The organism is Streptomyces sp. NPDC052020 (genome assembly GCF_040680575.1).
In the GTDB taxonomy this organism is placed as follows: Bacteria; Actinomycetota; Actinomycetes; order Streptomycetales; family Streptomycetaceae; genus Streptomyces.
Genome location: NZ_JBFAWY010000020.1, coordinates 1 through 57331, shown reverse-complemented (window position 1 = coordinate 57331; position 57331 = coordinate 1). Strand labels below are relative to the sequence as shown.

General features: G+C 73.5%; 49 protein-coding genes and 2 pseudogenes (1 of these 51 cut by a window edge). 25 read left to right on the top strand and 26 right to left on the bottom strand.

Annotated elements, in window-relative coordinates:
- Positions 1–624, bottom strand: partial view of a family 43 glycosylhydrolase gene (locus tag AB0L74_RS21340; protein ID WP_365654433.1) — the beginning only. It extends 870 nt beyond the left edge of the window; 624 of the gene's 1494 nt are visible here — the first part of the coding sequence; its start codon is at positions 622–624; the stop codon falls past the left edge of the window.
- 397 nt (positions 625–1021) lie between these two features.
- Between AB0L74_RS21340 and AB0L74_RS21335 the strand changes: the two genes are divergently transcribed.
- Positions 1022–1615 (top strand): helix-turn-helix domain-containing protein, encoded by a 594-nt coding sequence (locus AB0L74_RS21335; protein WP_365654430.1) that lies wholly within the window; start codon positions 1022–1024, stop codon positions 1613–1615.
- Between the two features lie 15 nt (positions 1616–1630).
- Here AB0L74_RS21335 and AB0L74_RS21330 read toward each other — a convergent pair whose 3' ends face one another.
- Positions 1631–2656, bottom strand: coding sequence for an SMP-30/gluconolactonase/LRE family protein (locus tag AB0L74_RS21330; RefSeq protein WP_365654427.1), 1026 nt, complete (start codon positions 2654–2656; stop codon positions 1631–1633).
- A 171-nt stretch (positions 2657–2827) separates the two neighbouring features.
- Between AB0L74_RS21330 and AB0L74_RS21325 the strand changes: the two genes are divergently transcribed.
- Entirely contained in the window at positions 2828–4636 is a 1809-nt protein-coding gene (locus AB0L74_RS21325) for an NAD(P)/FAD-dependent oxidoreductase (RefSeq protein ID WP_365654424.1), read from the top strand.
- A gap of 85 nt (positions 4637–4721) precedes the next feature.
- On the opposite strand, the gene AB0L74_RS21320 is transcribed toward AB0L74_RS21325, so the two are convergent.
- On the bottom strand, positions 4722–5024 hold the full coding sequence (locus AB0L74_RS21320) for a twin-arginine translocase TatA/TatE family subunit (RefSeq protein ID WP_365654419.1): 303 nt from the start codon (positions 5022–5024) through the stop codon (positions 4722–4724).
- Between the two features lie 505 nt (positions 5025–5529).
- Here AB0L74_RS21320 and AB0L74_RS21315 point away from each other — a divergent pair.
- The 3 genes and pseudogenes from AB0L74_RS21315 to AB0L74_RS21305 form a co-directional block, all read left to right on the top strand.
- The gene (locus AB0L74_RS21315; protein WP_365654416.1) at positions 5530–5919 is read left to right on the top strand and encodes a BlaI/MecI/CopY family transcriptional regulator; all 390 of its coding nucleotides are present in this window, start codon (positions 5530–5532) and stop codon (positions 5917–5919) included.
- Between the two features lie 6 nt (positions 5920–5925).
- Positions 5926–6858 (top strand): M56 family metallopeptidase, encoded by a 933-nt coding sequence (locus AB0L74_RS21310; RefSeq protein WP_365654413.1) that lies wholly within the window; start codon positions 5926–5928, stop codon positions 6856–6858.
- Between the two features lie 87 nt (positions 6859–6945).
- Positions 6946–7456 (top strand): annotated as a pseudogene (locus tag AB0L74_RS21305) (glycoside hydrolase family 30 beta sandwich domain-containing protein); the annotation flags it as partial.
- A 107-nt stretch (positions 7457–7563) separates the two neighbouring features.
- Here the strand turns inward: AB0L74_RS21305 and AB0L74_RS21300 are convergent.
- Both AB0L74_RS21300 and AB0L74_RS21295 read right to left on the bottom strand, forming a co-directional pair.
- Positions 7564–8019, bottom strand: coding sequence for a TerB family tellurite resistance protein (locus AB0L74_RS21300; protein ID WP_365654412.1), 456 nt, complete (start codon positions 8017–8019; stop codon positions 7564–7566).
- Positions 8020–8169: 150 nt separating this feature from the next.
- Entirely contained in the window at positions 8170–9162 is a 993-nt protein-coding gene (locus AB0L74_RS21295) for a sporulation protein (protein WP_365654409.1), read from the bottom strand.
- A 721-nt stretch (positions 9163–9883) separates the two neighbouring features.
- Between AB0L74_RS21295 and AB0L74_RS21290 the strand changes: the two genes are divergently transcribed.
- A complete protein-coding gene (locus AB0L74_RS21290; RefSeq protein ID WP_365654407.1) occupies positions 9884–10273 on the top strand; it encodes a VOC family protein in 390 nt (129 codons plus the stop codon).
- A 180-nt stretch (positions 10274–10453) separates the two neighbouring features.
- Here the strand turns inward: AB0L74_RS21290 and AB0L74_RS21285 are convergent, their stop codons facing one another.
- On the bottom strand, positions 10454–11701 hold the full coding sequence (locus AB0L74_RS21285; protein WP_365654404.1) for a cytochrome P450: 1248 nt from the start codon (positions 11699–11701) through the stop codon (positions 10454–10456).
- Positions 11702–12198: 497 nt separating this feature from the next.
- Positions 12199–12651 carry an Lrp/AsnC family transcriptional regulator gene (locus tag AB0L74_RS21280; RefSeq protein WP_365654401.1) on the bottom strand — a complete coding sequence of 151 codons (453 nt, stop codon included), beginning with the start codon at positions 12649–12651 and terminating at the stop codon, positions 12199–12201.
- Between the two features lie 147 nt (positions 12652–12798).
- Between AB0L74_RS21280 and AB0L74_RS21275 the strand changes: the two genes are divergently transcribed.
- Positions 12799–13851, top strand: a complete 1053-nt coding sequence (locus tag AB0L74_RS21275; RefSeq protein WP_365654398.1) for a DMT family transporter — start codon at positions 12799–12801, stop codon at positions 13849–13851.
- Positions 13852–14032: 181 nt separating this feature from the next.
- Here the strand turns inward: AB0L74_RS21275 and AB0L74_RS21270 are convergent, their stop codons facing one another.
- Entirely contained in the window at positions 14033–14881 is an 849-nt protein-coding gene (locus AB0L74_RS21270; protein ID WP_365654395.1) for an EamA family transporter, read from the bottom strand.
- A 60-nt stretch (positions 14882–14941) separates the two neighbouring features.
- Here AB0L74_RS21270 and AB0L74_RS21265 point away from each other — a divergent pair, with 60 nt between their 5' ends.
- The 4 genes from AB0L74_RS21265 to AB0L74_RS21250 all read left to right on the top strand — a co-directional run bounded on the left by AB0L74_RS21265 (position 14942) and on the right by AB0L74_RS21250 (position 18393).
- Complete coding sequence (locus tag AB0L74_RS21265; RefSeq protein ID WP_365654392.1) at positions 14942–15802, top strand: MurR/RpiR family transcriptional regulator; 861 nt, start codon at positions 14942–14944, stop codon at positions 15800–15802.
- A gap of 108 nt (positions 15803–15910) precedes the next feature.
- Entirely contained in the window at positions 15911–16714 is an 804-nt protein-coding gene (locus AB0L74_RS21260; protein WP_365654389.1) for an alpha/beta hydrolase, read from the top strand.
- A complete protein-coding gene (locus AB0L74_RS21255) occupies positions 16714–18036 on the top strand; it encodes a SpoIIE family protein phosphatase (RefSeq protein WP_365654386.1) in 1323 nt (440 codons plus the stop codon). The genes AB0L74_RS21260 and AB0L74_RS21255 overlap by 1 nt, the downstream gene beginning before the upstream one ends.
- Before the next feature lie 6 nt (positions 18037–18042).
- The gene (locus tag AB0L74_RS21250; RefSeq protein ID WP_365654383.1) at positions 18043–18393 is read left to right on the top strand and encodes an STAS domain-containing protein; all 351 of its coding nucleotides are present in this window, start codon (positions 18043–18045) and stop codon (positions 18391–18393) included.
- A 66-nt stretch (positions 18394–18459) separates the two neighbouring features.
- Here the strand turns inward: AB0L74_RS21250 and AB0L74_RS21245 are convergent, their stop codons facing one another.
- The 8 genes from AB0L74_RS21245 to AB0L74_RS21210 form a co-directional block, all read right to left on the bottom strand.
- Positions 18460–19380: a PfkB family carbohydrate kinase gene (locus AB0L74_RS21245; RefSeq protein WP_365654380.1), complete on the bottom strand. Its 921-nt coding sequence runs from the start codon at positions 19378–19380 to the stop codon at positions 18460–18462.
- Between the two features lie 750 nt (positions 19381–20130).
- A complete protein-coding gene (locus tag AB0L74_RS21240; protein WP_365654377.1) occupies positions 20131–20382 on the bottom strand; it encodes a hypothetical protein in 252 nt (83 codons plus the stop codon).
- 64 nt (positions 20383–20446) lie between these two features.
- Positions 20447–21040, bottom strand: a complete 594-nt coding sequence (locus AB0L74_RS21235; RefSeq protein ID WP_365654374.1) for a hemerythrin domain-containing protein — start codon at positions 21038–21040, stop codon at positions 20447–20449.
- Between the two features lie 11 nt (positions 21041–21051).
- Positions 21052–22251: a hypothetical protein gene (locus AB0L74_RS21230; protein ID WP_365654371.1), complete on the bottom strand. Its 1200-nt coding sequence runs from the start codon at positions 22249–22251 to the stop codon at positions 21052–21054.
- Between the two features lie 342 nt (positions 22252–22593).
- Positions 22594–23031 (bottom strand): hypothetical protein, encoded by a 438-nt coding sequence (locus AB0L74_RS21225; RefSeq protein WP_365654369.1) that lies wholly within the window; start codon positions 23029–23031, stop codon positions 22594–22596.
- Between the two features lie 63 nt (positions 23032–23094).
- The gene (locus tag AB0L74_RS21220) at positions 23095–23724 is read right to left on the bottom strand and encodes a hypothetical protein (protein ID WP_365654565.1); all 630 of its coding nucleotides are present in this window, start codon (positions 23722–23724) and stop codon (positions 23095–23097) included.
- A gap of 78 nt (positions 23725–23802) precedes the next feature.
- On the bottom strand, positions 23803–24528 hold the full coding sequence (locus AB0L74_RS21215) for a DUF2071 domain-containing protein (RefSeq protein ID WP_365654366.1): 726 nt from the start codon (positions 24526–24528) through the stop codon (positions 23803–23805).
- A gap of 132 nt (positions 24529–24660) precedes the next feature.
- The gene (locus AB0L74_RS21210) at positions 24661–25419 is read right to left on the bottom strand and encodes a glucose 1-dehydrogenase (protein WP_365654363.1); all 759 of its coding nucleotides are present in this window, start codon (positions 25417–25419) and stop codon (positions 24661–24663) included.
- A gap of 295 nt (positions 25420–25714) precedes the next feature.
- Here AB0L74_RS21210 and AB0L74_RS21205 point away from each other — a divergent pair, with 295 nt between their 5' ends.
- The 9 genes from AB0L74_RS21205 (at position 25715) to dhaL (ending at position 38239) form a co-directional block, all read left to right on the top strand.
- Positions 25715–27004 carry a nucleotide disphospho-sugar-binding domain-containing protein gene (locus AB0L74_RS21205; protein ID WP_365654360.1) on the top strand — a complete coding sequence of 430 codons (1290 nt, stop codon included), beginning with the start codon at positions 25715–25717 and terminating at the stop codon, positions 27002–27004.
- Between the two features lie 284 nt (positions 27005–27288).
- On the top strand, positions 27289–28476 hold the full coding sequence (locus AB0L74_RS21200) for a glutamate--cysteine ligase (RefSeq protein ID WP_365654358.1): 1188 nt from the start codon (positions 27289–27291) through the stop codon (positions 28474–28476).
- 265 nt (positions 28477–28741) lie between these two features.
- Positions 28742–30526, top strand: a complete 1785-nt coding sequence (locus AB0L74_RS21195) for an N-acetylglutaminylglutamine amidotransferase (RefSeq protein ID WP_365654355.1) — start codon at positions 28742–28744, stop codon at positions 30524–30526.
- Positions 30499–32961 (top strand): prolyl oligopeptidase family serine peptidase, encoded by a 2463-nt coding sequence (locus AB0L74_RS21190; protein ID WP_365654352.1) that lies wholly within the window; start codon positions 30499–30501, stop codon positions 32959–32961. Before AB0L74_RS21195 ends, AB0L74_RS21190 begins: the two co-directional genes overlap by 28 nt.
- Positions 32962–33058: 97 nt before the next feature.
- Entirely contained in the window at positions 33059–33874 is an 816-nt protein-coding gene (locus tag AB0L74_RS21185) for a GAF domain-containing protein (protein ID WP_365654350.1), read from the top strand.
- Positions 33875–33989: 115 nt separating this feature from the next.
- A complete protein-coding gene (locus AB0L74_RS21180) occupies positions 33990–34640 on the top strand; it encodes an acetoacetate decarboxylase family protein (RefSeq protein WP_365654347.1) in 651 nt (216 codons plus the stop codon).
- Positions 34641–34818: 178 nt separating this feature from the next.
- Positions 34819–36168 carry an MFS transporter gene (locus tag AB0L74_RS21175; protein ID WP_365654344.1) on the top strand — a complete coding sequence of 450 codons (1350 nt, stop codon included), beginning with the start codon at positions 34819–34821 and terminating at the stop codon, positions 36166–36168.
- Positions 36169–36497: 329 nt separating this feature from the next.
- Positions 36498–37496 carry a dihydroxyacetone kinase subunit DhaK gene (locus AB0L74_RS21170; protein WP_365654341.1) on the top strand — a complete coding sequence of 333 codons (999 nt, stop codon included), beginning with the start codon at positions 36498–36500 and terminating at the stop codon, positions 37494–37496.
- A gap of 53 nt (positions 37497–37549) precedes the next feature.
- Positions 37550–38239, top strand: a complete 690-nt coding sequence (gene dhaL / locus AB0L74_RS21165; protein ID WP_365654338.1) for a dihydroxyacetone kinase subunit DhaL — start codon at positions 37550–37552, stop codon at positions 38237–38239.
- A 13-nt stretch (positions 38240–38252) separates the two neighbouring features.
- On the opposite strand, the gene AB0L74_RS21160 is transcribed toward dhaL, so the two are convergent.
- Positions 38253–38981, bottom strand: a complete 729-nt coding sequence (locus tag AB0L74_RS21160; RefSeq protein WP_365654335.1) for an HAD family phosphatase — start codon at positions 38979–38981, stop codon at positions 38253–38255.
- 535 nt (positions 38982–39516) lie between these two features.
- Here AB0L74_RS21160 and AB0L74_RS21155 point away from each other — a divergent pair.
- Complete coding sequence (locus tag AB0L74_RS21155; RefSeq protein WP_365654332.1) at positions 39517–40182, top strand: ScbR family autoregulator-binding transcription factor; 666 nt, start codon at positions 39517–39519, stop codon at positions 40180–40182.
- A gap of 58 nt (positions 40183–40240) precedes the next feature.
- Here AB0L74_RS21155 and AB0L74_RS21150 read toward each other — a convergent pair whose 3' ends face one another.
- The 9 genes from AB0L74_RS21150 to AB0L74_RS21110 all read right to left on the bottom strand — a co-directional run bounded on the left by AB0L74_RS21150 (position 40241) and on the right by AB0L74_RS21110 (position 50527).
- Positions 40241–41026: an endo alpha-1,4 polygalactosaminidase gene (locus AB0L74_RS21150; RefSeq protein WP_365654562.1), complete on the bottom strand. Its 786-nt coding sequence runs from the start codon at positions 41024–41026 to the stop codon at positions 40241–40243.
- 8 nt (positions 41027–41034) lie between these two features.
- Entirely contained in the window at positions 41035–41697 is a 663-nt protein-coding gene (locus AB0L74_RS21145; RefSeq protein WP_365654329.1) for a spherulation-specific family 4 protein, read from the bottom strand.
- The gene (locus tag AB0L74_RS21140) at positions 41694–42620 is read right to left on the bottom strand and encodes an NAD(P)-dependent oxidoreductase (protein ID WP_365654326.1); all 927 of its coding nucleotides are present in this window, start codon (positions 42618–42620) and stop codon (positions 41694–41696) included. Before AB0L74_RS21140 ends, AB0L74_RS21145 begins: the two co-directional genes overlap by 4 nt.
- A gap of 6 nt (positions 42621–42626) precedes the next feature.
- Positions 42627–43340 carry a sugar phosphate nucleotidyltransferase gene (locus tag AB0L74_RS21135; RefSeq protein ID WP_365654323.1) on the bottom strand — a complete coding sequence of 238 codons (714 nt, stop codon included), beginning with the start codon at positions 43338–43340 and terminating at the stop codon, positions 42627–42629.
- 33 nt (positions 43341–43373) lie between these two features.
- On the bottom strand, positions 43374–44375 hold the full coding sequence (locus AB0L74_RS21130) for a GDP-mannose 4,6-dehydratase (RefSeq protein WP_365654320.1): 1002 nt from the start codon (positions 44373–44375) through the stop codon (positions 43374–43376).
- A gap of 82 nt (positions 44376–44457) precedes the next feature.
- Positions 44458–45873, bottom strand: coding sequence for a hypothetical protein (locus AB0L74_RS21125; protein WP_365654318.1), 1416 nt, complete (start codon positions 45871–45873; stop codon positions 44458–44460).
- Positions 45870–47381 carry a GT4 family glycosyltransferase PelF gene (gene pelF / locus AB0L74_RS21120; RefSeq protein WP_365654315.1) on the bottom strand — a complete coding sequence of 504 codons (1512 nt, stop codon included), beginning with the start codon at positions 47379–47381 and terminating at the stop codon, positions 45870–45872. Before pelF ends, AB0L74_RS21125 begins: the two co-directional genes overlap by 4 nt.
- Positions 47382–47466: 85 nt before the next feature.
- Complete coding sequence (locus AB0L74_RS21115; RefSeq protein ID WP_365654312.1) at positions 47467–49611, bottom strand: hypothetical protein; 2145 nt, start codon at positions 49609–49611, stop codon at positions 47467–47469.
- Between the two features lie 388 nt (positions 49612–49999).
- Entirely contained in the window at positions 50000–50527 is a 528-nt protein-coding gene (locus tag AB0L74_RS21110) for a hypothetical protein (RefSeq protein ID WP_365654309.1), read from the bottom strand.
- 649 nt (positions 50528–51176) lie between these two features.
- Between AB0L74_RS21110 and AB0L74_RS21105 the strand changes: the two genes are divergently transcribed.
- The 4 genes and pseudogenes from AB0L74_RS21105 to AB0L74_RS21090 form a co-directional block, all read left to right on the top strand.
- Complete coding sequence (locus AB0L74_RS21105) at positions 51177–53876, top strand: M4 family metallopeptidase (RefSeq protein ID WP_365654306.1); 2700 nt, start codon at positions 51177–51179, stop codon at positions 53874–53876.
- Between the two features lie 311 nt (positions 53877–54187).
- Positions 54188–55201, top strand: coding sequence for an SDR family oxidoreductase (locus tag AB0L74_RS21100; RefSeq protein WP_365654303.1), 1014 nt, complete (start codon positions 54188–54190; stop codon positions 55199–55201).
- Positions 55202–55650: 449 nt separating this feature from the next.
- On the top strand, positions 55651–56970 hold the full coding sequence (locus AB0L74_RS21095; RefSeq protein WP_365654300.1) for an extracellular solute-binding protein: 1320 nt from the start codon (positions 55651–55653) through the stop codon (positions 56968–56970).
- Positions 56971–57067: 97 nt separating this feature from the next.
- Positions 57068–57331 (top strand): annotated as a pseudogene (locus tag AB0L74_RS21090) (sugar ABC transporter permease); the annotation flags it as partial.

Here is a 57331-nt window from a genome sequence, read left to right as displayed (position 1 = left end):
GGTGCGGGCGCGAGCGATGGTGACGGCGTGTCCTCGCTCCGTGCCACCCTCCGCGAGCAGGAGGTACCACCACTCTCCCACGCGGTAGAGGTGCGGGCCCTCCGGTGCCGCCAGGCCGGTGCCGTTCCACAGCAGGCGCGGTTCCGCCAGCATGGCGCCGGTCGCGGGGTCGATCGGCACGCTCGCGATCCCGCGCAGGTCAGGATGGAAGGAGGCCCAGGTGAGGTGGCATACGCCCGTCTCGTCCCAGGCCAGATCGGGGTCGATGCCGACGGTTCCCGTCACGTACACCGGGTCGGTCCACGGTCCTTCCGGCTGCTCGGCGGACACGATCAGATGTCCCCGGCGCATCTCCGAGACGTTCGTCGTCACCATCCAGAATCTGCCGTCGTGGTGGCGCAGCGTCGGCGCGTAGATGCCCGTACTGGCGGTTCCGGCGTGCGGCGCGAGCTGGCTGGGACGGGTCAGTACGTTGCCGATCTGGGTCCAGGTGAGCAGGTCGGTGCTGCGGTGGACCGGAACGCCGGGTGCGTACTCGAAACTGGAGTTGGCGAGGTAGTACGTGTCGTCGACGCGGCAGATCGAGGGGTCGGGATGGAATCCGGCGATGACGGGTGTCGCCACGGTCTTTTGTCTCCTCAGGGTGCGGGGCGTCGGGATCCGGCCCGGTCGCGCGGGCCATCGCGTGTGCCCGGGGTGCGTGTGCCCCGGACACCGAGCCGGTAGAGCTGGATGGACGACCCTACACAGTCACGGTGACCACGGCGCCGCCTTCCAGGCAGCCGGGGCAGGACACGCCGGCAGCCGTGCTCGCCCAGCCTTCGGCGGCCCGGACCGGGCCGGACGGGACGGGGCGGGGCGGGACCGGTCCTGGTCTTCGCCGGCCACCCGCCGGCCCGCCGCCGTCACGGGAGGAAGGCCCGGCGCCTGGTCACCGGGAGCCCTCCGACGCCGCGCACGGGACGCCGGGGCGGGTGCCCGGGGCGGGTCCCGTCCCGGCCCGCTCCGATATCCTCTCGGAGTGACGCAGCAACCCCTCCCCGTCGAGCGGCGCCCCGCGAACGAGGGGCCCAAGGCTGCCGCCCGCAACCGGGCCGCGCTCATCGCCGCCGCCCGGGAGATCTACGCGGAGTCGGGCCTGAAGGCTCCGCTGTCCGCGATCGCGCGCCGGGCGGGCGTCGGTCAGGGCGTGCTGTACCGGCACTTCCCCGACCGGGCCGCCGTGGCGATCGCCGTACTGGAGGAGAACGTCCGGCAGATCGAGCAGGCGGCGGCCGCGGAGGGCGCGGACCTCGCTCGGGTCCTCGGTGTCCTGACCTGGCACCAGACGGAGTCGACCGCTTTCATCAGCGTCCTGCACGCCGATGCGGCGGGCAGTCACTCCGACGCCCCCGCGTACGCCCTGGCCCTGTCCCAGCGGGTCGAGCGAGCGCTGCGGCGGCATCTGCCGGACGGTCACCGGCTCGCCGCGGAGCCTGACGACCTCATGATCGCTGTCGCCATGGTCGCCGGTGCCGTCACCGGCCCCACCCGGGAGCAGCGGGAACGCCGGGCACTGGCGGCCTGGCGGCTGCTCGGGGTCGAGGTGGGACCGGTGCGGCCCTTCGAGGGCTGAGCGGGGAGAAGGGAGTCAGCCGCCGTTGGACTGGCGGACACCCTCCGCCAGCGCGTCGAAGGTGTACAGGTAGCCCCCGGCGGGCCCGCTGACGGTCATGTAGGCCTTGGTGCCTCCGGGCGTGATGGCCACGTTGGTCGCCGACTGGAGCCCTTCCGCGGCGCGGGCGGGGACCTCGACGGTCGCCAGGCGCTCGCCGTACCGGTCGTACACCGCCATCGCGGGCCGGCCGTGCAGGCCCTGGTAGAGGTTGCCCTCCGCGTCCACGGCGATCGAGTCGGTCTGCGCGACCCCGCCGTCGACCCGGATGGCGGTGTGCCGCGACGACACGTTCCCCTCGCCGTCCAACAGGAGATACGAGACGCGGTTCTGCGTCAGCTCGCTGAACCACAGCCCGCGGTAGTCCGGGTCGAAGGAGATGCCGTTCGGCGCGGCGAGACCGTCCGCCAGGACGGTGGCCTGCTTCCCCTCGCGGTCGATGCGCACCACGCGGCCCTTCGCCTCTCCCTCGGACATGCCGCGTGAGTCGCTGACGTACAGGTTGCCCTCCCGGTCGAAGGCCAGGTCGTCGGGGTTCATCCGCGCTCCGTCGACCTCTCCGGAGAAGAAGGTCCGCGGATCACCGCCGTCCGGAGCCAGACTCACGATGTCGCCGCGGGAGAAGTCGGTCAGGTAGACGCGCCCGTCGTACGGGCTGAACTGGGCAGAGGTGTAAGCGCCCCGGTCGTCGGAGTACACCTCGCGCGAGGTCTTCTTCCCGACGTCGACGCGCAGCACCTTCGGTTCGCCCGCGGGCGCGGTGACGTCGACGACGAGCAGGTGTCCGTTCTCGTCGAAGGACGGACCCTCCAGCAGGGTCATCCCCGTCTTCTCGTGCACCTTGGTCAGCCGCATGACCTGCTGGGCACGGATGGTCCTGTCCGCGCCGCCGGCGTCCGCCGCGTCCGCCGCGGGGCCGGCGGCCTGCGTCCCGCATCCGGTGAGAGTCAGCAGACCGATGGTGGCGAGCCCGGCGAGGGGCCGGATCGGGAGTCGTCGCATGGGAATCACTCTTCCTGTCCGAGATACGCGGAAGGAACCTCCGCATCAACCGGACAACGCTGTCCGGTCCTTGTTACGGTAGTGCATGGCTGCTCAAGTCCTGCGACTGCTGGCTGAGTTCAGGAACGAGACGGCTCCATGGCAGCGAACCGGAATGAACGGGACCCCCACATGACACAAGGTCAGGCGTCGTCCTCCGAGGAACTCGCCGAGCTGAGGGAGCGCTACCGGCTCGAACGGGAGCGACGTGTGCGGTCCGACGGCGCCCGCCAGTACCTCGCCCCGGACGCCGGGTTCGGCTACTACGCCGACGATCCGTACGCCGCTGAGACCCCTGAGCGCGAGCCGCTGCGGGACCGGGTGGACGTCGCCGTCGTCGGCGGCGGATTCGGCGGCATCCTCGCCGGGGCGCGGCTGCGCCAGCGGGGTGTCCGGCGCGTCCGCGTCATCGAGAAGGGCGGTGACTTCGGGGGAACCTGGTACTGGAACCGGTATCCGGGCATCCACTGCGACATCGAGTCACATGTGTACCTGCCCCTGCTCGACGAGACCGGATACGTGCCGGAGTGGAAGTACGCTCCGGGGGAGGAGATCCGCCGCCACGCGGTGCGGATCGCGGAGAAGTTCGACCTCTACGCGGACGCCCTGTTCTCCACGGCGGTCACGTCGCTGTCCTGGGACGAGGAAGCCCAGGCGTGGATCGTCGCGACCGACCGGGGTGACGAGTTCCGGGCGACGTACGTCATCACGGCCACCGGCACGCTGTCCGAGCTGAAGCTCCCCGGCATTCCCGGCATCGAGACCTTCAAGGGCCACACCTTCCACACCTCTCGCTGGGACTACGCCTACACCAAGGGCACCCCGGACGGCGGCCTGACCGGCCTCGCGGACAAGCGCGTGGGCGTCGTGGGCACCGGCGCCACCGGCGTCCAGGTCGTCCCGAAGCTGGCCGAGGACGCCGGACACCTCTACGTCTTCCAGCGCACCCCCTCCACCGTGGACGTGCGCGCCAACCGCCGTACCACCGCTCGGGACGTCGGCGCCGACCGCGACGGCTGGGCACGCGAGCGCCGCGACAACTTCCTGCGGATCGTCTCGGGCGAATCTGCCGACGAGGACCTCGTGGCGGACCAGTGGACCGCCTCGGCGGCCCTCTTGGAGAAGCTCGTGCCGAGCTTTCGCCGCCAAGGCGACCGGGTGGCGTTCGAGGCGGCCTACGAGGTCGCGGACGCCGCCAAGATGAACGAGATCCGCGCCCGCGTCGAGCGGATCGTCACCGACCCGGACACGGCGGAGAAGCTCAAGCCCTGGTACCGGTACGCGTGCAAGCGCCCCACCTTCTCGGACACCTATCTCCAGGCGTTCAACCGGGACAACGTCACCCTGGTCGACACCGCGGACACCCACGGCATCGAGCGGATGACCGAACGCGGCGTCGTGGCCGGCGGCACCGAGTACGAACTCGACTGCCTGATCTTCGCCACCGGGTTCTCCGTCGGAGTCTCCGGCGTCCACTCCGGCAGACTGCCCGTCCACGGCCGGGACGGCGTCCAGCTGCTGCACGCCTGGCGGGAGGAGGGCCCGCGCACCCTGCACGGCTTCACCAGCAACGGCTTCCCGAACCTGATCCAGATGGGAACGGTGCAGAGCGCCAGCAGCGTCAACTACACGCACGTCCTGGACGAGCACGCCGTCCACGCGGCGGCACTCGTCGCGGCCGCCGAAGCCAAGGACGCCGTGATCGAGCCCTCACGCGAGGCCGAGGACGCCTGGATCGCCGCCCTGGCCGAGGACGCCCCCGACCACGAGTGGTTCCACGCCGAGTGCACGCCCGGCTACTACAACGCCGAAGGGCGCGGCCGGCCGAACGGCCCGACCGCCTACCCCCACGGCGCGCCCTCCTTCCACACACTCCTGAAGCGGTGGCGCGAGGAGTCCATGGACGAGATCCTCCGCCCCACGACGCCCGCTCGTAGCTAGCGCAACCCCACGGTGAGCCGATGCGTGCGGGGCGGAGTGGACGGCCGTCCCCGGCGCGCGGGGGGACTCGGCCGGGGCCCCGGTGCTACGGCTTGCCGTCCCGCGGCGGCGTGCCGGCCGTCCGCTCGGGTCCGGGAGCGGGCGGCGCTTCCGGACCGGCTGCGGCCGAGCCGGTGCCCGGTGCCACGGTCTCGCCCTGGACGATCCGGGGAGCCCGGCCGGCCGGCGTCCCGTCCTCTTCCGTTTCCTTTTCCTTCATGGCGCGTGCCTCGGCCTTGAGGATGCGGGCCGCCTTGCCCGCGGACCGGGCCAGCTCCGGGCCCTTCTTGGCGACCAGGAGGGCTATGACGACGATGAGGACGATGGCGAGTTCGCCCAGTCCGAACATGGGTGCCTTGCTCCTTCTCGTGAGCGCGGGCCGGGCGTGTGCCGGCGGATGCGGGGAGGGGTGCCCCGGTGGCCGTGGGCCGGGTGCCCGGCGGCGCACCCGGCCGGGTCAGACGCCCAGGCCGAAGTCGGCGGCGATACCGGCCGGTCCGGCGGCGGCCAGTACGGGCGCCTCCTTGCTGAGCGGGACATTGCCGCCTGTGGTCAGGGAGACTCCCACTGCGTACTCCTTCACGGCAGGTGCGGGCGAGACCGCGGCGCGGACCCACAGAAAGAATCTACACCACTGTAGAATTTTCCGCCGCTCCCGAGAAAGGCGGGACGGCGGGCGAGGGGGAGCAGCGGTGACGATGTGCGGGCACGTCCCGGGGCGGCGCGCGTCCCCGCCCGTACGGACAGCGCGAGGAGCCGGCGGAGCGGCGGGACTCGCCGGACGGCATGGGGGACCCGGGGGCGTCTATACGATGTCCGCCGGGAAAACAGGCGGCGGCGGAAGGGAGACCCGGGTGGCGGAGCATCGGCAGCGTTCCCGGCGGCGGGGACAGGGCGAGCTGGAGGCGCTGGTCCTGTCGGCGCTGCGGGAGGCGGGCGGCCCGGCGACGGCCGGCTGGGTGCAGGAGCGCCTGGGCGGAGACCTCGCCTACACGACCGTCGTCACCATCCTGACCCGGCTGCTGGCCAAGGGCGTGGTCACCCGGGAGCGGGCGGGCCGGTCCTTCGCCTGGACGCCCGCCTCGGACCAGGCGGGCCTGGCCGCCCACAAGATGCGCAGGCTGCTGGACGCCGAGAACGACCGGGAGGCGGTGCTGGCCCGCTTCGTCACCGGCCTCGGTCCGGACGACGAACGCCTGCTGCGGGAACTGCTGGGCCAGACCGGGAACGAAGGGGACGACTGAAGCCTCATGGGGGTGTTCGTCTTTCTGCCGCTGGTGCTGCCCCTGACGGCCTGGCCGATCGCGCGCCTGGCCGAGCAGCATCTGCATCCGCGGGCCGCGACCAGGCTGCTGACCGGGGTGGCCGTGGTGATGGCCGTGTGCAGCACGGTCTGCCTGGGGCTGGTGATGGTGGTGGGAACCGCCCAGCTGCCCGGCAACCCGCTGCCCGACGGCTGGTCGGACCCCGAAGTGCGCGAGGCGGTCCCGTACGACGAAGTCGCGGGCAAGGCCGCGATCCCCGCCCTGTGCGTGGTGCTGGTGGTGTGCGGCCGGACGCTGTGGCGGCACGGCCGGGTGCGCCGTCGCGCCCACCGCGCCCTGGCCGGGCTGCCGGAGACGGAGGTGGCGGTCCTTCCGGACGGTGTTCCCTACGCGTATGCCCTGCCGGGCGGCCGGCGGGATCGCGTGGTGGTGACCACGGCCCTGCTGGACAGTCTGGAGCCGGCCGAGCGCCGGGCGCTGTTCGCCCACGAACGGGCCCACCTGGCCGCCCGTCACCATCGCTTCCTCCTCGCGGCCCGGCTCGCGGCGCAGGCCAATCCCTTCCTGCGGCCGTTGCGGACGGCGGTGTCCTACACGACGGAGCGGTGGGCGGACGAGGACGCCGCCCGGGTGGTCGGCAGCCGCCGGACGGTGGCGTACGCGATCGGCAAGGCGGCCCTGGTGTCCCGGGGCACTCCGGTGGCCACGCTGGCGGGTTTCGCCGCGGCGGGACCGGTGCCGCGCAGGGTGGCGGCCCTGCTCGGGCCCGCCCCGGTGGGGCGCAGCTGGCCGTCGCTGTTCACCTCGGTGGGGCTGGCGGCGTGGGGCGCGGCGGCGGGGGCCGCCGTGTCGGCGATGTCGTCGGCGAACGCCGCCGTGACGATGGTGCTCATCCTGTACGCGGCCACGCCCCTTTGAGTCCGGCGAAGTGACACCTCGCCAAGAGGTGACGGCGACCGAGGGGATGCCGGGCCCGCCGGCGCGAAAACCTCAACACGCCTTATGTTCAGCACCGAGCACTCCGGCGGCACCTGGATGGCCAACCAGCACAACGACGACCTGGCGGACATCGTCGGCTACGCCCGCGACTGGAGCGGCAGCCTGGTCAAGTGGAGCATCGCGCTCAATCAGAACATGGGACCGCACAACGGCGGTCGCGGCACCTGCACGGGACTGATCACCGTCCAGGAGGGCGGTCCGGGGGCCGGACAGGCCGACTACGCGATCGAGTACTACACCACCGGGCATCTGACGGAGTTCGGGAAGCCCGGCGCGTACCGCGTCGCCTCCCTCCCCGGCCTCCGCCGCCGTGCCCAACGCGGCCTGGCGCAACCCCGACGGCTCCAAGGCGCTGATCGCCCACAACGGCGGCACCGCACCCCGCTCGGTGCGGGTCGACTGGGGCGGCCAGTCCTTCGTGTACACCTTGCCCGCCCGCACCACCGCGTCCTTCACCTGGTCGGGCACGCCCGGTGGCGGCGGCGACGGCGTCACCGGAGCCCTCACCGGGCTGGCCTCCTGACCGGCGGTCTCTTCCCCTCCTGCCCGCTTGCGCCGCCCCCTGCCTTCCCTGGGGCGGCGCAAGTCTGCGCGGGTGACGCCCGCCGCCCCGGCCGGGGCCGGTCAGAGGTCGAACTCGTGCGGCGGCAGGTCCAGGGCGTAGCACGCCTCGCGGACGACGGCCTGCTCGTCCTTGTCGAAGTCGCCGTCGGCGCCGCCGATGACGATGCCGATCTGGACGACCGCGCGCGCCTCGGCGGGCTTCTTCTTCGCCTTGGCGATCTCCTGGAGGACACCGACCCTGCCGAAGGCGAAGTCGGCCGTCAGCTTGTCCAGGTTCGCCTCGAAGCGGCGGCGCAGATCGTCGGCGGGAAAATTCCGCAGCACGTCGTTGGTGGCGATGAGCTGGGCCACGCGCTGCCGCTCGGCCGGGTCGACGGTGCCGTCGGCGGCGGCGACCAGGGCGCACATCGCCATGCTCGCGTCGCGGAAGGCGCCGCTCTTGAGGTCGTTCTTCTTCGCCATGAGCTGGGTCTGCATCTGCGATGCGGACTCCTTGACGCGGTCCCACAGGGCCATGAGAACTCCGTGTGTGTCGGGAGGCGGCCCGGACCGAGTCCTCCGGGCCACTTGTTTCTACAAACAATGTAGAACTTATCAGCGGGGGTGGGGGGAGCGGTTCCCCCACCCCCCGCCCGCCCGCCGGAGGCCGTCCGGCGGGGGCCGCCGTCAGCCCTCGTCCTCCTCGTCGCCTTCGAAGAAGTCCCCGATCTCGTCGACGACTTCGGACGCGACCATGCCGCCGACGACGCCGACCGCCAGCCCGGCGGCGCCCGCGGCGACGGCGGTGCCCATGCCGGGGCCGGACCGGTGGTGGCCGTCGCGGTGGTGGTCGCCGTGCCCATGGGCCGCGTACGGGTCATCGTGGCCGTACATGCCGTGCGAGGCGTACGACGTGCGATGCTCGACCAGCTGGCGGACCCAGCCGTCGACCTCGGCGTTCCAGTCGCGAGTGTCCTGGTGGCCGACGGTGAAGCGGGTGAGCGCGTCGTGGCCGGAGGAGAGGAAGCCGCCGCGCCGGTCGGCCTCCAGGACGACCTCCATGCCGCCCGGGTGGGCCAGGAAGGTCACCTCGATCTCGTTGACCTGGTGGGCGTACCGCGGCGACGGGGTGATCTCGATCTCCTGGTAGAAGGGCAGCTGCTGCCCCGTGCCGCCGATGCGGCCCAGTTCCAGGTCGGCCGACTTGAAGCCGAACCCGAGCTGCCCGAAAGCCTCGAGGATCGCCTCCTGTACGGGCAGCGGGCCGACGGCCAGCGGGTCCAGGTCGCCCTTGTCCCGGGCGCCGGCCACCGACAGCTCCGTCCGCACGCCGAGCACGATGCCCAGCGGCTGTCCGTACAGTTCCGTGATCGGTGTCTCCCACGGCAGGGTCACGCTGAACGGCACATCGCGGTGCTCGCCCTCGGCGAGCCGGAAGCCGCCGCCGACGGTGAACCGATCGAAGGCGACGACGCCCTCGCTCTCGCCCTCCTCGTGCTCGGCCTCCACCCGGGCCACCAGCTCCAGGGTGATGTGCTCGATGTCGAAGCCGGCGCTGCCGCCCTTGAGATGAACCTGGCCGGTGAGCGCACCGCCGGGCCGGACGGGGCCCGGGTCGAGGACCGTGTCGACGGTGGGGCCGCCCACGCCGAGCGAGCCGAGCAGTCGTTTGAACACCATGGTGGCGTCCACTCCTTAAACATGCGTGTGTTCCATGGGGGTGCCGCCCGCTCAGGGGCGCGCGGCGCCGCGGCGGTTCGCGAGCCGGTCACCCGGCCCGGGTGCCGAGGACGGCCGGCACCCGGACCGAGCGGGCGTACTCCGGGCCGGCCGGGAGGCCGGGCGGGTCTTGTCCACCCGGGCCCCGCCCGGCGCCTGTCCAGGTCGGTCGAAGGCATGTGTCGTCCCCGGAGCGCGAGCCCGGCTCGCGCGCGTCTTCTACAAACGAGTAGAAGCATAGGGCCTCAGGGGCGCCGGAAGCGTCGCGGCACGTGAACATCCGGGCGGCGGCCGGATGGGCCGAGCGGCCTCGCGCCTCCGGTGCGGGCGGGGAGCGCCGACCGGCCGGCGCACCGTCTCGCCCACCCCTGCGCCCGCGGCCCGGCCGAGTCGGCGTACGCCGTCGACGAACTGCGCGACGGGCGTGAGACACATGCCGGCACGCTCACCCCACCAGCCGGGCGCTGGTGCATGGAATGGCCGCTTCCGCCTTGCGGGCCGGGGGTGGCCGAAAACTCCGGGCACACGCTGGCTCCGGTCGCGTCCTGCTCACAACTGCCGCTCCTCTCCGACCGGTTCGGCACACACGGACCACGGCCGCTAGGATGCGTGGCGACATCGCGTGTCGGTCACCGGCCGGGTGAGGCATGGAGGTGTCGGGAGATGCCCTCGGAGGCATTCCTTGTCCGTTGAGCTGAATCACACGATCATCCACGCCCGGGACAACCGGGAGTCCGCGGAGTTCTTCACGAACCTGCTGGACCTTGAGATCACCGCCGAGTGGGGCCCGTTCATCGCGGTGGACCTGAGCAACGGCGTCACCCTGGACTTCGCCACCGTCCCCGCGGACCGGATCACCCCGCAGCACTACGCCTTCCTCATCTCCGAGGAGGAGTTCGACGCGGCGTACGCGCGGATCCAGCGGCGCGGCATCGAGCACTACGCCGACCCGCACCAGACGCGGCCCGGCACGATCAACCACAACGACGGCGGCCGCGGCGTCTACTTCACGGACCCGGTGGGCCACGCCATGGAGCTCATCACCGTGCCCTACGGCGGCCGGCCGTCGTAACCACCCCCCGGGGGGCCGCGTCTCGTGCGGGCGCGGCCCCCGGTAGCGGCCGGCCCCGGGCCTGTCGTCCCACCGCCTCCGATGCCCGGCCGAGCGTGTGGGGGCCGGCGCCCGGCGGCGGAGCAGGGGACGTCGGAGCGCGGGCGGGCGCCGGCATCCTCCAGCCGGATGCCGACGCCGTCACGCCGTCGGCCGGCCGTCGGGCAGGGGGCCGTGGAGGTGGACGGGGAGGGACTGGTGGCCGTTGCTGATGAGGGAGGGGACCGGCCGCAGTTCCGCGGCGGGGACGGCGAGCCGGATGTGCGGGAAGCGGCCGAAGAGGTGTTCCAGGGCGGTGGCGACTTGGAGACGGGCCAAGGGGGCGCCGAGGCAGTAGTGGACGCCGTGGCCGAAGGCCAGGTGTTCCTGCTGGGGGCGTGCGGCGTCGAAGTCGTCGGGGTCGCGATGCCAGCCGGGGTGGCGGTTGGCGGCGGCGTAGGAGGCGAGGATGGCCTCACCGCGGGCGATGGTCCGTCCGTCGGGCAGGGGAATGTCGTTGACGGCGTAGCGCAGGGGCAGATGCTTGACGGCCGGCTCGTGGCGCAGGGTCTCCTCGACGACGTCGTTCCAGCCGATGGCCCCGGAGCGGACCAGGCGCAGCTGGTCGGGGCGGGTGAGCAGGGCGTGGACGCTCTGGTCGATGACGTTGACGGTGGTTTCGTACCCGGCGCTGATCATCAGCAGCAGTGTGTCGCGCAGTTCCTCCTGGGTCAGGCCGGTGCCGTCGGTCTCGTCGTCCCGCGCGGCGATCAGCTGGGACGTCATGTCGTCGCCGGGGAGGCGGCGCTTGGTGGCGATGAGCTCGTCCAGCCGCTCGTACAGCACGGTGGCGTTGGCCTGGGCCTCGGCGGGGGAGAGGGTGGTGTCGAAGACGTTGTCGACGAGACCGCGGAGGGCGTAGCGCTGCTCTTCGGGTACGCCCATCAGGAGGCCGATCACCGCGATGGGCAGCGGGTAGGCCAGGTGCTCGCGCAGGTCCACCGGTTCCCCGGCGGGCAGCGCGGCCAGGTTGTCGATCAGGGTGGCCACCATGTGGTCGATGGCGTCCTTCATGCCGGCGACGCGGCGGGCGCTGAACGCGGGGGCGATCATGCGGCGCAGGCGGCGGTGGTCGCCACCGTAGGAGGTGAACATGTTCGCCGGCTCGACCCACAGTGCCAGCGGCCAGCGGGTGACGGTCTCGGCGAAGGCGGGCCAGTGCGCGCGGGGGTCCTTGGACACGTCGGGGCTGGTCAGCAAAGTCTTGAGGAGGGCGGGATCGGTCACGGCCCAGGCCTGGACACCGAGGATGTCGACCCGGGCCGCCGGGCCCTGGGCGCGCAGGGCCCGGTGCTCGGCGTGGTGGTCGGAGCCGGTGGGGTCGAGGACGAGGATCGGCTGCTCGGTCACGGTGGTCTCCTTCGGCGGACGGTCGGGAGAATCGGGAGCAGGGCTTCGGGGGCGCTGTGTGGTGGGCGCGGACCGGCGGCCCGTGGTGGGCGAGGTTCTTCCCCTGGAAGGCGTCGAGGAGGCAGCTGATCGGGGGGGTGCGGAGGTGAGGCGGCGGGCGGTTGGGCGGACGGGGGCGGATGCGGGGGCCCGTGCGCCGGGCCGGAGGGGCGCGGGGCCGGAGGTGTCGGTCGGCTCCTGGACTGGTGCGGGGCCCATTCTCGCAGCCGGCCACGGAGATTGACGACCGGTTGATCGGCCAGGCGGGAAGCCGCCCGTGTCGCGAGAGTGTGTGGTGGCAGCCCGTGACGGCCGCGGAGGCGATCGTCTGTAGGGGCGTGCCGACGTCGGTCCGGGCCGCGGGCGGCCCCGGGCGGCCTGGCTGCTGATCGCGGCGGGTCCCGAGGAGTCCCCGCCACCGGCCCGGTGCACCGCCGTGAGCGGGGCCGGCGCCGGTGTCACATCGGACCGATCACCTTCTTGCGCAGGTGCCCGTAGACCACCGACGTCCGTACGTCGGCGAGTTCCGGGCGCTTCGTCAGCTTGTCCAGGACCACCGCGTGCAGATGGTCGGTGTCCCGGACGGCGACGTGCACGAGGAAGTCGTCGTTCCCGGTGAGGACGAAGAGCGAGATGACCTCGGGCATCCCCTCCAGGAAGGTCTGGAACGACTCGATCACCGCACGCGTCGGCGGGCGGACCCGTACGGCGATCACCGCCTGCAACCCGCGGCCGATCGCCGCGAGATCCGCCTCCGCGTGAAAGCCCGTCAGCACGCCGCTCCTGCGCAGCGCCCGGATCCGCTCCAGACACGTGGACGGCGCGATGCCGAGTTCCTGGGCCATGTCCCGGTTGGTGCGCCGACCGTCCTCCTGAAGCATTCGCACCAACGCCGAATCTAGTTCGTCCACGCTTGCCTCACCTCACCGGATTCCGAAGGTAATTCGGAGTCTTCGCATCGTCTTCGATGATCTTGTTAGCCTCCAGCCTAGTCGCCTGGCGTTCGTTCGGTCACGGTGGGGTCGGCGGCAACGGATAGGGGAGAGGAGCGTCTTGTCATGCGTGGACAAGGACCCGCGGTGCGGGCGGTGGGCGCGGTCATGGCGGCCGCGCTGTTCTGGAGCAGTTCGTACGCGGTGACCAAGCGGGTCCTGGAGGACGTCGGCCCGCTCGGTATCGGCGCCATCAGGTTCACCCTCGCCGCGCTGCTCCTGGGGGTGATGGTCCGGCTGAGCCGGAACCGCCCGGCGCGGCCGGACCGGCGGCAGCGGTGGCGGCTCCGTCTGAGCGGGTTCCTCGGCATCACCGTGTACTTCGTCCTGGAGAACGTCGGCGTCGACCTGTCCACGGCGTCCGACGCGTCGCTGATCGTGGCCACGTACCCGCTGATGACGATGCTGGTGGAACTCGTCGTCTTCCGTACCCGGATGCCGCCGCCAAGGGTGGCGGGCGTGGTGCTGGCCACGGTCGGCGCCTTCCTCGTCGTACGCAACGGGGCCGAGGTCGGAGGCGATTCACGCTGGCTGGGAGACCTCCTGCTGCTGCTCGGCGGGCTGGCCTGGGCCGGCTACAACGTGCTCGGCAAGCAAGCGAGCGCCGGCCAGGACGCCATGAGCGTCACCTACCACCAGACCCTGGCGGGCGCGGCCGGCTTCCTGCTCGCGTCCCTGCTGGAGGCCGGCGACTGGCGGATGCCGGGCGTGACCGCCTCCGCGCTGCTGGTCTACCTGGCCGTCGCGTGCTCGGTCGGCGGTTTCCTGCTCTACAACTACGGTCTGCGCAGGATGGCGTCGAGCGTCGCGGTCAACATCCTCAACCTGGTCCCGGTCTTCGGCGTCATCGGCGCTGTCGTGATCAACGACGAGTCCATCCGGCCCGCTCAGGTGACGGGCGGCGTGATCATCGTCGTCGGTGTGGCGCTGGGCATGATCGAGCCGGGGCGGGGCACGACGGCGGGGCCGGACCCGGCGGGGAGGCGGCGAGCCCATCGGCTCGCGCACGCGCGGCCCGCGACGGCTCGGAGGGCGGGCGGGACGAAGCCCGTGCCGGACGAGCCCCGAGCGGCTGTACCGACGGCGCGGCGAGCCGCCGACGGCGGCCGGCGGCCGTAGCGGGGACGAAGCGTCCGGACCGCTCCGGGTCCGCGGCCGTCCGGCACGCAACCGCGCCGCCTCGCCGTGGGGGCGGACCCGCGCACCGACCCGCGGAGGAACGCCCCGGCCGTCGACGAGACGAGCCGCGGCGAGTCCCGGGGCGCTAGGGTCTCTCTAGGTGTGCTACCGGACAGCACACCTAGCGCATGAGGACGATCCCGGTCAGCGCCACCGCCCCGGCCGCCAGCCGCAGACGCCCGAAGGGTTCGCGGAAGAACACCGTGGCGATGACCGCGGCGATGAGGATGCCCGTCTCGCGCAGCGCGGCGACGGTGGCGACGTTGCCATGGGCCTGCGCCCAGATGACCAGACCGTAGGCGGTCATCGAGAGCACCCCGCCGGCCAGCCCCGTACCGAGTACCGGACGCATCCGCGTGAGCAGTGCCCGGCGGCGCCGAGCCAGCGCGATCAGCGGCAGGACGGGCCCCTGGCACAGGAAGAGCCACGCGACGTACGACAGGACGTCGCCGCCCCGCCGCACGCCCGCGCTGTCCACGAGGGTGTACGCGGCGATGATCAGGCCGGTGCCCACCGCCGCGCCCACGGCCGGGAGCCGGGCGCGGCCGAGTCCTCCGGACGCCAGGGCGAGGGCGGCGAGACCGCCGGACACCAGCAGGACGCCCGTCCCCTGGAGCGGCGTGAGCGTGCCGCCGAGGACCGTGACCGAGGCGACGGCCACGAGGAGCGGGGCGACACCGCGGGCCAGGGGGTACATCTGGCCGAAGTCCCCCAACTGGTAGGCCCGGAGCAGGAACAGCTGCGAGGCGACCTCCAGCGCGGCGGACGCCGCCAGGAACGGCCAGGCTCCGGGCGGGGGGAACGGGGTGAGGCAGACCAGGACGGCGGCGCAGAGGGTGTAGGCGCAGTTGATGAGCGCGAATCCGACGAGCTTGTCGGGGATCCGGTGGGCCATCGCGTTCCAGACCGCGTGCAGCACGGCGGCGGCCAGGACGACGGCCGGTACGGCGATGGAGGCAGATACGGGCATGACGGAGCGACTCCTTGACGAAGGAGGTGTCGGAACAGAATTCCACAGTAGGCTATGCGTATGGAACCTAATTCCGTCAGCGCCAGTGCCAGTGCCAGTGGCCTCTCCGCGCGCATCAGGGCAAAGCTCCCGGAGCTCCGCGAGACCGAGGCCCGGGTGGCGCGGGTCGTGCTCGACCAGGGGGCCGCACTGGTCCGTCTGAGCGTCAGCGACGTGGCCGCCCTGGCCGGCACCGCGCCGTCCACGGTGGTGCGCGCCTGCCAGCGGCTCGGCTTCCGTGGCTTCCAGGAAGTGAAGATCGAGGCGGTCCGGCAGGCCGCGCCGCCGTCCCCGCCACCGCCGGACGACCCGGCCGCACGCGCCCTCGCCGAGACCGTCCAAGCCTCCCGTGACGCGCTGGACGGCGTCGCCGCGACCCTCGACCCCACCGTGCTGTCCGCCGCGGCGGCCGCGTTCCACACGGCGCCACGGGTCGTCGTGGCGGCGGCCGGCCTCTCCACGGCCGTCGCCCTCGACGCCGCCTATCGCCTGCGCGCCCTCGGCTGCTTCGTCGACGCTCCCGCCGACCCGCTCACCGCACAGCTCGCCGCCGCCCAACTCCCTCCGGACGGCGTCTGCCTCGCCATCAGCCACACGGGCGCGACGCGCACCACCGTCGACACCGCCCGCCGCGCCCGCCGGGCCGGGGCCGCCGTCGTGACCGTCACCAGCTACGCCCGCTCACCGCTCAGCGAGACCAGCACCCATGTCCTCGTCGCCGGAGGCCAGGACCTCGTCTTCGGCCTGGAGACCTCCGCCAGCCGCATCGCCCACCTCGCCGCGGTGGACGCCCTGGCCCACACCCTGATGGCCCTGCGCCCCGAAGCGGCCCGGCACCACCTCGACCTCTCCGCCGACATCACGGCCGACCACTCGTACTGAAACCACCGTGTCCCCGGCGCCGCGCCGTACCGCCGGTACGGCGCGGCCGCCGGTCCGCGCGGGTGACCGGTGTCCGGTCCGCTCGGGCCGGATGCGAGGATGTCCGGCATGGACATCCGCCGCAGGAACAACGTGACGCTTACCGGTCCCGCCGACGCGCCGGTGGTGGTGCTGGCACACGGGTTCGGGTGCGACCAGAACCTGTGGCGCCTGATCGTGCCGGCGCTGGCCGAGCGGTACCGGGTGGTGCTCTTCGACTACGTCGGCTCCGGCGGATCGGACCTGTCGGCCTGGAACGAGGAGCGGTACTCCTCGCTCGACGGCTACGCCCAGGACGTGGCCGAGGTGTGCGCGGCGCTGGACCTGGAGCGGGCGGTGTTCGTGGGGCACTCGGTCAGCGCCATGATCGGCGTGCTGGCGGCGAAGGCCGTGCCCGAGCGGATCGGGTCGCTGGTGATGGTGGCGCCCTCCCCGTGCTATATCGACGACGACGGCTACCGAGGCGGTTTCACCGCGGAGGACATCGACGAGCTGCTGGGCTCCCTGGAGGCGAACTACCTGGGCTGGTCGTCCGCCATGGCGCCGGTGATCATGGGCAATCCGGAGCGGCCGGAGCTCGGCGAGGAACTGACCAACAGCTTCTGCGCCACCGACCCCGACATCGCCCGCGTCTTCGCCCGCACCACCTTCCTGTCCGACAGCCGGGACGACCTGAAGGCCGTGACCGTGCCGACCCTGGTGCTGGAGTGCGCCCACGACGCCATCGCTCCCCGCGAGGTCGGCGCCTACGTCCACGCCGCCATCCCGTCCTCCCGCCTCCTCACCCTGGACGCCACGGGGCACTGCCCGCAGCTGAGCGCCCCGGAAGCCACCGCGCGGGCCATCCTCGACTTCCTGGAGAGCCGGTCGTGATGTGCCGCACGGACGGCCTCTTCGAGCCGTCCGGGACGGGTGACGACAGAGCCACGGACGCGGCCTTCACCGCCCTGCTGGAGGACAGCGCCGAAGAGCTCTACGAGTCGGCGCCCTGCGGATACCTGTCCACGTTGATGGACGGCACCATCGCCAAGGTCAACGCCACACTGCTGGGCTGGCTGGGCCTGGAGCGCGAGGCCGTCGTCGGGCGCAAGTACTTCGCCGACCTGCTGACCGTCGGCGGCAAGCTGTACCACGAGACGCACTTCGCGCCCCTGCTGCGGATGCAGGGGGAACTGCGCGGCATCGCGCTGGAGATGAAGACCGCTCACGGCGGCCGGCTGCCGGTGCTGGTCTCGTCCGTGATCAAGCGCGGCGGCGAGGGCGAGCCCCTGCTGATCCGCACCACCGTCTTCGACGCCTCCGACCGGCGCGCCTACGAGGAGGAGCTGCTGCGCCGCCGCCAGGACGCCGAGCGCGCCAGGGTCGAGGCCGAGCGGGCACGCGCGGAGGCGGAGCAGGCCAGGAGACAGGCCGAGACCGACCGGGAACGGCTGGCCGACGCACTCGCCGTCCTCCAGAAGTCCCTCCTGCCTCACACCCTGCCGGTCCTTCCCGGGCTGGAGACGGCCGTCTACTACCACACCGCCTCTCCCGACCAGCTCGGCGGCGACTTCTACGACCTGTTCTCCCTCGACGCGAAACGGTGGGCCTTCTTCCTCGGCGACGTGTGCGGCAAGGGGCCCCAGGCCGCGGCCCTGACCTCGCTCACCCGCTACGCCCTGCGCGCCGCCGCCCATCACGATCCCGAGCCGCAGGCGGTGCTGACCACGCTGAACGCCGTGCTCCACGAGGAGTACACGGCCAGCGGCGACCCCCGGTACTGCACCTGCGTGTTCGGTGTCCTGGAACCCGCCGCCGACGGCGGCATGAGCGTCCGTCTGGGCTCCGGCGGCCACCCCCCGGCGCTCGTCCTGCGGGCCGACGGCCGGACCGAGTTCCTGCCCACACCGGGGGGCATGCTGGTGGGCGCCCTGCCCGCCGTGACCTTCGCGACCGCCACGACCACCCTGGCCCCCGGCGAGACCCTCCTGCTGTACACCGACGGCCTCACCGAGGCCCGCACCGGCCCCACCGGCGAAAACCTGTACGGCGAGGACGCCCTGCTCGCCTTCGCCGCCGACCACGCCCCCGCTCCGCCCCGCACCGTGATCGCCGCGCTGACCGACCTGCTCGAAGGCTTCGGCGACGGCCTCAACGACGACACCGCCCTGCTCGCCCTCGGCATCCCCGCCCAGGCCGGCCCAGACGCCGAATGACCCTCGATGACCCCGCTCCACATCACTCACCACGACACCGGCACCGGACCCACCCTGCACGTGACCGGTGAACTCGACTACGCCGAGGCACCCGTCATGAGGGACCGGATCGACCACCTCGACCTGCGACCGGGCCAGTGCCTGACCCTCGACCTGTCCGGCCTGGAATACTGCGACTCCAGCGGCATCACCGCCCTGCTCGCCGCACGCCAGCGCGCCCTCGCCGCCGACGCCGACATCGTCCTGGCCGCCGTCCCCGCCACCCTCCTGCGCGTCCTCACCCTCGTCGGCCTCGACCAGGTCTTCACCCTCCGCCCCGGCAACGCGCCGTCGCCCGGCGCGGACTGCGGGGTGTAGGCATCCGACGGCGCACCGGTGGCGCGGAAGGCGATGAGGTGCGCGCGCCGGTGCGGCTCCCCGTCGTCATCCGGCGGACGTGGCGCGGGCGCACGCCGCGCGCAGCCGGGGCAGGTCGATGAACTCGGTGTGCGTTCCTTCGCTGGTGCACGCGAACGCCCCCGACACCGAACCGGCGAGCACGCACTCCTCCACGGGGCGCCCCTGGGACAGGGCGTGCAGGAAGGCGCTGACGAAGGCGTCACCGGCACCGTTGCTGTCGATCACCGGGCGCTCCGGGCGCACGGCGGGGAAGTGGCGCGCCTTCGTGTCGCCCCGCTCCATGACGTGGCACCCGGCGGCCCCGTCGGTGGCGACGACGAGCCGGGCCCGGCCCTCGGCCAGGACGGACCGCAGGACGGCGTCGAGCCGGTCGCGGACGGCGGCGGCGCTGAGGAACACGTAGTCGGAGGCGAGGGCGTAGGCGCGGTGGTGCGGGTCGGAGCCGTCCCAGTCGTGCAGGTCCGTGGAGCTGGTGATGCCCAGGCGGTGGATGTCCTCGTACATGTCGCGGGTGACCCCGGTGATGGACAGGTGGACGTGACGGGCCCGCTCCAGATACGGCAGGTAGAAGTCGCGGGGCAGCCGGAGGCCGGCGGGGTGGCGTCCGTCGTAGAAGGAGAAGCGGCGGCCCTGCGGGTCGACGAGGTTGACCCCGCGCGGTGTGCCGTGCGGGGAGACGACGTGGCTGAAGTCGAGGCCGTCGGCGGCGTAGGCGGCGAGGATCTGCCGGCCCTGCGCGTCGTCTCCCAGGAAGTCGATGAACTTCGTCGTCATGCCGAGGGCGCGGCAGCCGCGCGCGACACCGTTGCCCGTGTGGGCGACGTAGTCGCGCACCGCGGGTACGAACACCGAGTCGCCGGGCGGGATGCGCAGTTCGGGCACGCGGACGATGGTGTCCACGCCGGCGCCGCCCGCCACCAGGATGTCGTAGCCGGTCTCTGCCATGTGCGCACTCCTTGTGTCCGCGGCCCGCGCCGAACGCCGTCGTTCTCCCCCAGTGACCGGGACGAAGTGTGCTTGAACGTAGCATCATTGAAAAGCTTGCGTAAGTCCTTGCGCACCCGAATCACCGATATCTCCTGCCGCTTGGTACGTGCTCGCGCCGAGGGTTGACCACCGCGACCGGGCTCGCGTGGTCTCGACCGCAAACACTTGCAGCAAGAATCATCGGTGGCTTCCGGAGATGACGGTCATCCGTCATGAGAGCGGGTGCCCGGCGCCCCGGCCGGCCGCCGCCGCGCCGGGCGACCCCCTTCCCGTCCACCGCCCCCCAGGACCACGGCAGCGGTTCTCCCGTGGAGCGCGAGGCGGGACCCGGCACATCGTTCGGCCGCGGCGTCGCGGCCCCGAGTGAGGAGCCTTCCTTGAGCCTCCCCGCGCGCTCGCCCAGCGCACCCCGGCACAGACACGTGGTTCCCGCCCTGATCGCCGCCCTCCCGGCGACCCTCCTGCGCGGCCCGCTGCCCGCCCCGGCGCGGGCCGCCGGCACGAACACCGCCACCGTCTACTACTCCGCGGCCGGCACCCACTGGCCCGCGTACAAGCTGCGCTGGGTCCCCTCCGGCGGCTGCTGGACGACCGTGCCCGGCGCGGACGTGCGGCCCGTATCTGAAGTAGGCACGCAGGAGGCGCGGGGCGGGCCGCGCGCCGCCCGGCACCCCCGGGCCGGGGGAGCGGCCGCCGGTCACGGCAGGTTCAGGCGCCCAGCTTGGCGACGGCGTCCCGCAACGACGCCGCGATCCGTGTCAGCTCCTCGGGGGAGGGCGACGGCGTACCCAGCCGGTCCACGAGATCCCCCCGGGACAGGATGACGGCGGCTCCCCGGCAGCGGTCGCTGTCGAGGGCGGCCCGTTCGACCACCTGCGCCCTGCCTTCCAGCAGGACCAGGGCGGTGTCGTCCTGCGGCGCGTCCAGAAGCTCCCCGACCAGAGCCTCGTCGATCATCATGTGTCCCTTCCCCGGGAGGTGCCCGGCCCGCGGCCCGGCCCGGAGCCGGGCCGCGGGCCGCCTGTCAGCCGTCCTTCCCCATGGCCTTGCGCACCGCGTCCTTCGTGCGGTCCATCAGGGCGGCGACCGGTCCGAGCGCGACGTTCGCCGCTCCCGACTCCGCACCGGGGTGCGGGCGGGTGGGGGCGAGGGCCTCGGCCGCCTTGACGGCCTTGGCCATGGAGGCCAGGTTGGTGACGTCGGTACTGCGGCGGATGTGGGTGAACTCGTACCGTTCCTCCGCCCGGGCATGTTCCTGGACGTCCTTGCGCAGCTCCAGCAGCCGCGGCAGGAAGGCCGGGTCCTCCGTATCGAGGTCCTCCAGCGCCGCGAGGGTCTCCTTGGCCGCCCGTTCCTCGGCGAGCCGGTCCTCGACGACCTGTTCCCCGCCCGGGAAACCGCGGCGGGCGAAGGGGTGGACTACTTCCTCCTCGGCGGTCTCGTGGACGGCCAGCAGCCGCACGAGACGGCGGAACGCCTCGCGGCGCTCGTCGCCGGTGGTGGCCTCGACCAGATCGAAGAGGTTGCGGATGTCGCCGTGCTGGCGCATCAGCAGCGACACCACGTCGCTGTCCTCGGCATGGTCGTCCCCGGCCTGCGGGGTGTGGAGGTCGGACATCTCGGCTCCCCCTACTTCTCGCGCATGGCGGGGTCGGGGTGCTCGCCCTCGGACTGCACGCGGTACTCGCGGCCGAACATCGCGTTGTGCTCGGCCATGACCCGCTCGCTCGGAGGCTGCTCGCCGCCGTGGATCCGCTCCTGCATCCGCTCGAACCGCTCGTGCGCCTCCCGCACATACCCGGCACCGAGCGTGGTCAGGTCCATCTGCGTGTCCAGCAGCTCGCGCAGATACTGCTTGTTCGGCTCGAAGGTGAGCACGTTGGGCAGCTCCGGCGCCAGCACCGACGCGGGGTCCCGGCCGTCGTGGCGGCGCATCAGGTCGCAGGCGGCGTGCAGGTGTTCCAGCTCCATGTTCAGGTGCAGCTCCCAGATGGCCTTGACCTTCGGGTCGCTCTCCTGCTCCATGAACGAGTGGTACAGGTAGCACTCGTTGTACTCGTGGTTGACGAGCTGCTCCCACCATGTCTCGCCCGGGTCGACCAGCGACTCGTAGTGCGTGACGTGCTCCTCCTCGATGAGCCCGATCTCCTGGTACAGCTGGCGGGCGATCGGCTCCATGTAGGTGGGGCCGGTGTTCATGTAGAAGTTCATGGTCTGCTGCTCCGCCGACATGATGGTCAGCGCGTGCAGCTTGGACAGCGGGTTCGTGGCGTCCTTGTCGTAGGGGTCGCGGACGTTGTCGACCGGGTCGCGGTGGTGGAACTTGGTGGGCCGGCCCGGCATCACCTCGGTCAGGCCGTCGACGATCGCCTCCGCCTTGCGGTGCTCGATCATCTCGTACAGGTTGGCGTACCGGTACAGGTGGTCGAAGTCCTCCAGGACGCCGAACTGGTACGCCTGCTTCAGGTACGGGTCGGGCTCCATCCGGGCCACCCACGCCGTCAGGTCCACCGCGACCTGCTCGTAGGCGATCGTCGTCTCCAGCACCGACGACACCCCGGGAAGCAGCCAGTTCACCGCCTTCTGCTGCTGCGCCTCGATATAGCGGACACGTGCGAGCTGCCGCTTCACCTCCGGGTCCACCGTGTGGCGTGCCAGGTGATGGCTGAACAGGATCGCCTCGACCTCGATGCCGTTCATCGTGATGACCCGGCAGCGGGTGTACGGGTCGCAGTGGTCCGGGTCGATCGGTTCCACATTCAGCTCGCGCCAGCTGCGCAGCTGGCGGTCCAGCGGGATGCCCCGCTGCTCCAGGGGGTTGAACGTCACAGAACACTCCTCGTCGAAGGCCGGGCGGGCGAGGTACCCCCGTAGCCGTACTGGCTGTCCGCATCCCAGGGCACCATGGTCATGTTTCAGCCATCTCGTGCCTCCCGCCACGGCACACGCCCGGATGGCTGGAGGAGTACCTGGTCCGGGCACCTGAACGGACCGATCGGCCGCGTCCATGTGGGTGCCGAGGGGCGGTGCGCCCGTTCCCGGCCACCCGGCCCGGACGGCCGTGCGGCACATGGTCCGCCGGAGCGGGGCGCGGGGCCGCCTGCGGCCGCTCGCCGGTGCGTCCCGGGGGAGGGACGGGACGCGGACCGTTCCGCGCGTCCGCCGCGGGCCTCACCGCCGGGGCCGCCGCCGTTTCGGCGCGACGGCCGCGCGTGCCCGTCCGCCGGGGCCGCCGCCGGCCGCGGCCCGCCCGGCACCGGAGCGGAGCCAGGCGGCGATCCACGCCGCCTGCATCGCGGCGTCGAGGAGGTAGGTCGGCCGGATACGCCCTTTGGGCACGTAGACCAGGTCGACGGCCAGCAGGGTCAGGGCGCTGCCCAGGCCGATACGGCGGGCCTGGGCAGCGCCCCGCGGGTCGGCAGCCGCCGCGAGCTGGGCGGCACCGGCGGACAGCAGCAGTCCGCCGGTGGTCTTCTGTAGCCACACATCGGTCTTCGGCCCGAAGACCCACTCGAAACTGCGCAGATGCAGCAGCGGCCACAACCCGCCCGCCGCGTTGAACGCGCCGTGCGCGACGGCGACCGCGGCCGTGTCCGCCGGCTCTCGCACACCGGTCCTTCCCACCGGGACCTCCCTTCACCGGGCCGGCCGGGTACCCCTGGCCGGGTGTCCTCACGCCGGGCCGAGTGCCACCGTGGTGGTGACCCGGGTGAGGGCGGGCTTCCTCGGCACCGAACCGAACCCGAAGCGCACGGGAGGATCGACGGGCGCGGCCCCGCCGAGGTCCGTGCCCTCCCAGGTTGCCGAGACCGCGCGGATCGGCCACAGGCCCCGGGCGCCGTACCACTCGCGGCGGCCCCCACCGGCGCTGCCGCGGGTGCGTACACCGGGCAGCAGCAGGCGGGCGGGCAGGTCCGTCAGCGCGCTCCACGCCGGGCGGCGGGCGAGCGCGCCGGGAACGGCGCACAGCAGCAGCCCCGGCAGTCGCCGGCGGCCGGTGGTGAAGCGCAGGCCGAGTGGTCCCGCGGTGACCGTCCAGGTGCGGCCGGTGACGTCCACGCCGACCGGCACGAGGCGTACGGTGTCGAAGGTGTAGGTGCCGCGGACGAAGTCCGCCGCCTCCCGCGTGGGGGCCAGCAGCAGCCGTCGGCCGTCGGGCCGTTCGAGCATCACATCGCTGAACGGCCCGAACGGCGACCGTGGCCAGTGCCCGAGCACGATGCGCGTTCCGGAGGAGGTGCCCATGCCCGCGATCCAGCCGTCGAACCGGAGCCGCGGGCGCCGCCCGGCCCGACCGGGCATCCCGCTCACCGGCTCGTCCCCGGCCGAGGGGCCCGGCAAGGCCCCGGCAGGGCGAAGGCCCGCCCCGCCGGCCCGGGGTCAGGAGACGCCCGGCCCCCGGACAAGGGGCCGGGAGGGTCCCAGCCGTACATGCCTGACTCCTTCGGAGAAGTGCACCACGGGCCCGCCGGGAGGCGCGGGGAGGCCCGCCGCGGTGGTCAGCGTCTGCTCCAGGACGTCGGCGGAGGCGTCGGCCAGCGGCCAGGGCGCGTGCTCGACGGGCGTCTCCCAGAGCACGCCGAGGCGGCGTGTGTACGCCCGCCAGCGCGAGGTCAGCCACACGTCCCGCTCCGTCGGCTCGATCGGGTCGCCGGGGCGGACGACCAGACGGTAGGAGGCCCCGCCCGTCCATCGCGAACCGGTGTACGAGACGCTGTCGCCGGCCGTGGAGACCCTCAGGCTGCCCGCGTTGTACGGGACGCCGACGGCGCGCGCGGCCAGCATCAGCGGACAGGCGACCTCGATGGACAGGAACCACAGCCCGTCCCGTCCGTCCGGCCGCCGGACGTAGGTGCGCAGGTTGGTCTCCGCGAACGCCGGGAGACCGGGCGTCGCGGAGAGTACGCCGGGAAGACGCACGTCGGCCATGACGAAGGGCGTGAACCCCACCCAGGCGGCGCCCTCGTACTCGTCCACGAGCAGTGCCCCGGGGAGCAGCGCCTGCACGGCCTGGGGCGGGAAGGGCCAGTGGACGAAGGTCTGCGTCAGCCAGCTCGCCCGCAGCGCGGGCAGCCGGACCCGCTCCTCGGCTCCATAGGCCACCACGGGCCCCGGGTCCCCCGGCACGCTCGCCGGAAACGCGCCGGGCACGGCCGCCGCGCCGTTCCGGCCGGGGGCCCCGCCTCGGCGCGTGCCGACGGCCGGCCGGGCGTGCGGCTTACCGGGCGGGCGCCGGCGTCAGACCGCGGACCAGCCGTCGTCCACGGGCAGGATCGCGCCGTTGATGTTGCTCGCGGCCTGTGAGGCGAGGAAGACGATCGCCGCCGCCTGCTCCTCCGGCCGCGCGACCCGTCCGAGGTTGGCGAAGTGCGGCGCGAGCGCGGCCGGTCCGTGGGCGCCCTGTTCGGCCTCCACGGCGATGGCGGTCCGCGTGCCGCCCGGGCAGATCGCGTTGGCCCGGATGCCCTGCTTCCGGTACATCACCGCCAGCGACTTCGTCAGCCCCACCACGCCGTGCTTGGAGGCGGTGTAGGCGGCGCCCGCCGCGCTGCCGCGCAGGCCGGCCTCGGAGGCGGTGTTCACGATGGCGCCCCGGCCCGCCGCCAGCATGTGCGGCAGCACGGCGCGGGTGAGGAGGAAGGGCGCGGTGAGGTTGACCCGGATGACCCGCTCCCACTCCGCGTCGCTCACATCCGCCAGCGCCGACATGCGGTCCATGATCCCGGCGTTGTTCACCAGGACGTCCACCCCGCCGAACCGCTCCACCGCGGTCGCCGCCACCCGGTCCACGACCGCCTGCTCGCTCAGGTCGCCGGTGACGGCCACGGCGGTGCCGCCCGCCCGCTCGATCTCCTTGACGGCCGCTGCCGCGCCCTCCGCGTCGAGATCGGCCACCACCACGCGGTCACCCTGCGCGGCGAAGGCGAGCGCGGTGGCGCGTCCTATCCCCGATCCCGCTCCGGTGACGATCACGCTGCGCCCGTCCAGGCCGGTCATGAGGTGCTCCCTCCATCTGGTGCCGAGGCGGTGACCCGGGTCACCGCCTCAGCACCCTACGACTTTATGTCTCTGAGCGACATAAAGTCGGGGAGGGGACGCCGGTGACATCGGATCACCGCCGCCGGATCCTCCGTTCCCGCCCCGCCGCCGACGGGTGCTCATCGGCCGACACGCGCCTTGACCGCGCGCGTGGAGCGGTGAACGGTCGTGTGCGGCGGCCGGAGGAAGCGGTCTGCCCGTCGCGGCGCGCACAGGGCGTCGCGGCCGGTCGAGCTGTCAGGAGGAGACCTTCGTGAGACCGCTGACGATCCTCTTCGCGCCGGAGAGCGCGTACGGTCCGACGAACAACTGCATCGGGTTGGGTGACGTGCTGCGCCGCCGGGGGCACCGGGTCGTGTTCGCCGCGGAGGCGTCCTGGAAGGGCAGGCTCACCGCGTTCGGCTTCGAGGAGGAGCTGATCGATCTGGCGCCGCCGCCGGACCGGCCGCAGGAGGCGGGACAGTTCTGGAAGGACTTCATACGCGACACCGCCCCGGAGTTCAGGAAGCCGACGATCGAGCAGCTGGGGACATGGGTGAGGCCGGTCTGGGAGGAACTGGTCTCCGGCGCCCGGTACTGCGAGCCGCAGCTCAGGGCGATCATCGAGCGGGTGCGGCCGGATGTGATCGTCGAGGACAACGTCGTCTGTTTCCCCGCCCTGACCACGGCGGGCGTGCCGTTCGTGCGGATCGTGTCGTGCAACCCGCTGGAACTGAAGGGCGACGGCGTCCCTCCGCCCTTCTCCGGCTACCCGGCCGCCGACCCCACCGGCTGGGCGGAGTTCCGGTCCGAGTACGACCGCACCCATCGGGAGCTGTGGACCGACTTCGACGCCTGGGTCGTCGAACAGGGCGCGCGGCCGCTGCCCGACCTGGAGTTCATCCACGAAGGCGACCTGAACCTCTACGTCTACCCGGAGATCGCCGACTACACCGGCGCACGGCCGCTGGGCCCCGCCTGGCACCGGCTGGACTCCTCGGTCCGGGAGACCGACGAGGAGTTCACGCTGCCGGCGCCGCTGGCCGGGCGCGCCGCCGGCGCGGAGGGGAGCGCGCTGATCTATTTCAGCCTCGGCTCGCTCGGCTCCGCCGACGTGGATCTCATGCGCCGGATCATCGCCTCGCTGGCCCGTACCCCGCACCGCTACATCGTCTCCAAGGGGCCGCTGCACGAGGAGATCGCGTTGCCGCCGAACATGTGGGGAGCCGAGTTCGTCCCGCAGACCCGGGTCCTGCCACTGGTCGACCTCGTCATCACCCATGGCGGCAACAACACCGTCACCGAGTGCTTCCACTTCGGCAAGCCGATGGTGCTCCTCCCGCTGTTCTGGGACCAGCACGACAACGCCCAGCGGGCCGCCGAGCTGGGTTTCGGCGTCCGCCTCGACCCCTACCGCTGCACCGACGCCCAGCTGCACGGCGCCGTGTCGGACCTGCTCGGCGACACCCGGACACGGGGCGCCCTCGCCGAAGCCGCACGGACCGTCCGGGCGCGCGACGGGCTGCGCACCGCCGCCGGACTGATCGAGCGGGCGGCGCGCTGACCTGCCACGGCACGGTCCGCGGCGGCCCTCGCCGGTCCCGGGCCCCGCGGGCCTTCCCTTGCCTGTCCGAGCACCCGGGAGCACCCGGGAGCACCCGGGAGCGCCCGGGAGGAGCCGGGGCCCGGCGCCGCCCAGGTGAGACATGTGATCCACAAGATGGTGGTGAGGAGGCTTTCCGGCGGTGAGTCGGGGCACTCGATCCCCGCACGGATCGGTGTCCGTCACCGCCCCTGAGGTGCGGAGAGCGGCAGCCGACCGGAGGACTCGGCAAGGGGAGACGCGTGATGGTGCGCATCGGGGCAGAGGAAGAGTTCCACGTGGTGGACGTGGAGAGCGGGCGGCTGGTGCCGCGTGCCCGGGCGGTGCTCGACCGGGTGCACAGACCCGGTTTCACGACCGAACTCCAGCAGTCGGTCGTCGAGAGCAACAGCGGTGTCCACGACACCCTCGACGGCCTCTACACGGACCTGTCCGGTGCCCGCCGCCGACTGGACGCGGCGGCCTCCTCGCTCGGTCTGGCCGTGGTGGCGGCCGGCACGGTACCGCTGGCCCGGATCAGCCCGCGCGAGGTGACCGCCGATCCCCGCTACCGGCACATGGCCGACGAGTACCGCAAGGTCGCCGACGAGCAGCTCATCTGCAGCGCCCAGGTGCACGTCGACGTGCCGGACCGGGACACCGCCGTCCGCGCCATGTGCCTGGTCTCCCCGTGGCTGCCGCCCCTGCTGGCGCTGTCCGCCAGCTCGCCGTTCTGGCTGGGGGCGGACACCGGGTACGCCAGCTGGCGCACCATGCTGTGGCAGCGCTGGCCCACCGCCGGACCGGCGGGCTGCCATGCCGACGCGCGGAAGTACGACGCCGCCATCGACGAACTGATCGCCTCCGGCGTCATCAGCGACGCCGGGATGGTCTACCACGACGTACGGCCGTCGGCGCACCAGCGCACCCTTGAGCTGCGCGTCTGCGACGCCTGCCCGCGGGTGGAGACGGTCGTGCTGGTCGCCGGCCTGTTCCGGGCACTGGTACGCGACGCCTGCGAGCGGCTGGCGGACCACGACGGCCCGCTGTGCGACGGCCCCCACGACTGGCTCCGCGCCGCCACCTGGCGCGCCGCCCGCTCCGGCCTGGAGGGCACGCTGGTGGATCCGCACACCCGGCGGGCCGCACCGGCCGCCGACGTACTGCGCCGCATGCGGGACCGGCTGCGTCCCGCGCTGGAGGCGTCCGGCGACTGGGAGACGGTGCACACCCTCCTGGAGCAGGCCCTGGCCTCCGGAAGCGCCGCGCATCGGCTGCGGCGCGCGGCGGCGGAGGACGATCTGCTCGCCAGTGTCGATCTGATGGTGGACGAGACCCGCGGCGGGCGTACCGTGCGCCGCCCCGCCGCCGTCCGGCGGCCGGCCGCCCCGGCGGGGGCTTCCCGTGCCCTCTCGCCCCTGCACAGCACGGCGGCCGGGGACACGGTCGGCTGACTCCCATGCCGGCCGCCGCCCTCACCTCCCGTACGTCTCGTCCCGCGGCGGCCGGGCCGCCACCGGCCCGGGTGAGCGGCCCCGCAGGGCCGCCCGGGCCGCCGCGACGCCGGCCGGAGGCGCCGGTACGCAGTCTTGTGATCAAGGAGAGCTACGTCTTCATGTCCAGTACGCCCTTGTTGTCCCTGTCTCCCGTCGTCCCCCGGGCGGTGACCACCGCCCGGCCGCCGGCGGCCGGGCGCCTCACCGAAAGGGGGTCCGCCTGATGTGTGGCCTCAGCGGTGAGATCCGCTTCGACGACGGCCGGCCGGACATCGCGGCGGTCGAGCGGATGACCGACCGGCTCGCGCCCCGGGGCCCCGACGGCCGCGGGCTGTGGTCCCAGGGGCCGGTCGCCCTCGGCCATCGCCGACTGAAGATCATCGGCCTGTCCGAGAGCGGCGCCCAGCCCATGGCCGACCCCCACGGGCGGGTGGTCGGGGTCTTCAACGGCTGCATCTACAACTACCGGGAGCTGCGGGAGGAACTGCGCGCGCTCGGCCACCACTTCCTGTCGGACTCCGACACCGAGGTCGTCCTCAAGGGGTACCAGGAGTGGGGCACCGCGTGTGTGGACCGCTTCTACGGCATGTTCGCCTTCGCCATCGTCGAGCAGGACAGCGGGCGGGTGATCCTCGCCCGGGACCGGCTCGGCATCAAACCGCTCTACCTGGCGCAGACGCCGGAACGGCTCCGGTTCGCCTCCTCCCTGCCGGCGCTCCTGGCCGGCGGCGGCGTGGACACCTCCCTGGACCCGGTCGCCCTGCACCAGTACTTCAGCTGGCACGCGACCGTGCCCGCGCCCCGTACCGTGCTGAACGGGGTGCGCAAACTCCCGCCGGCCACGGTCCGCGTGATCGAGCCGGACGGCACCCACCGCGACCACTGCTACTGGCAGCCCGCGTACACCCGGCGTCCCGAGCACGCCGGGATGAGCGCCGAGGACTGGACGGACGCGGTCCTGGAGGCGCTGCGCACCGCCGTCCGCCGTCGCATGGTCGCCGACGTGCCGGTCGGCGTGCTGCTGTCGGGCGGCCTGGACTCCAGCCTCATCGTCGCCCTGCTCGCCGAGGAGGGACAGCGCGACCTGGCCACCTTCAGCGTCGGATTCGACGCGGAGGGCGACGAGGAGGGGGACGAGTTCCGCTACTCCGACCTCGTGGCGCGGCACTTCGACACCGTCCACCACCAGCTGATGGTCCCGTCCGACCGGGTCTCCCGGGCCCTGGACGGCGCGGTCGAGGCCATGAGCGAGCCCATGATGAGCCACGACGTCGTCGCCTTCCACCTGCTGTCCGAACAGGTCGCCAAGGAGGTCAAGGTCGTCCAGAGCGGCCAGGGCGCCGACGAGGTCTTCGCGGGCTACGACTGGTACCCGGCCATGGCGGGCGTGCCCCGCCCGCGCGCCGCGCAGGCGTACATCGACGCCTACTTCGACCGGCCGCACGCCGGCCTCGCCCGCATCCTGGAACCCGGCCTGCTCCCCGACCACGACGCCTCCGGCGAGTTCGTCCGCGCGCACATGGCGGCTCCGGGCGCCGAGACGGCGCTCGACGCGGACCTGAGGCTGGACACGCACGTGCTGATGCCCGACGACCCGGTCAAGCGGGTGGACAACATGACCATGGACTGGGGGCTTGAGGCCCGCGTGCCGTTCCTCGACCACGAACTGGTCGAGCTGGCCGCCGCCTGCCCGCCCGAGCTGAAGCTGGCGGACGGCGGAAAGGGCGTGCTGAAGGCCGCCGGGCGCAAGGTGCTGCCGCGGCAGGTCGTCGACCGGCCCAAGGGCTATTTCCCGGTGCCGGCGATCAAGCACATGGCCGGCCCGGTGCTGGAGCGGGTCCGCGACGCCCTCACCGCCCCCGAGGCCAGGTCGCGCGGAGTCCTGCGGCAGGAGTACGTCGCCGAGTTGCTCGCCGAGCCCAACGCGCATCGCACCCACCGGGGAGCCAACACGCTGTGGCAGGTGGCATTGCTGGAGATATGGCTGCAGACGCACGGAATCCGCTGACCGGCGGGCGCGCCCCGCTGCCCTCCACGACCTCGGGGACGGGGCCGGGGCACCCGGCCCCGTCCCCGGCCGGGGACACGGCGCGGCCGGCCCCGGACGCCCCTCGGCCGCCTGTCCCGGCAGGCCCGCCGTCCCCGACCCCGGACGGCTCCGGGGAGCGGGCCCCGGACAGCCCGCCCTCGCAGGCCCTGACCGGTCCGGCATCCCCGATCCCGGGCGGTCCGCGGCCCCGCGTCGAGGACGGTCCGCCGCACCAGGCGCCGGCCGACCCGCCGTCCCGGTCACCGCTGGCCGCCCCCGAACCCGTGCCGCTGCCGGACGCCGCCGCGGCCCACGACATCCCCCATCCGCTCACGGCCCACGGCTGCTGGTATCCCTCCGCCGACCCCAGCGGCCGGCACGTCGCCTTCATCTGCGACCGGGCCGGCGTACCGCAGCTGTGGACGGGACCGGTCGACGGCCCCGAGGCGCAGTTGCTGGACACCGACCCGGACCCGGTCATCGAGGTGTCCTGGTCCCCGGACGGCAGGTGGATCGCGTACACCACCGCGCCGGAGGGCGGGGAGCTCACCCGCGTGCTCTGCGTGCGCCCCGACGGCAGCGGGCGCCGCGTACTGGCCGGCGCCGAGCCGGGCAGCTCCGCCCACCTGGGCTGCTGGCGGCACGACGGTTCGGCGCTCGCGGTGACCGTCGCGGAGCCGTCCCCCACCGGTACCGAGGAGAGCGAGGCGGACACCGCGCTCCTGCGGGCCGGGGCCGGTACGGCCCTCTCCTCCCACCCGCCCGGCTGGGCCGCGCGGGACGGCCGGGCCCTGCTCCTGGGCGGACCGCCGCCCGGGACGGCCGCGCGCTCCTACGCCATCCGGCCCAGCGGCCCGGCAGCCGCCGACGACCGGACGGCCCCCGACCAGCCACCGCCCCTGACCCTGTCCACGTACCTCGTCGACCCGGAAAGCGTGTCCGCGCCCGTGTTCCTCTCCAGCGAGCGCGGCGCGGCCACCCTGCGCGTGTGCGACGTCAGCCGCGACGGCCGGCTGGCACTGCTGCGCCGGGGACCCCGGGGACGCCGGGAAGCCCTCGTCGTACGCACCGACGACCTGCGGACCACCTGTGCGGTGCCGGTCGCCGACGGGGACCCCTGGATCGGCGGATTCAGCCCGGACGGCCGCACGCTCTGGCTGCGCAGCGACCACGCCCGGGAGTTCGCCGCCCTGTACGCCGTCCGGCTCGACCCGCGCGGCGTGCGACAGGGCCTCACGGTCGCCGCGGAACGCGCGGACTGCGGCCTGGAACTGCTGGCCCTGGACCACGACGGACGCGGCGCCGCCCTCTCCTGGAACGCGCGAGGCGTCAGCGAGCTGGAGATCCTCGCCCTGGAGGCCGTCGGCTCCTCCGCCCCCTCCGCCACCGGCGGGCAGGGATCCGCACTGGGGGCGCGAGAGGCGCCCCTTCCGGCCGGGCCCGGTCCCTCCCGTGCCGTACCGCTTCCCCACGAGGTGGTCACGCGCGTCGCGCCCACCCGCGACCCGGACAGCCCGATCGTGGCCCTGTCCGGGTCGCAGCGCCGCCCCGGCGTGTGGTGGCTGCCGCAGGGAACGCCCCTGCGCACCCCCTGGTCCTCACGCGACGAGGACGTGGCCCCGGGCAGCCGGACGCCCGTCCGGCCGGTGGCGATGCGCCCCGTCGCCCGGGACGGCCTCACCCTCGGCGGCTGGTACTACCGCGCGCCGGGCCGCTCTCCCGGCGACCCCGCGCCCTGCGTCATCCACCTGCACGGCGGTCCGGAGGAACAGGAGCGCCCCGAGTTCAACCCCGTGTACCACGAACTGCTGGGCCGGGGACTGGACGTCTTCGCGCCCGACGTGCGCGGCTCGTCCGGCTACGGGCGCTCCTACGTCGACGCCGACCTCGGCAAGGGCCGGTTCGCCGCCCTCGACGACGTCGCCGACTGCGCGGCCCACGTCGTCCTGGCCGGGCTGGCCGACCCGCGGCGGCTGGCCGTGATGGGCCGCTCCTACGGCGGTTATCTGACGATGGCCTCCCTGGTGTGGCATCCGGACCTGTTCCGCACCGGCGTGGCGGTCTGCGGGATGTCGGACTTCGCGACCTTCTTCGCGGGCACCGAGCCGTGGATCGCCCAGTCCGCGGCCCACAAGTACGGCCACCCGGAACGCGACCGCGACCTGCTGCGCGCCCTGTCGCCGATGAGCCGGGTCGACGAGCTGCGCGCCCCCGTGCTGGCCGTCCACGGCGAGCACGACACCAATGTGCCGCCGGGCGAGTCGGAGCAGTTCGTCCGCGCGGCCCGGGAGCGCGGGGTGGAGGCGGAGCTCCTCGTCCTGCACCACGAGGGCCACGACTTCCGGCGAGCCGACAACCGCCGTCTCTTCCGTCGCGCGGCGGCGGACTGGATCGAACGCCACCTGGCGGTCTGAGAACGCGTGGCGGCCCGGCCGACGCGGGCGGGAACGGACGGACTCCCGCGGTCCGCCCCCTCCGCGTGACCGCGCCCGGGCCGGGTACTCCCTCGGCATGGCCTGTCCCTCCGCCCGGCGCCGCCGCCGCACCGGCGGCGGCCCCGCGCGGGACCGGGCCGTCGACAGGCGCGCCCGCGCCCGAACCGTGGAGGACGGGATGACACCCGATGTGACGAAGGCGGCGCGGATGGTCGCGGAGGCCGCGGCGGACGTACCCGTCGAAGAGGTCCCCCGGCGGGTGTGCGCGGCGGTGTGCGAGGGGCTCGGGATGGACGGCACCACCCTGTCGCTGCTCACCGACACCCCGTCCCGCCAGCTGCTCGCCGCCTCGGACGACGCCGCGCTGCTGCTGGAGGAGATCCAGTTCACGGTGCTGGAGGGGCCCTGCATCGCCGCCGCTCACCAGGGCGAGCCCGTGGCGGTGGACGACCTGCGGGCGGGAGTGTCGCCCTGGCCCCTGTTCGGGGCGAGCATGCGGGAGAAACTGCCCCAGGTCGAGTCGGTCTACGCGCTGCCCGTCTTCTTCGGCGACTACGTCCTCGGCTCCGTCGACCTGCTCGCCCTGCGCACCCACGCCCTCGACGAGGAGGCGCTGGAACAGGCCTCGCTCGTCGCCGACGCGGTGGCGGCGGCGCTCCTGTCCACCCGCGACATGATCATCACCGGGGCCCGGGCCCCGGCCTGGGAGCCGGACGAGACGGTCCGCGCCCACTGGTTCGACACCGCCCGTGCCGTCGGGGCCCTCGCGGCGGCGCGGAGGCTGACCCCCGAGAACGCGCTCGCCCTCATGCGCGCCGAGGCCTTCCGCACCGGCAGGTCGCTCGCCGACATCACCCGGGACGTCCTGCGCCGGCCGCCCGGCACGCCGTGATCCGCGGCCGGGCGGACCGCCCCCGTACGGCGGGCGCGCGGGCCCCGGCGCCGCCACACGCCGACGGCCACGCGACGAGAGCGGCGCGGCCACGCCACGAGCGCGAGGCGGTGCCATGACGTATCCCCCGGAGCCGTGGTACCTCGAGGGACGGCTGTACCTGTCCGTGTGGCTGATGCCCCGGCGCGGTCTCGCCGCCGCGTTGCCGCCGGAGGTCCGGCCGGTCAGCCTGGCGGGCCGCGCCCTCCTGGGCACCGCCTGGGCCGTGTACGAGGGTGACGGTGTCCTGCGCTACCGGGAGGTACTGCGGGCGGTCCTCGTCCGGCGGCGCTGCCGTCCGCTGGTGACGATCACCGGCATCTGGGTGGACAGCGAGGTCTCGCGGGCCGGGGGCCGCGCGCTGTGGGGCGTGCCGAAGGAGTCCGCGGCCTTCACGGTGAGAGGCCGGGACAGGTTCTCGGCACGCGCCGGGCGGGGACAGGTCTGCGCGGCTCGGTTCCGCGCTCTCACCCGGGCCTCCCCACGCGTCCCCGTGGCGTTCCGTGTGGCGCAGATTCGTGCGGGCCGGCTCCACATCAGCCCCGTAAGGGGCCGGGGCCGGATCCGCCTGGCTCACGCCTCCTGGGAGCTCGGGGCACTCGGCCCCGGCGGAGGAACGGGGCGGCACCGCCCGCTGCTGAGCCTCGTCTGCGAGGACGCCCGCCTGCTGTTCGGCGAGGGCCCGCGTCACCCGGAGCCCGGCGGACGGCCCTGTGCGGAGCCGTGATCCCCCCTTGGCCTGAACGACTCTGCCGACCGCGCCGGCCCCGGATTAGGATTCCGCACGAATGATCACGGGGGAGGGCTGCCGCCATGTATCGCGCTGGTCACCATGGCTCGTGCCGACCGGAACCGTCCCTCATTCGCCCTGGGGCAGTGGTCGGCTTTCCCCCGCCGCCGAGCCGATGAGCCCCGGGACGGACGACCCGCCCCTGCGCGCGCGTTCGCTCTGGTCCAACCGGGACTTCTCCGTCTTCTGGGCGGTACAGGCGCTGTCCGAGGCCGGCAACGCCTTCTCGCTGGTGGCCGTTCCGCTGCTGGTGCTGCACACCACCGGCTCGGCGGCCCAGATGGGGCTGCTCACCGCCGTCGCCGGCGCGGCGTCGCTGCTCACCGGACTGGTGGGCGGCGCCTGGGCCGACCGCTACGACCGGCGGCGACTGCTGATGCTGTGCGACGCCGCCCGCCTGGTGCTGTACGGGGCGATCCCGGTCTGCTGGGCGCTGAACCCGCGGATCTGGCTGCTGTACGTGGTGATGGGCCTGGCCTCGGTCTTCGAGACGCTGTTCAGGATCACCTACGTCACGGCCGTGCCCAACCTCGTCGACAAGGACCAGATCGTCGCGGCCAACGGCCGCCTGGAGGCGACCAACGCGCTCGCCTACATCGCCGGTCCCGCCCTGGCGGGCGTGGTGTCCGGTTTCTTCGGGCCCACGGCCGCGGTGGCGATCAACGCGGGCAGCTTCGGGATCTCCCTCCTCGGCCTGGCCCTCATCAGGCTCAGACCCACCGAGCGGCCGCCGGGCGACGACCCGTACAGCACCGCCACGCGCGCGCGGGATCCACGCTCCGGCTTCCGCACCGGCGCCGCCTTCCTGTGGCGTACGCCGGTGCTGCGGGCGCTGACGGCCCTGCTGACGATCACCACCTTCCTCAGCCTGGGCATGACCGACGTGTTCATCTACCACCTGCGGCACGGCCTGGGACAGGACGAACACACCGTCGGCTACGTCCTCGCCCTGGCCGGCGTGGGCACCTGCGTGGCCGCCGCCGCGGCCGCCGGGCTGCGCCGCTCGTGGGGATTCGGCCGCTGCTGGATCGGCTCGATGACCCTGTGCGCGGCGGCGACGCTGGGCCTCGGCACCTCCGGGCAGGTGCCCGTGGCCGCCGCGACGGTCTTCCTGTACTCCTTCGGCATGGCGCTGGCGGGCATCTGCTCGATGTCCCTGCGGCAGGAGGTCACCCCGGACCACCTGCTCGGGCGCGTCACCTCCGCGTTCTGGACGATCCACAGCAGCCTGGCGCCCCTCGGCGCGGCCCTGCTGACCGCCCTGGCCGGCCGGCTGGGCACGCGCGGTCCGCTCACCGGTGTGGCCCTGGTCTTCCTGGCCGTGGCCGTCGCGGCCGCCTTCACCCCCATCCGGCGGCGCCACCCGGAACGCACCGCCGTACCGTCCGCGCACCCGCCACCGCGGCGGCCGGCCCGCCGCGCGGACCGAAGGCGCCGGTCAGCGCGGCGGGCAGGGCCGCGATGAGCTCCGGACCCCGTGTACGGGGGCCGGGGGAGGGGGGCCAGGCCGGGCGAATCCCCGCCGGATCCTGTCCGGACACACCGAGGGTCGTGCGGCGATGAGCATCGGCCCGGCCGCCGCGGGCGGTGGCCGGCCGGATCCGACGGGAGGGGGCACCGCGGGCGTGCGATCCGGCCGGACCGGGGCCGCCCGGCGTCCGCCGCGGCGGACGCGTGACCTACTTGTGGCCGCCACGTGACTTGCTCCCCGCCGACGAGGGCCACAGCATGGAACCGACTCCGGCGGAAAGCGGTGGCTGAGCTCCTTGCGGCCCTCGACGATGGAGGACCCGAATGGCCTCGTACTTCGAGAACGGCAGCGATGCCCTGGTGCCCGACGCCCTGAAGGGCTTCGCCCTGGCCCATGCCGACCTGGTCACCCTCGACCCCGGGCACGGCTTTCTCCTCGCGCGCGACACCGCCGCCGCCCGGCGGGTCGCCCTCGTCTCCGGCGGTGGAGCCGGGCACGAGCCGATGCACGCCGGTTACGTCGGCCGGGGGATGCTGGACGCCGCCTGCCCGGGCCGCGTCTTCGCCTCCCCGCACAACCGCCAGATCTACGAGGCGTCCCTCGCCGCCGCCCGGCCCGCCGGCGTCCTGCACATCGTCAAGAACTACACCGGAGACCGCATCAACTTCGGCATCGCCGCCGAACGCCTGGCCCACCGCGGCGTCCCCTGCGCCCGCGTCCTGGTCGACGACGACCTCGCCTCGGACTCCGGCGAGGTCGCGACCGGGCGCCGGGGCACCGGCGGCACCGTCCTGGTGGAGAAGATCCTCGGCGCGGCCGCCGACGCCGGCGCCGGGCTCGACGACCTCCAGCGGCTCGGCAGCCGCCTCGCCGCCCGCTGCCGCACGCTCGCCGTCGCCTCCGCCGCGCACACCTCGCCCACCCTGGGAGAGCCCGCCTTCCGCCTCGGCCCGGACGAGATCGAGTACGGGGTCGGCATCCACGGGGAACGGGCCCGGCGCACGGCCGAGAAGGGCCCCCTCGGCCCGCTCGTGGAACGCATGACCGGCGAGCTCCTCACCGCGCTCGCCCCCGAGCCGGGCAGCACCCTCCTCACCCTGGTCAACGGCCTGGGCGCCGTGACGCCCCTGGAGCTGTACGCGGTCCACGGCGAACTCGCGCGGGTCCTCGGCACACACGGCCTCGCCCCCGCCCGCTGCCTCGTGGGCGACTACGCGACCGCCCTCGACATGCGGGGCTTCTCGCTCACCCTGCTCGTCGCGGACCCGTCCGACCTCGCCCACTACGACGCCCCTGTCCACACCGCCGCCCTGCGCTGGTGACCCCGCCCGCAGACCCCGGCGCCGCCCCGGCCACCGAGAGGGGGAGTCCCACCATGACGACCACCGCCCGCGACACCCTGTCCGCCGAGACCTGGATACGGCGGTTCGCCGCATCGGTCCGCGCCACCGAAGCCCAGCTCACCGCCCTGGACCAGCAGGTCGGCGACGGCGACTTCGGCAGCAACCTCGCGGCCGGCACCACGGCCGCCCTCGCCCGCCTCGACTCCCTCCCCTCTCCCGGCGACGCCGCCTGCCTGGAGGCCGCCGCCGACGCCTTCCTCGACGAGATCGGCGGCACCAGCGGCCCGCTGTTCGGTCTGCTGCTCCAGTCGCTGGCCGCGACGCTGAAGTCCTCCGGCACCACCACTCCCGCCCTGGCCGAGGGGGTCGCCGACGGGCTCGCCGCCATCCGGCGCGTCGGCGGCGCCGCGCCCGGTGACAAGACCCTCGTCGACGCCCTCGCCCCGGCCGCCGACGCGCTGCGCTCGGCCCCCGGCACCACCCCGCCCGCCCGGGCGCTGGCCGGCGCGGCCGAGTCCGCCTGGCAGGGCGTGCGCGAGACAGCCCGGCTGCGGGCCAGGATGGGCCGCTCCAGCTACCTCGGCGAGCGGGCCGAAGGCGTACCCGACCCGGGCGCGGTCGGGGTGGGCCTGTTCTTCGCCTCGGCCGGCGGCGTCGTACGGGACCTGGCCCCGCACCTCGGGGGACCGGACCCCCTGCCGTCCGCCGCCTTCACTCCCTGACGCCGGCCCGGCCTCAGCCCCCTCCGCTCACCCCCGCTCCGATCCACGCCAGGAGCTCCGGCGCGCGCAGGGTCTCCACCCACAGGTCGGCCCGTACGGCGTCCTCCTCGGCCGGGCGGGGGCCCACGCCGACCACCCGGAGCCCCGCCCGGCTCGCGGACTCCACCCCCGTCAGGGAGTCCTCGACCGCCAGCGCCGCCACCGGTTCGACGCCGCAGAGCCGCGCCGCCGTCGCGTACACGTCCGGCCACGGCTTGGGGCGCACGATGCCCGGCCGCATCTCGCAGCCGGAGTCCGGCGACGTGCCGGAGGGAACCACGATGTGCTGGAAGTGCCGGCGCAGCCCCGCCCGGCCGAGGCACTCCTCGACCACTTCCAGGGGGCAGTTGCTGGCCACCGCGAGCGGCATCCGGCCGGAGAGCAGCCGTACGAGCTCGACGGCGCCCGGCATCGTCACGGGATCGTCGGCGACGAGCGCGAGGAAGTGCTCCAGCAGCGCCCTCGCGAGGTCGGCGGCCAGCTCGGGTTTCTGGGTCTCCTCGGCCATCAGCCGCCCGCAGTCGGTGTAGTGCACCCCCTTGGCGCGCTCGGCGAATCCGGGCGGGGGCGTCAACCCGAAGGCGTCGAAGGCCCGGCGCCGGGCCTCCTGCCAGTGACGTTCGGTGTCCACCAGCGTGCCGTCGCAGTCGAAGACGACCGCCTCGGGGGACCAGTCGGGGAGGGAAAGCGCTTGTGTGATCACAGTGGGCCTCGTGGGGGGAGGGGCGGTCGTGCTCGTGGCGGGACCGCGGATCGGGTGGGTGACGCGGCTTCCCGTGCCGGACGCTCGGGGGACCGCATGCCCCTCCGGCGTCGCGCCTGACGACGGCCGCCCGCAGTTCGGGCATTCCGCCTCAAACGGGAAACATCGCGGTCACTACGTTATTTTCGCTACGCGGCGTCAGGCAATCATCACTTCGAGTGCTCGACAGGGGGGCGGCGGTGGGTGTAGGGAGCGGTCGGCCGGCGGCGGGCGGCCGCCGCTCCCGCGGTCCGTCAACCACGCACGGCGGCCGACAAGTTGAGGCACAACCGAGAGGTCGCCCGGAATGGTCTCCTCTGGACAGGGAAGCATCGGATCGATGCCAGGGGCCACGCCGAAAGCGGGCACTGAATCACCTGTAAGCGTTCATATTCGAGGAAATGTGCCATCAATGCGCGCGTAAGCCGGCTATTTGCCCCCGGCGTACGCGGGCTCACTACATTTTCCGGACATCGAACCGGAACGCTGAGCGAAGGTGGACAGCACGGTGCAGGAACGGGCGAGGGCAACCCGCAGGTCTCTCCTGGAGGCAGCCGCCTGCCTCTTCGCCGAACAGGGGTACGCCGGAACCAGCGTCAACGACGTGAGCGCCAGATCGGGCCGGACCAGTGGCTCGGTCTATTTCCACTACGCCAGCAAGGAGGGACTGGCCCTCGCCGTGGTCCGGGACCGGTTCGCCACCTGGCCGGGCCTCGCCGCGCGGTACGCGAACCCCGCCGTGCCACCCCTGGAGCGCCTGGTCGCCCTCAGCTACGAGATCGCCCGCGCCCTCGCCGAGGACACCCTCACCCGCGCGGGCGCGCGTCTGTGGGCGGAACGCGACATCATCGACGCTCCGCTCCCCGACCCCTTCGCCCTGTGGACCACCGCCACCACCCGTCTCCTCGCCCAGGCCCGGTCCGCCGGCCACCTCGCCCGCCAGGTCCGTCCCGCCCCCACCGCCCGGACCCTGGTCCGTGCCTTCTTCGGCCTGTGCACCCTCACCGAGGCACTGGAGGGCCCGCAGAGCATCACTCACCGGCTCACCGACTGGTGGCTCCTGACCCTGCCCTGCCTCCAGCGGGGGGCCGATCCGGCGGAGACGGTGGGACGGGCACGGGCGGAGGTCATGACGGAGATCGCCCCCGGAGCCACCGCGTGACGGCCGCGGGCGCACGGCCCCGCCGGATACGGACCGGCGTCCGCGCCGGCCCGGCCGGTCAGCAGGGCTTGCGCCAGGCGCCCAGTTCCGGCTTCTTCAGCATCGACGACAGCCCCAGCTCCCGGGCCAGGGGGCAGAAGTCGGCGGTGGGCCGTGCGTACTCCACGTGGAACACCGCCTTGCCCGCCGCGACGAACGGTTCGAGCAGGGCGCATTCGCGGTACTGCGCGCACTCTTCGTTGACCGCGAAATCGAAGTCGTCCAGGAGCTCCGGAATCTGCGGCAGGTCGTTCTTCAGGCCCACGGCCAGGCCGCGCTCGTGCGCGATGTCCGCGATCATGCGGTTGAAGCGGAGCTGGTCGCGGGCCGTGAGAGGAAAGCCGGTGTCGTGGGCGTAGCCCTCGACCAGGTCCGGTTCCACCGCGTCGAACCCCTTGTCCCGGCACATGTCGAACCGGCGTTCCATGAGGGGCCGCAGCGCCCGCACCTGGCGGATGTCCAGCCAGCGCTCGCCGTGCCAGCCGTTGGGCCTGCCCAGCACCGAGCGGGGGAAGGCGTCCCGGTCGGGGCGGAAATCCTCCCAGGCGCCGACGTTGACGTAGCAGATCACCTTGCGTCCGTCCCGGTGCAGACGGGCGACGTCCGAGGCGCTGCTCTCGAAGCCGTCGATGTCGTAGACGGGCACGTCGACGGACGGGTCGATCCTGCCGTCGAGCTGCCACTGCCAGGCCAGTCCGGGACGCGGCCGCCACCATGTGCCGTCCGGGCCGGCGTCGGTGCCGCGGCCGCCGGAGCACGCGGCGAGGCCCGCCACCAGGGTCAGGGCGGCCACCACGGCCGCCATGAGCCGCCTCACCGCTCCGCCTCGGCCAGCGCCGGGGTCAGCCGGGACCAGGGGTTGGGCGGTTCGCCCGTCACCGGCCCGCAGACGGCCGCGCCCCGCACGCGCGCGGTGCGCACGGCGAGCGGCACGAGCGGTTCGGGCACCCCGTAGACCAGATGGCACAGCCGCTCGGGCGGGTGCCGGGCGGCCCACGCGGGGCGGCTGAACGCCGACACGTACTGGGACCAGTGGCCCTCGAAGGTGACGGTCAGATCCGCCAGCCGCGCATAGCCGGGAGCGGGGTGGACGCCCGGGTTGAGCACGACGGTGGAGGCACCGAGCCGGCGCACCGACCGCACCAGGCGGCGGCAGGCCCGCAGCCCGTCCGGCGCGGCGGTCACCCGGTCCAGGAAGCAGCCGTCCACGCCGTACCACTCCCGGTGCCTGAGCAGATCGGCGGCGACCCCGGCCGGGTCCCGTGTGCCGTAGTCCGTGTCGACGTAGCCGAGCAGCCGGGCTCCCGCCGAGCGCAGCGCCTCGGCGGCGGCGGCGAACGCCGGATCCGGGCCGTCGCCGGGCCCGCTGGCGGGGTTGAGCACGACGGCGTGGGTACGCGCGGCACGGGTGATCAGCCGGTGCCAGGCGGCGGGATCCTCGGCCGGATGGACGTACAGCGGAATCAGCAGGCTCACCGCGCCGGTACCCCTTCGGCGCCGCGGGACCGTGCTTCCGCGGCCGCCCACAGCGCCTCCAGCGACACGCCGAGGGAGCGCGCCGGCCGCCAGCCGAGGGCGTCGCGGGCGGCCGTGATGTCCGAGCACTGCCACGAGACGTCGGCGGACCGCGCGGAGCCGCCCGCGTTCTCCTCCACGATCCGGCCCCGGAACCCGGCCGCGTCCGCCAGCGTCCGCACCAGCTCCCGGACCGGGACCGCCGCGCCGCCGCCGATGTTGAGGACCGGCGGGAGCGGCCCCGGCGCGGTGGCCGCCAGCGCCACCGCCTCCGCCACGTCGCGTACGTCCACGAAGTCACGGTACGCGGACAGATCCCCGAGCCGCAGCGCCGCCTCCGCATCGCGCCCGGCGTCCGCGAGCAGCGCGGCGACCCGGCCGGGCAGTCCCGTGGGCGGAGCCCCGGGACCCACCGGATTGCCCACCCTCAGCACCACCGCGTCCAGTCCCGACGCGGTCACCGCCACCGTGCCCGCCAGCTTGGTCGCCCCGTACGGGCCGGCCGGAGCGGTCGCCCCGGACTCCGTCACGCGCCGGCCGGGTGTGCCGGGCCCGTACTCGGCGGCCGAGCCCAGGTGCACCAGGCGGGCCCCGGGAGCGGCCTCCCGCAGCGCCGCGCACAGCACGGCGGGCCCCCGGGCGTTCACCTCCGCCAGGGTGACGGCGTCACCGCCGGTCGCGCCCGCGCAGTTGACGACGGCGTCGGGCGCGATGCGGGCCAGCGCGGCCGCGAGCTCCCGAGGCCGGCCGGACGCGAGGTCGGCGGTGACGTCGGCGGCGGGGGAGCGGCCGCCGAGGAGCACCCGCGCGCCCGGCAGGGCCCGCAGCCGTTCGACGACATGGCCGCCCAGGTATCCGGTGGCGCCGAGGACGAGGACGTGCATGAAAGGTCAGGCTCCCTTCAGCAGCAGCGACTTGCGGCTGGTGAACTCCGCGTTGGCCCGGTCGTAGTCGTCCGGACGGCCGATGTCCAGCCAGTATCCGTCGAACTCGTAGGCGTGCGGCGGCCGCTTCGCGGCGAGCAGGTCGAGCACCAGCTCGTCGAAGCCCAGCGGCAGACCGGGCGTGTAGCCATCGAGGGTGGAGCGGGAGACGCCGTAGACCCCCATGGACACCCGGTAGTCGATGCTCGGCTTCTCGGTGAAGGCGACGACCCGGCTCTGATCGGTGGTCAGCACCCCGAAGTCGATGTGCACCTTGCGGGCGTAGGTCGCGATGGTCAGCGGCGCGCCCGACGCCTCGTGCCGGCGCAGCACGTCGGCGTAGTCCAGGTCGGTGAGCACGTCGCCGTTCATCACGAGGAAGTTCTCCGGCAGGCGCTCGCGCAGGGTGAGCAGCGGGCCCATGGTGCCCAGCGGGTTCTCCTCGGTGGCGTAGTCGATGCTCATGTCCCACTGGGAGCCGTCGCCGACGTAGGCGCGGATGATCTCGCCGAGGTGGCCGATGGCGATGGTGCAGTGGGTGAAACCGGCCGTGGACAGCTGCCGCAGCACGATCTCCAGGATGGCGTGCTGGTCGCCGATGGGCACCAGCGGCTTGGGCAGAGCGGTGGTGTACGGCCGCAGCCGGACGCCTTTTCCTCCGGCAAGGATGACTGCGTGCATGGCATACCTCCTGCGGGTGCGGGCCGGTCGGGGTCAGATGTTGTAGATGCCGGTCTTGTAGCGGGCCAGGTTGGCCGGATCGCCGAACCACTCCACGGTCCGCGCGAGCCCTTCCTCCAGCGTGTGGCCCGGTCGCCAGCCGGTCGCCGCGGTCAGCCGGGAGGCGTCGGCCACGAGCCGCATCACCTCGGAGTTGGCGGGCCGCAGGCGCGTGGGGTCCTCGCGGACGTCGAGGGGCGCGTCCATCACCTTGCCGATCAGCGCGACCAGGTCGCCGACGGAGATCTCCCCGCCGGTCCCGGCGTTGAGGGTGCGGCCCACGACCCGCTCCGCCGGTGCCGTGCCCACCGCGAGGAACGCCTGCGCGGTGTCGGCGACGAAGGTGAAGTCCCGGGTGGGGCGCAGATCGCCGAGGGTGATGGTGCGCTGCCCGGCCGCCACCTGCCCGATGACGGTGGGGATCACCGCGCGCATCGACTGCCGCGGCCCGAAGGTGTTGAACGGCCGCAGCGTCACCACGGGCGTGTCGAAGCTGGCGTGGTAGCTGTCGGCCAGCCGGTCGCCGCCGGCCTTGGAAGCGGCGTACGGCGACTGGGTGTTGATGGGGTGGTCCTCGGTGATCGGCACGGTCTGCGCGGTGCCGTACGTCTCGCTGGTGGAGGTGTGCACCAGGCGCGGCGTGCCCAGCGCGCGCACCGCCTCCAGCACGTTGAGCGTGCCGGTGACGTTGGTGTCCACGTAGCTGTGCGGGGCCTGGTAGGAGTACGGGATCGCGATGAGCGCGGCGAGGTGGTAGGCGCAGTCGGCGCCGTCGAGCAGGCCGCGCACCGAGCCGGGGTCGCGGACGTCGCCGAGGACGATCTCCACCTGGTCCAGGACGTCGGCGGGCAGCGTCTCCAGCCAGCCGTAGGAGGAGAACGAGTTGTACTGGGCCATGGCGCGGACGCGGTGGCCGGAGGCGACGAGCGCCTCGGTGAGATGGGAGCCGATGAACCCTTCGGCTCCGGTGACGGCGGCGAGCGGTGCGGAGGTCACCTGCGGGTTTCCTTTCGTCGGGTGGTGCGGCGGAGAGGACGACGGGCTCCGGGGAGCGGTGCCGGGAGCGGCCGTCCGGTGGTCAGGAGTGCGGGGAGGGCCTGCCGAGCAGATGGATCGCGCAGACCGCGAGGCAGGCCGCGGCCGCCCCGCAGACCGGCGGCAGTACGGCCGGGCCCGGCGGCAGGTCCAGCCAGGTGACCGCCCCGGCACCGGCGGCGGCCAGGAGACAGAGCACGGCCGGCGGCCAGGCCGCCCCGAACGCCTGGAGCAGCAGGGCGGTCCACAGGGCGGCCGCCAGCGGCAGCAGCGCGGCCGGGCCGGAGCCGGTGAGCAGGGCCGGGGGCAGCAACAGCAGGAGGTACCCGGACAGGCACAGGCCGAGGACCGCGGCCGAGCGGAGCAGGAACGCCCGGGGCGTCGCGCTGACGCGCAGCGCGGCGACCGACCAGCCGCGGTAGCGGTACAGCAGCCATTCGGCCGGGCCCATGCTCACGGTCAGGGCGATCACCGCATACGGCTCCCGCCGGCCCTCCAGCATGACGAGGACCGCCGCGGCCAGCCCGAACAAACCGTAGGGGAGCGAGGAGAGCAGGCGCGGCCGGGGCCCGTCGGACGCGGCCGGGGCGGCGAGGCCGGTCCACAGGACGCGCCCGGCGGCGGCGAGCGTGGCCAGCAGCGCCAGCAGCGGCAGCCCCGCCCGCGGCAGCGGGCCGGGATCCCACCACGGCAGCACCGCGGCTCCGGCGACCAGCGGGCTGAGCGCGGCCAGCAGCAGCCGCTCCCGGCCCAGGACCAGCAGTACCCCCGCCGCCGCGAGGTACAGCGACTGGGCCGCCGCCACCGCGGTGACGGGACCGCCCCCGGCGGGCAGCGCGGCCAGGCCCGTCGCCGTCGCCGCGCCGAGCGGGGACCCGGTCAGCAGAGTGCGGGCCGCTTCCCGGCGCCCCGCCACCAGCCGCAGGTGCGCGCGGTGGCCGAGCCCCTGTCCCCACGCCCAGGAGACGACGCCCGCGACGATCAGGACGGCGGCGTGCCGGTCCACCCGCCACAGTGGTGCGGTGAGCAGGTAGGCCAGGGCGGGCAGCGCGAACAGCACGCCCCGCAGCAGGCAGCGCACCGTGTCGGGCCGCCACGGGTCGGCCGCGGGCGGTGGCTCGGGGAAGGTCCGGGGCACCTTCGCGTACAGCGCGGACGCCAGCGAGAACAGGTTCGGATGGCCGTACCGCTCCTTGATCACGGAGGCGGTCATGCCCTCCGCCTCCAGCAGAGCGGCCACCTCGTAGGGATGGACGGCGGGGCCGATCCGGTCGGCGAGTTCGGCGGCGAGCGCGCTGACGGCCTCTTCGTCGGGCCCTTGCCGGGGCAGCCGTATCGTGAGTGTGGTCTCGTCCAGGGCCCAGCGGGGCCGGCGGCGGGGCCGGGGCGGCCGGGCCAGCCGCAGCGTCAGCGTCTCCTGCTCGGCGCCGCCGGGTTCCAGGGATATCGGCCCGCTCATCCGGTCAGGCTCCCCAGGCCGGTGACCGCCGGGGCGGGCAGGACGATCCGGGCGGGCATCTCCTCCGCGCCCGCGGCCAGTTCGTGGTAGATGGAGCGGAAGGTGTCGATGGTCTGGCGCAGGGTGAACTGCTCGATGACCCGCAGCCGGGCCGCCTCCCCCATAGCCCGGCGCCGGTCCGCGTCGCGCAGCAGCTCCAGCGCGGCGGCGGCCATCGCGTCCGGGTCGCGCGGCGGCACCACGAGACCGGTGTCGCCCACCGCCTCCCGCACCCCGCCCACGTCCGTGGAGACGGTGGCCCGCCCGCACGACATGGCCTCGATCAGGGTGAACGGGAAGCCCTCGCTGATGCTGGAGAGCATCACGACGTTCCCGGCGGCGTAGGCGTCCTTGATGTCGTCGACGCGCCCCTCGAACGTCACGGCGTCGGCGTGCCCCAGCTCGGCGGCCAGCGCCTCGCAGCGTTCCCGGTAGCCCTCCCCGCCCCGCGGCGTCCCGCCGAACAACCGCAGCCGCACATCGGGAAGTCGCGCCCGGACCAGCGCGAAGGCACGGATCAGGGTCTCCAGGTCCTTGATCGGGTCGACCCGCCCGGCCCAGCTGAGGGTGAGGTGCTCCGGCTCGGGCCCGGCCGGGGGGAACGCGGCGGGGTCGACGCCGTTGTAGACCGTGCGGATCGACGCCGGGTCGGCCCCGCCCTGCTCCTCCCACAGCCGGTTGTAGCGGTTGCCGGGGGTGATGAGCGCCGCCCGGCGGTAGGTCTCCTCCGCCAGCAGCCGGAAGAAGCCCAGGACCACCGCCTTGACCGGCCAGCGGTACGGCGCGGTCCGGTAGCCCAGGTAGCGCTCGCGCAGATAGACGCCGTGCTCGGTGAGCAGCAGCGGAACCCCGTGCCGCTCCAGCGCCGCCAGCCCCGGCAGTACGGCGACACCGCCGCTGACCGCGTGGGCCACGCCCTCCTCGGGCGGCGACGCGGCCAGGGGGCGCAGGGCGTGTTCCAGCAGGGACGTCGCGGTGAGCGCGTCGTGCAGCGTCGGCCCCGCCTCCCGCACCACCAGTCCCGGCCGCGTCCACACGCCGGTCAGGACCGTGATCGCCGGGTCGTCCCGCAGGAACGGGCTGAGCAGGCCGTCCGCCGCCGCCCCGGCCAGCACGTACAGGGCGGGCGCGAAACCGTCCTCGGCGCACGGGTCGACCAGCGCGGTCACGAACCGCTCGTAGGCGTCGGCGAGCCGGCGGCGGGCCCGGCCGCGGGGCGGGCGGCCCGGGGGAGCGTCGCCCCACATCGGCACCGGCACGACACGTGACACGTGTCCGGGCAGGTCCCACACGATCGGCTCGCGCCCGGTGCCGGTGACGGCGATGACGTCGAAGTCGAGGTCGGGCATGCCGGTGACGAGCTGGTCGCACCAGACGCTCACACCGCCGTGACTGTGCGGGTAGGTGCCTTCGGTGAGCAGGGTGACGCGCGGTGCGCCGGAGCGCCGCGCGCCGTGGTGAACGTGCATCGATGTGCTCCACGGCCGGGGTGTGGGGTGGTCGTACCGGCCCCCGCCGCCGGTGGGCGGCGGGGGCCCTGCTGCCGTACGCCGGTCAGCTCGCCGTGCCGGGGGCGACCGGCTCGGCCACGCCCTGGGGAACCCGGGTGCCGGGGGCCGGGGCCGTGGCCGGCGTGGAGCCGTTCGCGCCGGTGGCCGTGGAGGGGGACGCGGAAGAGGACGCGGACGCCGGCAGGGTGAGGGTGAGCGGCGCGATCCCCGGGCTGGTCCAGCCCGACCGCTCGCCGGCGTACGCCTCGCCGAAGGCCGTTCCGGCGCGTGTGGTGCCCTGCGGCATGGTGGCGGGGACCGCTACGCCGTCCGGGCCGTCGACGGTGACGGTGTCGCCGACGCGGTAGGCCGTGACCTGCCCGCTCCGCACGGCGGCCCGCCAGGCGGCACGCCGCTGGAGCTCCTTCCCGATCTCCTTCATCCGCAGGTTGACCACCGGGGTGTTCTCCGCGAACAGCGTGTCGTAGGTGTCCAGCACGCCGTCCAGAACCGGGTAGGCGATGCGGTCCTCGGCCAGGTTGGACTGGTGGATGAAGTGCGGCTTCGGGTCGTTGGCGAGGACGTGGCCGAGGGCGATCTGCCGCTCCAGGGGCACGATGTGCTGCGTGTAGCCGGTGGCCGGGTCGAGCGGGGCGGGCAGGCAGGTGGTGGTGGCCGGATTGTCCTCGCAGATGCCGCTGCCGCCCTGGGCGCGGCTGGTGTAGATCCAGTTGTACTCGTCGACCTGCTCGGCGGCCCGCGCCGCGTTGTAGAAGATGTTCATCGGGTAGCGGGGGACCGTCGTGGCGGGGCCGACCTTCCGCTGCTGCGGCTCGCGGGAGTTGTCCGCGGCCAGCCAGGTGACGCCGTTGTCGGCGAGGGCGAGCGCCAGGTTGGGGTTGTCGGACGGCTGCTGGGGCAGCACCCGCAGTCCGGAGTGCTCACCGGTGACCAGCTCGTCGTTGTCCAGGGGGAGTCCGGCGAGCTGTCCCCAGACGCGGTTGTGGGCGATCTCGTCGGCGACCTCGAACCGGCTGACCCACTTGGTGCTTCCGTCGGCGTTGGTGGCGCATCGCCAGGGCACGACCGTGGTGTCCTGCTCGCAGCCGAGGAAGGCGTGCGTGTAGGTGTGGTTGATCCAGCGGAACTCGTTCCGCGCGGCGATGAGCTTGTCGGCCAGCGGGTCGGCGCCGTTGTGGTCCTCGCGGTGGTCGGCGCTGCCGGCGCCGTTGTAGGCGAAGTCGAGGGTGACGCCGCGCTTGCGCTGCCAGGCGACGGCGTGGTCGACGTCCGCGGGCGACATGCGGATGGGGTCCGGGGTGGCGTTCGGGTCCGTGCAGTCGACGTCGCCGGGCGTGCAGTTGAGGGTGGAGTTCCAGCGGTCGTCCGCCGCGAACACGTCGTCGACGTGGACGGCGAAGTAGTTGCGGGAGGAGCCCAGGTGCACGCCGCCGGTCATCCACCGCACGATGCCTCGGGCCAGCAGCCGGAACTGCTGCTGGTACCGGTTGTAGACGAAGGTGACGACGAGTTCGCGCCGCCCGTCGTGCCGGTACTCGCCCACCAGGGAGCCCCGCTTCGTCGTCCCCGGGATGGGCGCCTGGACGTAGGGGGTGAAGTCGGCACCGGCCACCGGCGTCGACAGGTAGGCGTAACTCTCGCCCACGGTAGGCGAGTTGTCCTCGAACGGCACGGGTCCGTCGAGGTAGCCGAAGGGGCCCGCCCGGCCGGCGTCCGTCACCTCGGCCCGCACCCCGTCGACGCTGCCGGAGTAGCCACCGTAGATCGGGTACTGGAGCCCGGCCTCGGGGCGGGCGTAGGTGTACGCGTCGACCTGCGGGATGCCGTAGGTCTTCTCGTAGGCGACGAGCGCGGCCATCTCCGCGGAGTTCGCCGGGAACGGGTTGTCGTTGGGCAGGACGACGGCCTGGAACTTCGCGCGGTTCCGTCCGTCGGCGGTGTCCGCGAGGTAGTGGGCGTCGATCACCGGCCGGTCGGACCGGGTGAGGTCGATCTCGGTGTACGGCGTTCCGGCGGCGTCCAGTTCGGCCGCGATGGCCTCGGTGGACGGGCCGCCGTCGCTCACGATCAGCACCCGCAGATCGACGCGGGGCGCCGGGTCGCCGGCGGATACCGCCGTGGCCGGTACGCCGAGGGCGGCTATGAGTGCGCCCGCCGTGAGCAGGGCGGTGCGTATGGTCCGCTTCATGCGGTGATGTCCCCTCCCAGGGCAGGGGTGAGCATCGCTCCGCGGAGCGGACACACCCCCTCGCGTGACGCCGGCTTCCCCCTCAGAGGCCGGTCGTCGACGCGTCTGTCGCGTCACATGGTGAGGTCTCTGTGGAAGTTTTGTGGCCTTGCTGCGAAACCTGACGAAAAATTGTAGGTGTACGGCAGGGGGCGGCCCCGGGGCGAGAGTGCGTCCGGTGGCCTGTCGTGGAGGCCGGTCATGCCCCGTGTCGGGGACGCCGTGCAGGTGGGGGACGTGCGGCGCACCGGCGGGCCGGGGGCCCGCCGGTGCGGAAGCCGCTGGTGACGTCCGCCTCGCCGGTGAAGCGTTGGCCGATTTCCGGTCAACGCCTCACCGGGCGTGTGCGTCAGGCGCAGAGAACGCGCGTCTCGGGCGTGTAGACCGGGCCGCCGCTGTAGTTCGTGCTGTCGCTGAACTCCGCGTAGAAGTACGAGTAGAAGCCGATGTTGCCGTTGCAGCCGGAGTCGGCGGCGATCTTCAGCGTCAGGGTCACCGTCCGGCTCTGGCCGGGCGGGATGGGGGCGTTGTAGTTGGTGCCCAGGTTGGAGGGGCCGGTGCCGGAGCAGGAGGTGCCGCCGTCGGCGGTGGCGAGAGTGCAGTCGGTGATCGTGTACTTCAGGTCGGGGCGCTGCGTGGTCAGCCAGGTGGGGTCGATCGTCTGGTAGACGAACCAGAGGTCGTAGGTCTTGTTGTTGGTCAGGGTCATGGTCAGGTTCACCGTGCCGCCCGGAGTGGTGGTGGCGGCGGTGGTGGTGAACTTCAGCTCGGCGGGGTTCGGATCGGCCGCGCTCGCGGAGGGGGCCAGGCCGAACACGGCCAGAACGAGGGCGAGGACGGCACTGAGACCGAGGCGTCTCATCAAGGGTGATCGCATGGCCCGGGAGGCTAGGGGCGGGATGAGCGCGCCGTCTGCCCCCGTGCCGGCGTCCGGAACCTTGGACGGCCGAAAGTGGGCGCCCCGTGAAGCAGATGTGGAAGAAGTGTGGTGATGGCGTGTGGGTCGCGAACGTGCACGGTGGAGGCGGTGCGGCCGACGGGGCCGGCGGTGCGGTGGTGCCCGGCACCTCGGCGGGACGGCGACGGCGGTATTGGCCGGTATTCGTCGTACCGCCCGCCGCGCCGGTGGACCGTGCCCGCGACCGGCCGCACACTTTTGGCCAACGGTCCGTCTCCGAGCGGCCTGCCGGACCGGCGCCCGCGGCCCCGTAAGAAGCCGGGTGGCCATGGCCTGCCGCGATCGGCCGGAAGTCGCCGGTGGTCACGTCCACCCCGTTGAGGTGACGGCTCACCACCGCTTCGATGGCCCCTGCCGGGGCGCTTGGCCACCGGCCGAAGACGAGTGGGGGGTTGAGGGAACCGTGCGTCACTCCAGAAAGGCAAGAACCCGTAGAGGGGGCCGCAGAGCGCGGCTGAGCGGTATAGCGGGTGCGGCGGCGCTGACGGGCGTCGCCGCACTCGTCGTTCCGGCGGTGCCCGCGGGCGCCGCGACGGGGACGGGGGCACCACCACCGAGTCCGGGACAGGTGGTCCCCGGACAGCGGACCGAGACACCGGCCCTGGTGCGGGGCATCCGGGAGCGGGCCCCCGACGCGGGCGGCGCGGCGGGCGCGGCCCGCTCCTACCTGGACGCCGAGCGGGGGCGGTACCGGATCGCGCACGCCGAACGCGACCTCGTGCCCGCCGGGACCACCGTCTCGGGCAGCCGGGAGACCGTACGGCTCCAGCAGCGGCACCACGGCGTGCCCGTCCTGGGCGGCCAGTACATCGTCCGCATGGAGAACAAGGGCGGCGAGCGGACCGTCACCGGCACCTCCGGCAAGTACTTCACCGGGCTGACCACCGGCACGACGGCCGAGGTCGGAGAGGAACTCGCCGTCGAACGGGCCGTCGACCGGGTCCTCGACGACCTGGGCGCCAGGAACTTCGCGCTGGCGCCGCGCGAGGGCGAGGAGGAGCGGCCCCCGCTGTGGGGCACCGCCCGCGGCCTCGTCGTCCTGCCCAAGGGAACGGGCGTCCTCACCCAGCACGTCACCGTGCGCGGCACCGACCCCGCCGACGGTGAGCCCGTGCTGCAAGAGGTCTACGTCGACGCCCACGCCGGCTACCCGGTCCTCGGCTACAGCGGCATCAAGACGTTCCGGGCGCCGGAGGCGGCGGCCGGGAAGCCCGCGCCGGAGGCGGCGGCCGGACAGCGCTCCACGGCCGCGCGGGAGACGGGCGGCGGCGTCCGGCTCGACGGCACGGCCGTCGGCCTGGACGTGTCCCACGACGAGGAACGCGGCCTGTACGTGCTGCGGGACCGCACCCGCATACCGGACGACGACTACGGCGACCGCGCCCTGACGACCTGGGACGCCCGCGGCAGGAACGTCGGCGACGTGAGCGGGCAGTGGCCCGAGGGCATCCTGGCGTTCGCCTCGCCCACCCCGGAGTTCGGCGGCGAGGCCACCGAAGCGGGCGCCGTCGACGCGCACTGGGCCGCCGCGCGGGTCTACGACTACTACCGCGACAAGCACGGCCGCGACAGCCTCGACAACCGCGGCATGAGCATCGACTCCCTGGTGGGGGTCACCCAGTTCGGCGAGCCGTACGTGAACGCCTTCTGGGACGGGCGGAAGATGGTGTACGGCACCGGCGACGCGGAGTACCGGCCGCTGTCCGCGGCCCTGGACGTCGTCGGCCACGAGATGACGCACGGCGTGATCGAGCACTCGGCGAACCTCGTCTACGCGGGCCAGTCCGGTGCCGTGAACGAGGCCATCGCCGACTACTTCGGCAACGCCGTCGAGACGGACGTGCTGGGCATCCCGGTCTCGGACCCCGACTCCGGCCTCCTCGGCGAGCGGCTGTGCCGCACCAAGGCCCCCCGCGAGTGCGCCCTGCGCGACCTGAACGACGGGCGGACCACCACCACGTCCTTCCTCGGTCTGGACTTCCTCAACGACAACGGCGGAGTCCACCTGAACTCCACCATCTTCGGCGGCGCGCTGTGGGACGCCCGCGAGGAACTGGGCGCGGACCTCGCCGACAAGGTCGTCTACAAGGCGCTGACCGACTACCTCACCCCCCTCGACGGCTTCACCGAGGGCCGGGCCGCCGTACTCGCCGCCGCCCAGGACCTCGGGGTCGCCGGGGACGGGCTGAAGGCGCTGCGCCGCGCCTTCACCGCCCACGGCATCGTGCCCGGCTGGGAGCTGGCCCTCGGCATCGACTCCGACCCGCTCCTGGACCGGATCAACACGACCGGCACGGGCCTGGGCGCGGGCGGCGGCTGGTGGGCGGCGTCGAAGTCGAACGAGGACGGCTCGGAGCCGTACTCCGTATGGGCCGGACGCGCCGACGGCAAGGGGCAGCTCAAGCTGATGAGCCCCAACGACGGCCGCTACCACGTCAATCCCGCCACCGACGGCACGACGGTGGTGTGGCAGGCGTACAGCCCGGGCGCCGTCGAGATCCTGGCCCGGCCGCTCGCGGGCGGCCCCGTGAAGAAGCTGTGGTCCGGCCGCAGCGGCGGAAGCGTGACGGACGTCGACGGCGACATCGTCACCTTCAGCTACGCGAACGTCGGCGGCCGCTCGGGCGTGGCCTATCTGAGCCTGAAGGACCCGGCGGGCATCGTGACCGCCGGCGGAGGCACCTACCGCCGGGCGTACTCGCCGTCGGTGAGCGGCGGCAAGATCGCCTACCAGGAGTGGCGGAGGGTGGCGCTGGCGGCTCGCGCCGTGTACGAGTGGAGGACGCTCGTGGTCGACGCCGCGACCGGTGGGACCACGGTGATCCACGAGGCCCCGAGCACCACGAGCCACGGCCCGACCGCGCTCAACGGCACCCATGTCTTCTGGCTCGCCGAACAGGACACGGCCGAGAGCGGGACGGCGTTGTTCCGCGCCCCGCTCGACGGTTCCGGCGTGGCGGAACTCGGCCCGGAGGCCGGGTGGGGCACGCTGCGGGCATACGACCTGACCGCGTCCGAGGACAGCGTGACGGTCGCCGCCTACGCCCCCGACGCTCCCCTCGGCAACGAGACGACCCCCAAGCTCCACCAGTTCGCGGCCGCCGGCACCCCCGGCGCGCAGGGCACCTACAAGGGCCGCGTCTCCTGCAACCGCGGCGCCCAGACCCACCCCGCGGCCGTCGGCGGCGGCCAGGTGGTGTGGCTGGACTCGACGACGGGCACCACCGACGTCGTGACCCGCGCGCGGCCCGCGGGAAGGTGCGGCTGACCTCGCCGGGCCACGAACAGCGGGCGGTTCCAGGGGGCCTCGCCGGGTGAGCCGCCCGGCGAGGCCCCGGTCCCGCGCGCCACCGGTGAGCCACCGCCGCCGGGAGCGACGGCGCCTCGCATGCCGTCGCGCCTCCGGAGGGGTGGCCGCGCGGTGGTCCGCGGGACGACCCGCTTCGGCGCCGAGCCTGCACCACGCCCGGGTGGCACCCGAGGCCCCCCGCGTGGCGGGGGATTCGTTTCCCGGCGCGGCGAACGCGATACCCGGTACCCACAGGCGGCTACGCATGCGGCACGCGACATGGAGGGCGCATGAGGAACCGGGCGACACAGCGGACGGTCGTGGTGACCGGGGCCAGCGCCGGTATCGGGCGGGCGGCGGCCAGGATGTTCGCCGCCCGCGGCGACCGGGTGGCGCTGCTCGCCCGGGGGCGGGCGGGACTCGACGCGGCGGCGGCCGAGGTGCGGCGGGCCGGCGGGCAAGCGCTGCCCCTCGTGACGGACATGGCGGAACCGGACCAGGTGGAGGAGGCGGCCCGGCGGGTCGAGCGGGAGCTCGGCCCCGTCGACGTCTGGGTGAACAACGCCTTCAGCGCCGCCTTCGGCGCGTTCCTGGACGTGCCGCCGGAGGAGTTCCTCCAGGCCACGAAGGTGACGTACCTGGGCTACGTGCACGGCACCCGGGCCGCGCTGACCCGCATGCTGCCACGGGACCGGGGAACCATCGTGCAGGTCGGCTCCGCCCTCGCCTACCGCGGCATCCCGCTCCAGAGCGCCTACTGCGGCGCCAAGCACGCCATCCAGGGCTTCACCGAGTCGGTGCGCTGCGAACTGCTGCACGACGGGTCCGGGGTACGCATCACCATGGTCCAGATGCCGGCCGTCAACACCCCGCAGTTCAGCTGGCTGCGCTCGCATCTGCCCCGGCACGCCCAGCCCGTGCCCCCGATCTACCAGCCGGAGGTCGCCGCCCGGGCCGTGCTGCGCGCGGCCGACCACCCCGGCCGGCGCGAGTACTGGGTCGGCGCCTCCACGGTGGCGACCCTGCTGGCGAACGCGGTCGCACCCGGACTCCTCGACCGGTACCTCGCCCGTACCGGGTTCGATTCCCAGCAGACCGACGCTCATCCGCCCACGGGGGGCCGGGGCAATCTCTGGGAACCGGCCGACGAGACGGAGGACTACGGCGCACACGGCGTGTTCGACGACCAGGCGCACGCCTCCAGCCCGCAGGCGTGGGCCGGCCGCCACCACGTCGGCCGGATCCTCACCGCGGCCGGACTCGCCGGCGCGGGATACGCCGTGCTGCGCCGCGTCCGGCCATGACAGGGCGCGGCCGGGCCGACGCGGAGGCGGCCCACCTCCGCGGCCTGGGTTCCGCTCCACGACGGCGCTCCGGGCGCGCACGCGCTACGGCCGGCCGCCCCGGGGTGTCAGCGAGGCCTCCCGGCCCCGCCGCCGGCCGGTGATCCCGGACGCTCCGGACGCCGGGCCACACGGAATCCCACGTCGTCGATCCGGAAGGTGGGGTGGCTGCGCCGCCGCACCGAAGCCCGGCAACTCCAGCGCTCGTCGGTCCGGCCGTCGTAAACCGGTCTAGTCATTTACTGGCCGTCGAGCCGTCGTCAACTCGCAGATCGCCACGGCACACTGCGCCCGCTAGTAACGATTGAGCATCACGCCAGAAATCCGAGCTTCACCGGTTAATAAGGGGCTGACATAGTGCCGACATCCCACCCGCGGAGCTGAGCCGCATTCCTGAAGGAGCTGGGCACATGGGACAGAGGAAGGCGCTTCCCGGAGCGTTTCTGGCCACCGCGATCCTGACCGTCGCGGGATGCAGCGGCACGGGCACGGCCTCCGGCGAGACCGCCAAGGCGCCCGCCGATCCCGCCGACGCCACGGGCACCATCAAGGTCCTGACATCGCGCACCGATCTCGTCCAGGACGGGACGATGGACGAGTACGCCGCCGAGTTCAACAAGGTCTACCCCAAGGTGAAGGTGAAGTTCGAGGCCCTCACCGACTACGAGGGGGAGGTCAAGATCCGGATGAACACCGACGACTACGGTGACGTCCTGATGATCCCGGGCGTGGTCGCCAAGAACGACTACCCCAAGTTCTTCGCGCCGCTCGGCACCGCCGAGGAGATGCGCGCCAAGTACCGCTTCAGCGATAACACCGACGTCGGCGGCAAGGTGTACGGCATCGCCCAGTTCGGCGCGGCCAACGGCTTCGTCTACAACAAGGCCGTATGGAAGAAGGCCGGCATCGCCGAATGGCCGGCCACGCCCGAGGAGTTCCTCGACGACCTGCGGGCGATCGAGGCCAAGACGGACGCCCTGCCGTACTACACGAACTTCAAGGATGCCTGGCCGCTGACCGGCTGGACCAACAACGTCGGCTCGGCCGGATGCGACGCCCAGGCCAACAACAAGCTCGCCGGGGCGGTCTCCCCCTGGAAGCAGGGCGGCGATCTGCGTCTGATCGACACGCTCCTGCACGACATCGTCAAGGAGGGGCTGTCCGAGAAGGACCCCAGCACCACCAACTGGGAAGCCTCCAAGGGGATGATCGCCAAGGGTGAGATCGCCACCATGCAGCTGGGCTCCTGGGCCGTCAAGCAGATGCGGGAGGCGGCGGAGAAGGCTGGCACCGACCCCGAGGAGATCGGGTTCATGCCGTTCCCCGTGCAGAAGGACGGCACGTTCTGCACCATGGTCGCCTCCGACTACCAGCAGGCGGTCAACATCCACTCCGAGCACAAGGCCGCCGCACGGGCCTGGATCGACTGGTTCACGAACGAGTCGGGCTACTCGGAGAACGAGGGGGCCGTTCCGGCGGTGAAGACCTCTCCCATGCCGGACACGCTCAAGGACCTCGTTGACAACGATGTCACCTTCGTGGAGCGCTCCGACGCGAAGGTCGCCCAGGTCAACGCGATCGACAACGCCGCGGAGATCGGCCTGAACAAGCCCGACTACCGCCAGCAGCTGGTCGACCTCGCGCGGGGCGCGCGCAAGGGCAGCCTGGAGGACTTCTTCGCGGACCTCGACAAGAGGTGGAACGAGGCGGCCGTGGCGGCCGGCTCCTGATCCCGGCCGGCTCCCCTTCACCAGCCGTCACCGGCCCCGGCCGCAGCCGCCGGGGCCGACCGCCCGTCGCCCACCAGCGGACGATGAAAGGCCAGTGATGACCGATACCACCGACACGGCGCCCGCGAAACCGCCGCACGCCGCCGGGCCGCCCCGCGTACCGACCGGCAGACGGCCGGCGCCCTCCCCGCGCTCGGGGCGCGGTGGTCTGCTGCGCCGCCTCACCCCGTGGCTGTTCCTCGCCGTCCCCCTGGTCCTGCTCGTCGCGTTCACCTACGTGCCGGTGGCGAACATGGTCTACTACAGCTTCACCGACTGGGACGGCGTCAGCCCGGACCGGAACTTCACCGGGATCGACAAC

Coding starts and splice junctions, on each gene's coding strand:
- AB0L74_RS21330 (WP_365654427.1), bottom strand. CDS start 2,656: ATGCGACGACTCCCGATCCGGCCCCTCGCCGGGCTCGCCACCATCGGT.
- AB0L74_RS21325 (WP_365654424.1), top strand. CDS start 2,828: ATGACACAAGGTCAGGCGTCGTCCTCCGAGGAACTCGCCGAGCTGAGG.
- AB0L74_RS21320 (WP_365654419.1), bottom strand. CDS start 5,024: ATGTTCGGACTGGGCGAACTCGCCATCGTCCTCATCGTCGTCATAGCC.
- AB0L74_RS21310 (WP_365654413.1), top strand. CDS start 5,926: ATGGGGGTGTTCGTCTTTCTGCCGCTGGTGCTGCCCCTGACGGCCTGG.
- AB0L74_RS21300 (WP_365654412.1), bottom strand. CDS start 8,019: ATGGCCCTGTGGGACCGCGTCAAGGAGTCCGCATCGCAGATGCAGACC.
- AB0L74_RS21295 (WP_365654409.1), bottom strand. CDS start 9,162: ATGGTGTTCAAACGACTGCTCGGCTCGCTCGGCGTGGGCGGCCCCACC.
- AB0L74_RS21275 (WP_365654398.1), top strand. CDS start 12,799: ATGCGTGGACAAGGACCCGCGGTGCGGGCGGTGGGCGCGGTCATGGCG.
- AB0L74_RS21270 (WP_365654395.1), bottom strand. CDS start 14,881: ATGCCCGTATCTGCCTCCATCGCCGTACCGGCCGTCGTCCTGGCCGCC.
- AB0L74_RS21265 (WP_365654392.1), top strand. CDS start 14,942: ATGGAACCTAATTCCGTCAGCGCCAGTGCCAGTGCCAGTGGCCTCTCC.
- AB0L74_RS21260 (WP_365654389.1), top strand. CDS start 15,911: ATGGACATCCGCCGCAGGAACAACGTGACGCTTACCGGTCCCGCCGAC.
- AB0L74_RS21255 (WP_365654386.1), top strand. CDS start 16,714: ATGTGCCGCACGGACGGCCTCTTCGAGCCGTCCGGGACGGGTGACGAC.
- AB0L74_RS21250 (WP_365654383.1), top strand. CDS start 18,043: ATGACCCCGCTCCACATCACTCACCACGACACCGGCACCGGACCCACC.
- AB0L74_RS21245 (WP_365654380.1), bottom strand. CDS start 19,380: ATGGCAGAGACCGGCTACGACATCCTGGTGGCGGGCGGCGCCGGCGTG.
- AB0L74_RS21240 (WP_365654377.1), bottom strand. CDS start 20,382: ATGATGATCGACGAGGCTCTGGTCGGGGAGCTTCTGGACGCGCCGCAG.
- AB0L74_RS21235 (WP_365654374.1), bottom strand. CDS start 21,040: ATGTCCGACCTCCACACCCCGCAGGCCGGGGACGACCATGCCGAGGAC.
- AB0L74_RS21220 (WP_365654565.1), bottom strand. CDS start 23,724: ATGCCCGGTCGGGCCGGGCGGCGCCCGCGGCTCCGGTTCGACGGCTGG.
- AB0L74_RS21210 (WP_365654363.1), bottom strand. CDS start 25,419: ATGACCGGCCTGGACGGGCGCAGCGTGATCGTCACCGGAGCGGGATCG.
- AB0L74_RS21200 (WP_365654358.1), top strand. CDS start 27,289: ATGGTGCGCATCGGGGCAGAGGAAGAGTTCCACGTGGTGGACGTGGAG.
- AB0L74_RS21195 (WP_365654355.1), top strand. CDS start 28,742: ATGTGTGGCCTCAGCGGTGAGATCCGCTTCGACGACGGCCGGCCGGAC.
- AB0L74_RS21190 (WP_365654352.1), top strand. CDS start 30,499: ATGGCTGCAGACGCACGGAATCCGCTGACCGGCGGGCGCGCCCCGCTG.
- AB0L74_RS21185 (WP_365654350.1), top strand. CDS start 33,059: ATGGCCTGTCCCTCCGCCCGGCGCCGCCGCCGCACCGGCGGCGGCCCC.
- AB0L74_RS21180 (WP_365654347.1), top strand. CDS start 33,990: ATGACGTATCCCCCGGAGCCGTGGTACCTCGAGGGACGGCTGTACCTG.
- AB0L74_RS21175 (WP_365654344.1), top strand. CDS start 34,819: ATGAGCCCCGGGACGGACGACCCGCCCCTGCGCGCGCGTTCGCTCTGG.
- AB0L74_RS21170 (WP_365654341.1), top strand. CDS start 36,498: ATGGCCTCGTACTTCGAGAACGGCAGCGATGCCCTGGTGCCCGACGCC.
- dhaL (WP_365654338.1), top strand. CDS start 37,550: ATGACGACCACCGCCCGCGACACCCTGTCCGCCGAGACCTGGATACGG.
- AB0L74_RS21150 (WP_365654562.1), bottom strand. CDS start 41,026: ATGGCGGCCGTGGTGGCCGCCCTGACCCTGGTGGCGGGCCTCGCCGCG.
- AB0L74_RS21140 (WP_365654326.1), bottom strand. CDS start 42,620: ATGCACGTCCTCGTCCTCGGCGCCACCGGATACCTGGGCGGCCATGTC.
- AB0L74_RS21135 (WP_365654323.1), bottom strand. CDS start 43,340: ATGCACGCAGTCATCCTTGCCGGAGGAAAAGGCGTCCGGCTGCGGCCG.
- AB0L74_RS21125 (WP_365654318.1), bottom strand. CDS start 45,873: ATGAGCGGGCCGATATCCCTGGAACCCGGCGGCGCCGAGCAGGAGACG.
- pelF (WP_365654315.1), bottom strand. CDS start 47,381: ATGCACGTTCACCACGGCGCGCGGCGCTCCGGCGCACCGCGCGTCACC.
- AB0L74_RS21115 (WP_365654312.1), bottom strand. CDS start 49,611: ATGAAGCGGACCATACGCACCGCCCTGCTCACGGCGGGCGCACTCATA.
- AB0L74_RS21110 (WP_365654309.1), bottom strand. CDS start 50,527: ATGCGATCACCCTTGATGAGACGCCTCGGTCTCAGTGCCGTCCTCGCC.
- AB0L74_RS21100 (WP_365654303.1), top strand. CDS start 54,188: ATGAGGAACCGGGCGACACAGCGGACGGTCGTGGTGACCGGGGCCAGC.
- AB0L74_RS21095 (WP_365654300.1), top strand. CDS start 55,651: ATGGGACAGAGGAAGGCGCTTCCCGGAGCGTTTCTGGCCACCGCGATC.